Raw genomic sequence first — 57,671 nt, forward strand, 5'->3', positions numbered from 1 at the left:
CCGCAGCCCTGGCTGTTTGGCGAATACTGCGACTACGACACCTTTCGCGACCCAAATGCTTTAACGAAGGGCGTATTGCCATACGCCCAGACAAAGAACCAGGAACCAGGAATCGCAGAACCACAGAACCGCAGAACCGCAGAACCAAAAACCGAAAATCGCGTCCTGAGTAGGCCCGAGGCCGTATCGAAGGGCGAGAACATGCCGCATTCTGCGCCGTGGTGGGCCAGCGACGACCCGACGGTCAATTTGCAAGGCGCGCGCTGGCAATACGACCTGCCTGAGCAAGGGGCGCGACTGCGCGCCAATGGCATGGATGCGCGCGCCGGCGAACTGGAGCGCATTTCGGCGGCGCAGGGCCTGTGGCACCGCAAATACACCATCGAGCAAACGCGCCTGTTTCACGAAATTGGCGGCTATGTGGTCACGGGCGAGGCCGACACGCCAATCAGCACGGCGGGGATGTGGGATGCGCGCGACCGGCTGAAATTCGAGCCAGAAGCGTTTCGCGCATTCAATGGCGAAACCGTGCTGCTGGCGGGCTGGGATCGGCGGCGCGAGTGGGTGGCGGGTGGCGACCGCGCCGCGCCGTGGGACCAGTGCAGCCACCCCGCTGGCACGGCCGTGCGCGCGCACCTGATCGTTTCGCACTATGGCGCGGCGCGTGGCCCGGCGCGCGTGCACTGGCAGGTGGCGCTTGTGGGCAGCGCGCCGTTTGCGCAGGGCACGCACGAAACCGCCTTCGCGCTCGCTCCCGGCGACCTGCGCGAGCTGGCGGTGGCCGAGTTTGCCACACCCTACCTCAACGCGCCGCGCCAGGCCACGCTCAGCGCCGACGTAGCAATCGGCGACACGCTGGCGCGCAACTCCTGGCCGCTATGGGTGTTCCCGCGCGAGCCGTGGCGCAGCGTGGGCGCAACCGCGCTGCACGACCCGGCCGGGCGCTTGCGCGACTTCGGGCGCATCGCCCCGGGTATCGGCGGGGCATGGCAGCCGGGCGCTGAAAATGATACCTCGCTCGCTTTTTCCACTCTTCCTCCCCGTACGCTGCTGATCAGCACGGCGTGGGATGCTGGCCTGCGCGCGTGGATCGAGCGCGGCGGGCGGGCGATTGTGCTGCTGGGCGGCGAAGGGCTAGCTGCGCCGCTGCCAGTGCGCGCCATGCCTTTCTGGCGCGAGGCGATCCGGCTGGCCGCGCCGCACCCCGCCTGGGGCGATTTCCCGCGCGACGATGCGCTGGCGATGCAACTGTTTGGCTGCGCCGCCGATTGCGCGCTCGACATGGCCAATTACGCTGGCGCGTGGCAGCCCATCCTGCGCCGCCTCGATGGGCGCACCATGCTGATGCACGAATATGCTGTTGAGCTGGCAATTGGCGCGGGGCGGGCGATTGTCTCGACGCTGCGCGTTGAAGGCGGGCAGGGCGCGCAGCCGCTGGGGATTGCGCGCAACACGGCAGTGGCCTACCTGCTGTGGTGCTGGGCGCGCTGGCTGGCGGGGCAGTAAGGCAGTTTCAGGTTGGCAGGTTGACACGTTGCAGGTGTGCGCAGGCACGAAGCTCGTCGTTGGTTAGGCAGCTGGCAGAGCGGCACAATAAAACGACGGAAGGAAGCTATTCCTTCCGTCGTTCGCAAGAGAACTACGCACTGCTGATTGTTAGATCCCGCGCAGGCCCAGCAGGATGGTGCTGACCACCAGCGCCGCCAGCAGGAGCCGGTAGACCACAAACACACCCAGGCCGGCGCGCTGCAGGTAGCGCAGCACAAAGGCGATGCTCAGCGCGCCAACAATGGCGGCGGCAGCTATACCGGCAATAAAAGGCCCGGTGAACACGCCCGGCTGGCCAATCAGGTGGCGCAGCTTGAACACTGCCGCGCCCAGGATCAGCGGCGTGCCAAGCAGGAACGAGAAGCGCGCCGCCGCCGCCCGCTCGATGCCGCGCCAGCGCGCCACCGCGATGGTGATGCCCGAACGCGACACACCCGGCACGATCGCCAGCGCCTGCGCCGTGCCGATCGCCAGCGCGTCGACCAGGCCAATATCGTGCTCGTCGCGTGTATTTGCGCCGTGGCGGTCGGCAAAAAACAGGCCCAGGCCCATCAGCGAAAGCGTGCCCGCGATCAGCAGCGGGTTGCGAAACGACTGCTCGGCCAGATCGTCGAGCAGCACGCCCGCGAGGCCACCGGGGATCGCGCCAAGCACCAGCAGCCAGGCCAGGCGGCCATCGGGCGTGCGCGGGCGCGGTGCGGCCAGCACCAGTTTCAGCAGATCGCGCCAGAAATAGGCAACCACCGCCACCAGCGTGCCGACATGCAGCGCGACATCGAAGGTCAGGCCCGGGTCGGGCCAGCCAAGAAACCAGGGTGTCAAAATCAAATGCGCCGACGATGAGATCGGCAAAAATTCACCAAGACCCTGCACAATACCAAGCGTGACAGCCACGCGATATTCAAACGGCAGCAGCGCCGCAAAGGCAATAATCAGCGCCAAAACTGCAAGGGCGATCACCGGGAGGCGGAAGCTGGACGTGGCCGGAGCGGCGGCAGCCGTTCGAGCGATGGTGGGGGTCGGGGACGATTGCTGGTTCAACACCGGATCCTCTCTACTTTCTTATGTAATGTTCTTGTTCGATGCTTTTGTTTGCTGCACGCAGGCGTAGCATAGCAGCTCATTATTAGGGCCGAATTAAGACAAAGTGAAGTATTCGGGGCCAGGCATACGCTGGCAATGCGCCATCATGCCGCACCGGAACGCCAACATTGGCGCAGTACCATTGGGAATTCGCTCGGAGGAATAGTGACTCTCAATACGTATTGTAACAGATACTGAGGTATCAAAAGCAGCGTAGCTCTGCCTCCACCCTTAGCACAAAGTATGCCGCTGCCGATGTTTGGCGCAGGGGCATGCCTATGCTATAATGCGCCGCAATGCTCAGGAGCCAATGCTAAACCTGCCCGCTACGCGATTGGATGGCCATGCGCTGCCCGTTCTGCCAACACCCCGATAGCGATGTCATCGATACGCGCAAGCTCAATGGTGGCGAATCGATCCGCCGGCGGCGCAAATGCCCGGCCTGCGGCAAGCGCTTCACCACCTACGAGCGCGTGGAATCGGTGAGCCTGACGGTGGTAAAAAAGAATGGCGAGCGCGAACCCTACGACCGCGAGAAGATGATGCGCGGCGTGCGCACGGCCTGCTACCGCCGGCCAGTGTCGGCGCAGCAGCTCGATCAGTTCGCGAACGATGTCGAGGCGGCGATTATGGCGCTCGACGAGCAGGAAATCGCCTCGTCGACGATGGGCGATATTGTGATGCGCCACCTGCGCGATCTCGACGATGTGGCATATATTCGCTTTGCGTCGGTGTATCGCTCGTTCGAAGATATTGGCAAGCTGCGCGAAGCGGTGGATGAGCTGCTTGAGCACGAGCCGCCCGCCGATTAGGGCGAGCTGCGCGATCACACGTGCCTGCTGGAATATGGAGATACAGATGGGAGTCGATGTGTCGGAGCAACGCGAAACACCGCCGACCAAGGTGGCCAAGTCGCCACGCAAATCGGCCGAGCCGGCTGCGCCCGCGCTGCCAACGATAAGTGAGCCGCCGCAGGGCCTGGTAGCGCGCACTATCAGCATGGTGCGCACGGGGCTGCGCGAGCTCGATTGGCGCACTGTTCTTTTGTTTGGTGTGCTGGCCGGCATTCTGATGAGCTTTGCCTTCTTACAGGGCGCAACGCTCTCGCTGCTGGCAGGCATTGTGCCGGTTGGCACGGGCCTGCTGCTCGGGCGGCGCGTGACGAAGCACTACGGGCTGCATGGCTTTATGACGGGCCTGGTCGGCGGCGTGGCGGGCTCGGTCTCGCTGGCGGCGCTGATCTTCCTCACGCCGCTGCGCACTGCCATGCAGGCCGCGCTTGGCCCGCAGGCTGCCACCTTCACCCTGGTGCAGATCTGGAGCCAGCTCGCCGCCTTTACCTTCTTCTCGCTGGTGGCATTCTGCACCTTCGGCACAACCATGGCCGGCCGCACCGAAGAGCGCAACCGCAAGCAGCGCGAGGTGGTGGACGACCGTGGCGGCACTTTGCAGCGCCCCGGCGCGATTCGCGAGCTGAGCGACGTGCGCGGCCTTTCGCTGCCGCAGTTCGGTAGCTATGTGAAAAATCTGTTCACCAAGCAGGGCTTTACCTTCAAAGACTACCGCTTTATCGACAAAGACAAGCACCTCGACATGTGGCTGGAGCACGAAGGCGAGCCCTGGCACCTGCGCCTGAGCGTGGCCGATAAAGTTGGCACCGGCACAATCGAAAGCCTGCTGCAGGACATGAAGCGCGAAGGCGTGCGCAAGGGCGTGGTGGTCGTCTCCACCGAGTTCCAGCCCAGCGCCGTTAAGTCGGCGCGCAGCCGCCCGGTGGTGCTGATCGACGGGCAGACCTTGTTCGATATGGCGGAGAAGTAAGGGTCAGAAACCAGATACGATAGCAGTTTGCAGTCGGCAGGATGCAGTCGCATTTCCCGCGCTACAATGCGTTTTTGCCAACATATGGGTGTTCAATTGTTCTGCAAACCGTTATAGAACGTAACCGTACTTCTGACTCCTGACTCCTGACTTCTGACTCCTGAGGTGCATATGCAGATCAACCTGAAAGACAAGGTCGCGCTGGTTACTGGCGGCTCACGCGGCATTGGGCGCGCAATCGCGACCACGCTGGCCGCAGCGGGCGCAACCGTGGCGATCAACTACAAGGGCAATCAGGCCGCCGCCGACGAGGTTGTGCAGGCGATTTCCCAGGCCGATGGCATTGCTAGCGCCTTTCAGGCCGATGTCAGCCAGGGCGCCGAGGTCGAGCAGCTCTTCAAGGCCGTGCTCGAGCGCTATGGCCGGCTCGACATTCTGGTGAACAACGCGGGCATCACGCGCGACACACTCTTGCTGCGCATGAAAGAAGATGACTTCGACGCCGTGCTGAACACCAACCTGCGCGGCATTTTCCTGTGCACCAAGGCGGCGCTGCGCCCGATGGGCAAGGCACGCGGCGGGCGCATCATCAACATCACCTCGGTGGTGGGCCTGATGGGCAACGCCGGGCAGGCCAACTACGCCGCCGCCAAGGCCGGCATCATTGGCTTCACCAAATCTACCGCGCGCGAAATGGCCTCGCGCAGCATCACCGTCAACGCCGTCGCGCCTGGCTATATCGAAACCGAGCTGACCGGCGTGCTGAGCGAACAGATCCGCGGTGCCATCCTTGAAAACATCCCGCTTGCGCGCCTGGGCACGCCCCAGGATGTCGCCAACATGGTATGCTTCCTTGCTTCTGACGCAGCCGCCTATATCACCGGCCAGACCATGACAGTCGATGGCGGGATGGTGATGCAGTAGATTTACGATTTACGATTTTGGATTGACGATTGCCTCGTGGCTTCGCACACCGTAAATCGTAAATCGTCAATCGTCAATCGAGTTATGTTTGACAAAGTTCTAATCGCCAATCGCGGCGAGATCGCTGTTCGAATTGTGCGCGCCTGCCAGGAGCTTGGCGTGCGCGCGGTGGTGGCCTACTCGATCGCCGACCGCGACTCGCTGGCGGTGCGCCTGGCCGACGAGGCCGTGTGCATCGGGCCGGCCGCGCCCGCGCGCTCGTACCTCAACCCGCCCGCGCTGATCACCGCCGCAATGATTACTGGCTGTGACGCGGTGCACCCCGGCTACGGCTTTTTGTCAGAAAACCCCTACTTCGCTGAAATTTGCCAGGAATGCAGCCTGACCTTCATCGGTCCTTCGCCCGAAGCGATCCGCCTGATGGGCGACAAGGCCGTGGCACGGCAAACCATGCGCGCCGCTGGCATGCCGGTCATTCCCGGCTCGGATGGCGTGCTGCGCAGCGTGGAAGAAGCCGCCGACCTGGCGAATGAGATCGGCTACCCGGTGCTGCTCAAGGCCGTCGCGGGCGGCGGCGGGCGCGGCATGCGCGTGGTGCAGGAAGAAAGCGAGCTGGCGCGCGCCTATGCCACTGCCAAGGCCGAGGCCGAGGCAGCCTTCGGGCAGGGCGACCTCTACCTGGAGCGCTACCTCGTTGGCATGCGCCATGTCGAAATTCAGGTGCTGGCCGACAACTACGGCAACGCGATCTACCTGGGCGAGCGCGACTGCTCGGTGCAGCGCCGCCACCAGAAGATCATCGAGGAAGGGCCATCGCCGGTGGTTTCGCCCGAGCTGCGCGCGGCCATGGGCGAGGCGGCCATGCGCGGCGTGCACGCAATTGGCTACAGCAACGCCGGCACCATGGAATGCTTGCTTGGGCCGGATGGCATGTTCTACTTCATGGAAATGAACACGCGCATCCAGGTCGAGCACCCCGTCACCGAGCTAATCACCGGCGTCGATCTGGTCAAATGGCAGCTGCGCATCGCCGCTGGCGAACGCTTGACGCTGACTCAGAAAGACGTTAGAATACGCGGGCACGCGATTGAGTGCCGTATCAATGCGGAAGATCCCGAGCGCGATTTCCTGCCCTCAGCCGGCGAAGTCGAGTTCTTTCTCCCGCCCGGCGGCCCCGGCGTGCGCGTTGACTCGCATATCTATGCGGGGTATACGCCGCCAGGAACCTACGACTCGCTGCTGGCCAAGATCATCACCTGGGGCAGCGACCGCGACGAGGCACTTACCCGCATGCGCCGCGCGCTCAGCGAGTGTATTGTCACTGGTGTGAAAACGAGTATGCCATTTCAGCTTGCGCTGCTGAACGAGCCGGACTTTCGGCGTGGCGAGATCGATCTGAGCTTTTTGCCCAATCTCATGCAGCGCCAGCGAGGATAGAACCGACCGTGACCCAGGCAGCCGGCAGTGTTTCAGTGGCACCCCATGTGCTAAGCAATCTTATCGCGCTGGCAGTGCGCGAAGTTCCCGGCATCGCCCGGCTCGGCACCAGCCCGCGCGCGCGTTCGCGGCTGCGGGGCGATGGCATTGCGCTTGCCATCGGCGCCGACGGCGTGAGTGCCAATTGCTACCTGATCGCCCTGCCCGACACCAACCTGGTCGATACCGGGATTGCAGTGCAGGCGACAGTTGCGGCGGTGATTCGCGAGCTTGCCGGAATGGTCGTACGCGAAGTCAACGTCTACATCCAAGACGTGGAGGCGGCGAATGCCTAGCCTGCGCCATCGTGTCCGCACCATTACTCTCCAGGTCTTATTCGAACTCGATGCGACCGACCACGCGCCCGACGAAGTGGTGGCGCGCTGGGTAGAAGATGAGATGCTGCCCGCCGACGCCGAGCGCTTTTTTCGGCAGCTGGTTTTCGGCGTGTGGGAACATTATGCCTACCTTGATCGTATTATCGAGGAAGCCGCGCCGAGCTGGCCGGTGAACCAGATGCCGGGGGTCGATAAGTCTATTCTGCGCATTGCGCTGTACGAGATTTTGATCGACGACGCCGAAAAAACCCCGGTCAAGGCAGTGATCAACGAAGCCGTCGAGCTGGCAAAACAGTTCGGCAGCGATAACTCGAGCCGCTTTGTAAACGGCGTGCTTGGCACGGTTGTGACGCGCTATATCGAAGGGTATAGCGAGTAAGTCAGGGGGCGCGGCCCGCTGCGGCAGGCGCGCTTCGCACAGTAATCACGCATATTCTCAACCAGGTTGTTGAAAGGAGCATTCCCAATGGCATCGCCCGAAATGGAAGCCCGCCTCAAGAAAATTGTTGCCGAGCAGCTCGGTGTCGACGAAGCGAAGATCGTTCCGTCAGCCCGCTTCTCCGACGACCTCAACGCCGATTCGCTCGACCTTGTTGAGATGATTATGTCGCTTGAGGAAGAGTTCGGTGTTGAAATCCCCGACGAGGCAGCCGAGAAGATCCTGACCGTCGCCGACGCGATGGACTATATCGACACGCACTCGTCCGCCGAGTAGGTTCGGCCCGGTTTCCCGACTTTCGACCGCAGAGAACGTAAAGAGCGCCGAGCTAGTGGCTTTGACGTTCTTTGCGGCTCGGCGGTTTCTTTATTCAGGCCAGGCGAACGCCACTGGCAGCGCGCCCGGCAATAAGGCCATCCATGGAAATTCTGGGCATTGGGCCAGGCGAATTCATTTTTATCCTGGTGATCCTGCTGGTGGTCGTCGGCCCCGAGCGCCTGCCCGACCTTGCGCGCCAGAGCGGGCGCATGCTGGTGCGCGTGCGCAACTGGGTGCAAAGCTCGCCCGATGCCGCCATGGTGATGCGCGCCCGCCAGGAGATCGAGCAGGAGCTGGCCAGCCTGCGCACCAGCCTGATGGAAGTGCAGAGCGTGCGCGATGAGGTGATGGGCGTGGCCCGCCAGCTCGAAGACTCAGTTGAGTCGTTTACCAGCGCGGCGCGCGCCGAGCTGAACGACATTGGCTCGATTGGCAAGCTCAAGCCCGGCGAGGCTGCCACAACGCCCGCCGCCAGCACAGCCGCCACAAGCACGCCCGCCGCGCCCGCCGCTGAGCCGCCGGCCTTCGACCCGACGCCAACCGAGGTGCCGGCGAGCGTGCCGTTCGACCCACAGCCCGTAGAGGATTTGGTGTCGGCAGTGGCAAGCCCGAATGGCGAAGCAGCCGCGCCAGCAGCGACGATTGCGCCGCCCACGCCACCGCCCGCCGCGCCTGAAACGTTCGCACAGCCCGATAACAACACGCTAGAAGCGATTGACACGCGCCTGCAAGCGATTATGAGCGACCTGTTCGCCCTGCAAGAGCAGCTGCGCAAGCACAAGGTGCTGGATGAAGACTGGCAGCCGCCCTCGTGGGGCGTGCAGCTGCCAGCGAACGCCGAGCCAGTCGCCGAAGTCGAGGAGTCGTCCTCATGAGCAATACCCAATTTTTCCTCGCCGTCGGCCTGCTGCTGGCGCTGCTGATCACGCCACTGCTGATCGCGCTGCTGGTGCGCGTGATGGTGCGCGACACGCCCAACGCCGCGCCCGAACCCGAGCTGGACGCCGAAACCATGGCGAAGTTCGAGTCGCTGGGCGATTTCTGGTCCGGGCTGGCCCCGCACCTGATCGAGCTGCGCAACCGCCTGACCAAGGCATTGCTGGCGGTGCTGGTGGGCACGGTGCTGGGCTTTTGGCTGGTGAATAGCTCGTGGCTGCTGGGCGACACCATCCCAAACCTGCTGATCAAACATTTCGTGCCCGACACGATCAAGCTCCAGTTCATCGAGCCGGCCGAGGCGTTTGTGAGCTATATGCGCGTGGCGCTGGTGATTGGCGTGGCGATCGCGGTGCCGGTGATTGTCTACCAGCTAGTCGCCTTCTTCATCCCCGGCCTGCTGCCGCACGAAAAGCGCATTCTGTTCACCGCGCTGCCGTTCGTCACCGAGCTGTTTGCGGCCGGGATAGCGTTTGGCTGGTTCTTCACCATCCCCGCCGCGCTCGATTTCCTGTTCACCTTTGGCACCAGCGAGCGCATCGAAGCGCAGCCGACCTTTGAGAGCTTTATCTCCACTATTGCGACGCTGATGCTGTGGAATGGCCTGATCTTCGAGCTGCCGGCGGTGATCTATCTGCTGGCACGCCTGGGGGTTGTCAATACGGCGATGCTCGGGCGCACGCGCCGCTATGCAGTTGTCGTCATTGTCATTGCCGCCGCGGTCATCACCCCCACCGGCGACCCCTACAACCTGCTGTTGCTGGCGGTGCCGATGTATCTGCTGTACGAGCTCGGCATTCTGCTGTCGCGCTTTGTGCCGAAGAAACCGCTCGAGCCTGCGGAAGAAGTCGCGCCGTAGCGGCACGCTTCGCCAAACCAAACAAACGACCCACGCGGCAGTACGCCCGTGGGTCGTTTGGTTTCGCCCGCGCAGCCCGATGCCCCAAACGGGCTTTGATCGCAAGCTCGCGGGGCTTGATCACAAGCTCGCGGGCTTTGATCACAAGCTCAGAAGGCTTGATCGCAAGCTCGCGGGACTTGATCGCAAGCTCGTGGGGTTTGATCGCAAGCTCGTGGGGTTTGATCACTCGCGTGCGGGGCTTGATCACAAGCGCGTGAGGCTTGATCTCTCGCGTGCAGACCTTGATCACAAGCTCGCGGGGCTTGATCGCAAGCTCGTGGGGTTTGATCGCAAGCTCGTGGGGTTTGATCACTCGCGTGCGGGGCTTGATCGCAAGCTCGCGGGGCTTGATCGCAAGCTCGTGGGGTTTGCTCGCACGCTGCCCCTGCGCCTTCCCCTTCCTCGACGGCTGCGCCGAGCGGATTTTTCTGCGCAAGGTCGGCAGCGGCTATATTATGGAACATTTCGCGGCGATGGATGGTGAAGTGTCTTCGCAGCAATAATCGCGGCTTATTACTCTGGAAAATAAATTTCCCTGCACTCAGCTTCCAGGAAGCTCAGGCTAGTTTTGTTTCAACCTGGTAGCCAGATGAGCTTCCTGGAAGCTTGCCCGTTGTAGAAAAGAACTTTCTTTCCAGAGTACTAGCCCAGCTGTGGGTAGGTGATTTTGGTGTCGTTGATTTCGATCACCTTCTGCTTCTGCAGTTCGCCTAGCAGGCAAGCGATTTCTTCTTTTGAGAGGCGTTTTCCAAACAGGTTGTTGATCGAGTTGGTCAGGGTCTCAACTTTGCGCGGCTTGGCAGCGCCCTGCTTCTTCAAGTTCTTCACAATGAGCGCAGCCTGCTCCTTTAGCGTTGCAGGTTTCGCCGCTTTTGCTGCCTTTGCCGTTTTCACGGCTTTCACCGTCGCAGCTTCAGTCGCTTTCACCGCCGCCACCTCAGGCGCTTTCGCCGCTTTCACCACTTTCACTGCCGCAGCATCGGCCACTTTCACCGAGGCTACTTTAGTGACTTCCTGTAAGCGCTGCACCTGCACCTTTTTTTCCTTCAAGTGCGCAATCAGCGGATCGAAGCCGGTATCCCTGGAAATGATCTGAAAGCTTGCGCCTGGCTCTTGTGCGGAAAGGTGCCCAATGTAATATGCAATATGAAAATCAAGCGCATCTGCGCCACTCCCACAGACCTTGACATACTGCGCGCGATCGCCCAGACGCTGGATGGCTTCGGCCACGTCGAAGTTGATTTTTGGCTGGTTCGCGCCAACAAACAGGATGAGCTTGATATGCTCCTGGGCCAGCACCGCAGCAAGCGAGGGCTGGACATTTTCGTAGTCGACCAGAATATATACTGATTTCACTGCAAGCTCCGCATACATAGTACCTTTACACGTGCAAGCATAGCACGGCCTAACGCACGGCTCGTTCACAAACACGTTGCAGTTTGGTTAGAAAACCTCTCAGCGCGCTTCCCAAATCCATCGCATGGCCGACCCAGCGACAGCGCGGGCGTGTTACACTCACCGCAGTTGTGCACGCACGCCGAAAGGGGACGTCGCCCGTATGGCCAAGCTCTTCATCACCCGCGCCGCTACGCTGATTGCGTAACTGCGCGCCCCGTGCCAGCGGCATATCGTCGCTATAATCTGTAAACACGTTCGCTTGCAGAAGCGCTGCCCTTGCGCAGCGGCTTGCCTGCCCGCGCAGCGTCATTCATACAGACGGCCACAGGAGCGCTCCTGTGGCCGTCGTGCGTTCGGCGGCCTGGGAATATTCCCATGGCCGCTTTTATTTGGGTAGAGCAATTCTCATAGGACATATGCGGTTGGTCTGCTAAGCCTTCGGCAGACCCTCATCACGTTCGGGAACCGCGTTACTCGATTTTCTCTTTGGGTACCGTTTTCCGCGCTACGCGCGGAAAACGGTACACAAAATGATCAGTTCTACGCTTCTACAACGGGCAAGCTTCCAGGAAGCTCATCTGGTTATCAGGTTGAAGCAAAACTGGCCTGAGCTTCCTGGAAGCTGAGTACAGGGAAAGTTATTTTCCAGAGTAATAAGGAACCATACATTATGGAAACCATACACCAGGATGCCCCGCCCGTGCCCGCGCAACAAGCCCGCTTTGGCGGTTTGTGGCGGCACCGCGATTTCGTGCGCCTGTGGGTTGGGCAAACCGTCTCGCAGTTTGGGTCGACGATCACACGCGAGGCGCTGCCCTACACTGCCATTCTGGCGCTGCAGGCCAGCCCGGCGCAGATGGGTTTGCTCGGCGCGGCCAGCACCGCCCCGCTCTTACTTCTCGGCCTGTTCGCGGGCGTCTGGGCCGACCGGGTGCGCCGCCGCCCGCTGATGATCGCCGCCGACCTGGGGCGCGCTTTGCTGCTGCTTTCCATCCCGCTGGCTTTTGCGACGGGCTGGCTGGGCATGGCGCAGCTGTATATCGTGGCGCTGCTGGCCGGCACGCTCACCGTCTTCTTCAATGTTGCCTACCAGGCACACCTGCCCACGCTGGTCGCCCGCGAGGAACTGCTGGAAGGCAACAGCAAGCTTGGCATGAGCGACGCGCTGGCCGAGATCGGCGGCCCGCCGGCTGGCGGCCTGCTGGTGCAGATCATCAGCGGTCCCCTCACGCTCCTGCTCGACGCGCTGTCGTTTTTGTTCTCGGCGGCCATGCTGCTGCGCATTCGCACGCCCGAGCCTGCGCCCGCGCGCCCCGCCGGGCACACGCACGTCGCCCGCGACCTTGCGGAAGGCTTGCGGGCTGTGTGGGCCAACCCGCTGCTGCGCACAATTGCTGGCACTTCGGCGCTGCGCCATTTCTTTGGTTGGTTCTTTGGCGCGATCTATGGGCTGTATGCCTTGCGCGTGCTGGGCTTCAGCACCGCCACGCTGGGCATTGTGGTGGCCTGCGGCGGCATTGGTTCCATGCTGGGCGCGCTGCTGGCCGGCCCGCTCACGCGGCGGCTGGGCGTGGGGCCAACGCTGGTGGGCGCGCTGCTGGTGAGCGCAGGTGGCTCGGCGCTGATCTGGCTTGCAGGCGCGGCAAGCCCGGCCCTGGCGCTCGTGCTGATGATCTGCGCGCAGCTTGTGGGCGATACTGGCATGACCGTGGCGCTGATCAGCCAGCTGAGCGTGCGCCAGGCCGCCACCCCCGTGCGCCTGCTGGGCCGGGTGAGCGCGGCAATGGAGGTGATGGGCGAGGGCGTTGGCACGCTGGGCATGCTTGCGGGCGGCCTGCTGGGCGAGCTGATTGGGCTGCGGGCGACGGTTGGCGTGGCGGTGCTGGGCATTGCGGCATCGGCAGTATGGGCGCTGGCCTCGCGGCTGCGCCACCAGCGCGCCATGCCCGAAGCAAGCGAACTCTGGTAGTGTTTAGGGGTTGGTTGTAGCTGTTGCGAAAGCACAATCCTGCGTGCACGAAACGCAACGGCACTGGTGGCTGGCTCGCCTAGACTATAACAGAATATGTGCGCCACACAGGCGCTGCGGGCACAGAGTTTGTTATTTCTTTCTCCGCCCGCGCTCTGGTGGCGCACACCTTTGTGTGAGGTCGATGAGATTATCGTTATTCAGCAATCTTCCGCTTGACAGATAGCGACGGCTACAGTACAACATAGCCGATACACGGATGGCCGAGGCGGGTGTGGAGCAACGCAGGCACAATTATGGGTTCGCGCATCAACTACAGCGCCGCTTGCGCGCCTGGCGTGCTTTTGTGTGCGGCAAGCATGCCCTGCTTGCGCTGGGGCTTGCGATGGGCCTGGGCCTTGGCGGGCCGCTGCTGTGCGTGTTCCACTGCGATGTCTGGATGCCGTTTATGAGCCACGGCGCGGCGGCGCACCAGCACCATCACCACATGATGAACGGCCAGGTGATGGACGACGCGGCGATGGCTGCAATGCCCGGAATGGCGCACGCAGCCAGCGCGGCGCAGCCGCCCACCGATCAGGCTCAGCCCAGCGCTACCTGTTCTGTGCTGATACCCGGCGGCGCGCCCGATGGCGTGCCCATGCCGCCTTCGCCGGTGTATGAGCTGCTGACAGTGGCGATTGTCGGCGTGGTGCTGCTGGCGCTGCTCGTCCGGCGCGCCTACCTTGCGCCACCCGGCGGCCCGCCCACACTGGCATATTCCCCACCCTTGCGCCCCCCAATCGGCTGCGCTGCCTGAAGCGCGCCCGCGCCGCTGCATGTGCGCTGCGCACCTGCGGCTGCCTGTTCACGCAGTACCCTTGCCTGTTCGCGCGAAGCTGTGGGCTTCTGCGCCCGGCGCTCCTTTGCGCCTGGCCCGAAGCTGCTGGCGATGTGGCGCGGGCTGGCTGCTGTTTCTTTTCACCCATACACGTATAGTTTTCACCTGAATGGGCGCTGTGCCCGGCAGGATTATTTGTGATTTCAGGAGGACCCATAGCCATGAACCGACGGATTGCTCTTACACTTGCCCTTGCCGTTGCGCTGAGCCTGGCGCTGTTCGGCACTGCCGCCGCCCACGCCGAGCTGGAATCGTCCACTCCCGCAGATGGCGCAAACCTGACGGCGGCGCCTTCGAAAATTACGCTGGTGCTGAGCGAAGAAGTGTCGGACAAAGAAACCGACAGCTACTTTGTGGTGACCGACGAGCAGGGCGCGGAGGTTGGGCGCGGCAAGCTCGACAATGCCGACATCGACCACAAAACGCTGAGCGGCACGCTCAACAGCGGCGTGGGCGACGGCGTGTATACCGTAACGTGGTATGCGCTGACGCTCGACGACGCTGGCAAGAGCAACGGCAGTTTCACGTTTGGCGTGAACAAGGACCCGAACGCGCAGCCAACTGCGGCGGCGCAAGCAACCGCCGTAGCCCAGCCCACTGCTGCCACTGCCCAGCCCACTGCTGCCGCTGCCCAGCCCACTGCTGCCGCTGCCCAGCCCACTGCTGCCGCTGCCCAGCCCACTGCTGCCGCTGCCCAGCCAGGCACCCTGCCGCAGACCGGCGCGGGCGACACGCCGCTGGCCGGGATCTTCCTGGTGGTGGCGCTGCTGCTGGTGGCTGGCGGCCTTGTGCTGCGCCGCAGCCGGAACAGCGCCCGCTAAGAACATTGATCCGCCCTGGCGCTGCCATTGCGCCAGCGCCAGGGCGGCGCACCGAGTGACGAAGACCATGATCCACCAGGCACGCAAGCGAATACATGCGACCGCAGCCACGCTCCGCGCGGCCCTGCGGCGCTGGCTGCGCCCGGCCACGCTGCTGCTGCTGGTGGTGATCTTCGCGCTGGCCGAACCGCTGATCTGTATCATCCACTGCCAGCTTGCCATGCCGGCGCAGGCGCACCAGCACCATCAGCACAGCGCTATGGCGCATGCCGCAGCAGGTGGCACACACGCCCAGGCAGGCAGCGCCGCCTTTGAGCCGCAAGCGCAATCGGGCGTTGGCACGCCCTGGTGCTTTGCAAACCTCAGCCCGGCCGGCTCCGCGCCCGATCAGTTCGTGCCATCCTCGCCGGTGCACGAAGTTGTGCTGGCGACGGCACTGGCGCTGCTGCCCTTCATGCTATCGTTCTGGATTGCAGCCCACCCAACCCCCACCATGCGTGGGCGCGCCACCATCCCGCCAACCCCACCACCACGCCACCAGATCTTCGCCTAGGCGCACCCTGCCCCATTCCGAGCGTCGCACCGCCGTGCATTGCGCTGTCGCGCATGCGCGCCGTGGCATAGGCTGCTTCGGCAACCGGCATGGCGCGCCGTGCCCCAGGCGAATCACACCACGTTACGCCCAACGAAAACATCAGCCCAACCACGCACTACGCACAGGCAAGCCAGGCATGGCTGTGCGCCGCGCAGGAATGGCTGCCAGCCCTGCTACCCAAACGACAGAAAAGGAGACGCCGCATGTGCAGCGCTCACTTCCACGGCATTCGCATCATACTTCTTGTGGCCTGCGTGTGGCTGCTGAGCGCGTGCGGACGCCCAGAACTCCATGGCACCGTGCTCGATCCAGCTAAAGCCGCGCCCGACTTCACGCTCACGGCGCACACCGGGCAGCCCTTCCGCCTGAGCGAGCAGCGCGGCAAGGTCGTGATCCTGTTCTTTGGCTTTACCAACTGCCCGGATGTATGCCCAACCGCGCTCGCCGACATGGCCGCCGTGCAGAACCGCCTGGGCGCGGACGCCTTGCAGGTGCAGGTGGCCTTTGTGACGCTCGACCCCGAGCGCGACACGCCGGGCCGCCTGGCAAAGTATATGGGCGCGTTCAACCCAAGCTTTCTGGGTCTGAGCGGAGCGCAGGCCGAGATCAACCCGATTGCGAAGGCGTATGGCGTGACGTTCGTGCGGCGCGAGCTACCGAACTCGGCGCTGAAATACACCATCGATCACTCGCCCTTTATGTATATCATCGACAAGCAGGGCACCTGGCGCGAGCTGCTTCAGGATGGCATCCCGATCACCGACATGGCCAACGATATTCGCTATTTCATTCATGAATAACGGAGGAATCACATGCGATCTATCTTCATCCCTGCTTTGATTGCCGGCGCGCTGCTGCTGGGGGCATGCGGCCAGGCAGAAACCGCCCAAACACCCACAGCGGCCAGCGCCCCGGCCACGAACGCCCCGGCCGCAGGCGCCATCCAGATCAGCGACCCCTGGGCGCGGCCGGCCATTGCCATGATGGGCGACGAGCAGCCAGCTGGCGCGGCCATGGGCGAGGCCAAGCCAACCGACGCGATGGCTGCCGCCCAGCCAACTGGCGCGGCCATGGGCGGCGAATCTGCGGCCATGAGCGGCGCGAACGGCGCGCTCTACCTGACGATCACCAACACCGGCGATGCAGCCGACCGCCTGATCAAAGCCACGGGCGACATCGCCAAAAGCATTGAGCTTCACACCGTGATCAAAAACGGCGACGTGATGGAAATGCGCCCGGTTGAAGCGATCGAGGTGCCGGCCAAGGGCAGCGTGAAGCTGATGCCCGGCAGCTTCCACGTGATGCTGATTGGCCTGAACCGCGACCTGAAAGTTGGCGATTCGCTGGATGTGACACTGCAGTTCGAGAAGGCCGGCGCCGTGCCAGTGCACGCAACCGTGCGCCAGCCGGAATAGCGAGGGCAGCATGACGACACGAATGGCCCGACGCGCAGCTGGCGTGGCCCTGCTGGCCGGCCTCCTGATCGCAGCGCTGGCAGGGGCGTGGTGGTGGCGCGGCCCGAGCGAAGCGCAGCGCCAGGCACTGTTCAGCATCCCACCGGGCACGGCCGCGCGCCTGGCCGCCGGCGAAACGGTGGAGGTGCTGCCCAGCACCATCAACCTGACGCTGAACCAGCGCGACATTCTGGTGATTCGCAACGACGACAGCGCGCCGGTGCAGATCGGGCCATTCACGATCGACCCGGGGCAGCGCTTTTCGCAGCGCTACTACAACCGCGGCACCTACGAGCTGATGTGCACTATTCACGCCGACCAGCGGCTGCGCGTGGTGGTGGAGTAAATGGCAAAAACCACACAGGAGGAATTCGTATGGCACGGACAACTCAGCGCGGGCGTGCGGCGAAAACAACCCGCACCACGCCGATGCTGCGCAACTTCTATATTTTGCTCGGGCTGATTGTGGTCGCCGGCATTGCAGTGGTGGGCACTGCCACGCTCCGGCGCGACGCACCCGCAGCCGTGGGCACCGCCAGCTACGCGGGCAGCGATCTGCCGGCCAAGGGCAGCGCCAGCGCGCCCGTGACGGTGGTTGAGTACGCCGACTTCCAGTGCCCCGGCTGCGGCGCGTTCGCCACGCAAATGGAAGCGCAGTTCACGCGCGACTACATCGACAGCGGCAAGGTGCGCATGCTCTACCACGATTTCCCGCTGCAACAGCACCCCAACGCCATCCCGGCCGCCGAGGCCGCACGCTGCGCCGCCAGCCAGAACGCCTTCTGGCCGATGCACGACATGCTATTCGCCGGGCAGGATGTGTGGGGCACGCAAAGCCAGCCGCTGGCGACGTTTGTGGGCTACGCCGACGCGCTGAAGCTCGATCGCGCTGCATTCCAAAGCTGTATGGAGCAGCACACTACCCAGCCGGCGGTGCTGGCCGCCCGGCAGGACAGCATGAACGCCAACATCATGCAAACGCCAACCTTTGTGATCAACAACCGGCAGTACGACGCGACCCAGCTGCGCAATGCGGTTGATGCGGCGCTAGCCGCGCAGGGCAAGTGAGCAGTTCTGGAACGCTCTGGCGCTGGGGTATAATTGTCCGGCGCCAGAGCAGCAAAAAGGAGCTCGTTTTGCCCGCACCTACTAGAACCGAGCAGCCGCCGCACGAACAAGCGCGCCTGCTCGTGTGGCTGCAAATTGCCCGCGTTGCCGCCATGATTATTTTGCTGGTAGCAGCCGGCCTGCTGGCCTACAGCTACTTCTTTCGGCCCGCGCCCGCAGCCGCGCCCGCAGCCGCCGACACCAGCGCCGACTCGGGTGTGCCGCAAAATGGCACAGCACTCGATCCGCCGCGCGAGCTTTCTGACTTTGCGCTGCCCAGCCAGAACGGCACACCACTGCATTTAAGCGACCTGCGTGGCAAATATGTGATGGTCTTCTTTGGCTACACCCACTGTCCAGATGTCTGCCCGACCACCCTTTCAGATTTTGTGCTGGTGAAGCGCGCCATGGGCGCGGCTTCGGCGCAGGTGCAGTTTGTGTTCATCAGCGTCGATGGCGAGCGCGACACGCCGGCTGTGCTCACGCGCTTCCTGAAAGCCTTCGACCCAACGTTTATTGGCCTGCAAGGCGACGACGCGACGCTTGGGCGCATTGGCAAAGAGTACGGCCTATATTACAAGAAAGAACAGGTCGCCGGCACCAGCGAGCCCTACCTCGTCACCCATAGCTCAAGCGCCTACCTGCTTGATCGCCAGGGGCGCATGCGCATGGTCTATGGCTTTGGCACACCGCCTAAGGTCATCGCCACTGATATTGGCGACATGATTGCCCGCGAGTAGATTAGGCAGAGTTGCGCCCGCACTACGCGAACACAAAGCCCTGCAAGAAAGCCTCAAACGTCGCAGCGTCGACGCCGGGCGAGGCGCTGATCGTCACCAGGGTGGTGCTGCCGTCGGCGGCGGGCGAGCGCGTGATCGTGACGGTATTGCCGCAGCGCGTGCCAGCGGCCGCGCCCACGGCCACGGTGCGGCAGCGCGCATTCGAGGGCAGGTCGTGCGGCTGGCCGGGCTCGATCATCCCGGGGGCGGTGCGCACCACAATCTGCGCATCGCTGCCGGGCGCGGCGAAGCTGGTGGTGGCATCGCCCTCGGCCACGCCCCAGCCAGCCGGGTAGCGCGCCGCAAAGCCACGCGCCGCGCTTTGAAAGGTTTGCCAGTCGTCGGTGGGGCCGGCAGCAACTGGGGGTGGCGGCTTGGGCGGCGCAGTGGGGCGGCCAAGCGCGGGTGTCTGCGTTGCCCGAGGGTTTGGCCTGGCAGCGGGCGTATCCTGTGCAAGCTCTGCGCCGCTGGCGGGCGTCACTTCGATACGCGGCGAGTCATTCGCCGGCCCGTCGCCCGCGACTGGCGTCTCTGCTGGCGGCGGGCCATTAGTGGCAGCGGGCGGCGGCAGGGTTGGCTCAAGCGCGCTGGTTGGCGCTGGCTGCCCGCCCGATGCGGGCGCGCTGGTGGCGACTGCCGCAGGTTCGGGCGTGCCACAGCCAGCCAGCAAGGCCGCGCCAGCCAGACACACAGGGAGTAACCGCCAGACTTTTTCCCTCAGCGACCTCAGTGTTCTCTGTGGCTCGGCTCGTTTGCACACAGCTATAGGCATCACAATGCTCGCTTTCTCCTCAAACGCGTGCTGGGAAGACGCGCCAGGGCGGCCAGAAGTTCCGCGAACACAAAGGCAAGGCGCGCAGCAATGCCGCGCGCCTTAGGTTCCAAAGTGGACGAATTGCGCCTACTGGAGCCGTAGCCGCCAGATGCCGCGCCCGTGCGTCGCCGCGTACATGGTGCGCGCCGCCGGCGATACCGTCAGCCCATACACTGCCACTGGCGGCAGGCCCGGCGCGGCGGTTCGCCACGTTGTCGTGCCATGTGCCATGCGCAGCACGCCAAAGTCGGTGCTGGCGTACAGGTCGCCGGTATTGTGGTCGAGCGTAACGTCGGTGATCGGCTGGTCGCCAATATTCGCGCTGATGTCCTTCCACGTCGCGCTGCCAGTGGTGGGGTTGTACGTCACCTCGAAGACATGCCCGGTGGCGGTGCCGGCTGCCGTCGCGTAGGCGTCGTAGCCCGAGAACGAAACCCAGGCGTGGTTCGCATCGTTGCGGTCGACCACAATGCCACTGACGAAGCGCGTTGGCGTGCTGGTGCTGTCGATGCGCGTGAAGCTCACATCGGCGGCGTTAGCTGCGTCGGCGTTCTTGCTCACAAACAGCCGCCCGCGCCGCGTGGCAACCCACATGGTGTTCTTATCGCTGCGGGTGCGCTCAACCGCCACCACATACGAGCCGCCCTTGTCCGCGCCATACAGCGTGCTTACGAGGTCGCCCGCTTCGCCCGCGCCAGCCGGCCCGCCCAGCGCTTCCCAATCGCCGCAGGCAACCGCAAAATCGCCGCTCAGCTCGTTGCAGTGCTCTTCGAGGTATGCTTGCGGCCCGCCATTGTCTTTGGTGCGCCAGACGTGCTGCAAGCCCACAAACCAGCTTCCGCTCACGCGCGGGTCGCTGATCAGCGGCACATAGAACGAAGCGCCTTCGCCGCTGATGAGCAGGGGGTCGCCGATCCAGTTCCAGCCTTGCGGATCGTTGCCCCGGAAGTTCACGTCGTGCTGCGGGCCGAAATAGGAGTGCATGCGAACATTCGCGTCCCCGGCGTCAATGCCCGACTGGCCGCCGTCGCCGCCAACGCTTTCGAACCAGGCCGGGCTGCCGCCGTTGCGATAGGCCCAGGTGCCGTTGTCCTGCGTGCCACCAACCATATCGTTCGGCGCGTTGCGCGGGTTGACCGAAATGCTCTGGAACTGAAGCGTCGCCAGGCCATCGTTCAGGTTATCAATCGTCCTGGGAATGGCCTTCAGCCAGCTCAGGCAGTCGGTCAGGTCGGCGCCGCTCAGGCCGCGCTCGGCGCACACGCCCGTGCCATCGGTATACTCGCCACTGGTGCGCACCACGCCGCCATCCGAGCCGATAAAGGCCGCGCCACCCGGCCCAAACGCAATCGCGTGCTGGTCGGGGTGCATGCCCTCGGGCGGGTTGCGGCTGTCGTTGGTCATGTCGGTGAAGCTCACGCCCGCGTCGGTCGAGCGCTGCACGGCGCGGCCATTCGAGCGCGGGAAGGGCGAGCCAAACGCCACCAGCTCGCCATACTGCATCTGCCCGCCGATCCAGACTTCGTCGGGATGTCCGGGCGGCGAGGACACAAACATGTCGTAGCTGCACTGCCCGCTACAGAAATCGAACGAGGCAAAGCCCGGCGTGCCGTTGGTTGGATTCGAAAGCTCGGTCCAGCCGGGGTTGTTCGTGCCGTCGCTCAGCGTGGCGGCGGCCACATTCGCGTCGTCAACCCGCCAGAGTGTTGCGCCTTCCACCGTGTTGCCCTGGTCGTCGACCGTTTGTGCCGAGCCAACGCCCAGGTAGATGCGTGTCTTGCTTTCCTTCGCCACCACCGCGAAATCCATCCGCTCGCCAATCAGGTCGGGCAGCAGCGGGGCAAAAATCTGGTGGAAGGCAGTGTTGCCGTCAATGCGGGCCGAGCGCCGCCACACACCATAGTTGAACAGGCCGACATACACTGTGGCCGGGTCGTTCGGATCGAGCGCGAGATCGGTCACACCGCCGCTGAAGAAATCGGAGCCATTGGGCGAGCCGGGGTCGACCGGGTCGGCGGGCTGGCTAAACACCAGCGCAAAGCTCGCGCCGCCGTCGCTGCTTTCGTACAGGCCAATTGGCGGCGCGTCGGGCGGGGTCATGCGCCCGCCATTCACCGACGACGAGCCGTGGCGCGCGACGCCGGTGCCCATATAGATGTGCCTGGCATTCGCGGGATCAACCACTACGAAGCTAATCGCGCGATCTTTCGCCGCCGCAACGCTGCCCGGCACCAGCGCCCAGTTCGCGCCGCCGTCGGTCGATTTAAACAGGCCCACGCCCGCCTCGGAGTCGCTTGAGCCGTTCGGCTCGCCCGTGCCGACATACAGTGTCTTGCCGGTCGCGTCGGTCGGGTCGGCAATGATTGTGCCAATCGCGTTCGAGGGAATGCCATTCGAGGAAGGTTTCCATGCTGGCCTGGCGGCAAGGCCGTTTGTGCTTTTCCAGATGCCGCCGCCGGCTGCGCCCACATACAGCGCGCAGCTGGCGGTGCCGCAGCCTGGCCCAACTGCCAGCGCCGTTACGCGGCCCGACACCAGCGACTCGCGGCCGGTGTAGGTGGCTTCTGCCGCAACCACCGGCGTGATCGGGCCGATCTCTTTCCAGCTTGTGCTGGCCGCGAGGTTCGCGGAAAGATCGGCGGGCGGCGGGCCAGCGCGCAGATCGACGCTGCGGTAGGCGCGCGCGGCGCCCTGGCTTTGCGCCTGGCTGATAAAGCTGCCTGGGTAGGCGCGATTGTCATAGGCTTCCTGGGCCGGGCCAGACAGAATCTCGCGGGCGGCCTCGCCGCCATTTTCCAGCTTCTCGCGCACCTGCGCAATTGGCAGGGCATGGCTGCGCAGCCCGCGCTCGCGGATCAGGGCGGCGAAATTGCTGGCGCCACGTGCTGTCGTGGTGTAGTGCCAGCCCATCGCCAGCATGCTCGACATGCCCAACAGCAGAATTGCGAGCGCTGCACCAATGCGTAGCGCGCGCGGCGTTCGTACGCTCGACATACAATTCTCCTACGATTGCGAATACTGGTGCTGCGATGCGTGGTGGCACGATTGTCCAAGAACATTCCGTACATGCCATGAGGAATTGCTGGCAGGGACGCCAAAAACCGTTGCACCGGCGCAGCGGAGGGGCAGCGCATCGCCGGGCAGGCAGGGAGAGTGTATGAAATTATGGATCTAAGTGAATGCTAGCGCCACTATAGCACCTGAAGTAAATAATTTCAAGTTCATAAAACGGCACGAATATCCGAAGCAGGAATTGCCTTCTGTTTAGCAAGCTTTACTTCTTTTTAACAATCGTAACATCATTTTAGCGTGTATTCCCAGCCCTCGCGCCATGCGAAGTCGGCGTCGATCAGATCTTCCAGCGGCACGCCAGTCAGCAGCTGATCAAAGGCCCAGCGCGTCGCCACATGCCCGATCACGAGCACGCGGCAGCCATCCCAGCGCAGCGCCAGGTCGGGCAGAACCCGCCCGACGCGCGCGACCGCCTGCCGCCAGCTTTCGCCGCCGGGGTAGGGCGTGTCGAGGTAGCGGCGGCGATTGGCGTGCAGGTCGCGCGCGGGCTGGCCGTTCAGCGTGCCATAGTCGCACTCGCGCAGCCGCCAGTCGGCCAGCGTGGGCAGGGGCGTTTCCGCAAACGCGATGCGCGCCGTTTCCAGCGCCCGCCCGAGGTCGGAGGTGAACACGGCGGCGATGCCATCGTCGCGGCGGCGCGCGCCAAGCTCGGCGGCCAGCGCCCGCCCTTGCGCGGAAAGCCGGCCATCGTGCCAGCCGGTGGCGATGCCGCGCTCGTTGTCTTCGCTGAGCGAGTGCGTTTCAAACACAATCTGCGTTGCCACCTTGTCTCCTTTCAGCGCGCATAGCGCTGGGCAACAATTGCGGGCGTGTCGGGAATGTGTTCCTGCTTCACGGCCAGCGCAAACACCACATACTCGGCGTGGGCCCAGCCCAGTGGCGCGGCGCTGCCGGTGGGCGTTCCGTCGGCAAAAATCTGCTCGGGCAGCATCCCGCCCGCATTCGCCGCGCCCGACACCGTCGGCAGGTACCAGCTGGCTGGGTGCTCCGAGCCGCTTTGCGCCACCAGATAAATGCTGTTTTCGCTCACCAGCAAGGGCCACAGGTTGCCGTGGCCGTCGGGCGCGTGGCCGGGCTGCGCTTCGCCATAGGCATCGTGCGCGTAGCGGCGGAAGATTTCGCCCTTCGGCGTGCCGACCTCCAGCTCCTTTTCGGCCAGCTCCAGCGTCGCCAGGATGCGCGGGTCTTTGGGCGCGCGCACGCCCAGGCGCACCAGATCCAGAAAGCTCGTGTCAACGATTGCGCGCTGGTCGTAGTTTGCGCCGCCGGGGATCGCCAGGGGGGTGGCAGCGTTGGGCTGGCCGTCGCTGCTGTGCAGGTAGTAGCTGCCACCGAGCGGGCCATTTTCGGCCAGGGTCCAGCGCTCGACGCTGGCGTTCCACTCGTCGGCGGCCTTCAGGAAGCGCTCGGCCGTGGCCGTGTCGCCGGCTTTTTGCGCAAGATCAGCGGCGCACACCAGCCCGGCGATTTCGGCGGCCAGCGTGGCAGGGGAATAGCCGCCCGGCTCGCCCCAGCGGTCGCGTGGGGAGCTTGGGCCGGTGCGCAGAATGAACTCGGCGGCTGGCTGCACCAGGCTGGCGTAGCGGTCGGCTGCGCCAAGCTGCCAGGCCAGCACAATCGGCAGCGCCACGCCATCCAGCGCAACAGCGTCGTCGGTGGGCGTGCCATCGGGCAGCGCGGCCAGCGGGAAGCTGCCATCCGGGCGCTGCAAATGGTCATCCAGAAAGGCCAGCGCCTCGCGCGCCGAGGCTTCGTCGCCGGCCAGGCGCAGCGCATTCGCCATCTGGTAGAGGTCGCGGGCGCGCACTGCCCGGTAGCCGCGCGCATCGTCGGGCGCGAACTGGCCCCACGGCACCGCCAGCGAGGCCAGAAATGCGCCGCGCACTGTTTTATCTTCCAGCGTTTTCAGCACCGCCAAACTTTCGGAATAGAGCGGTAGGGTGGGAAACGGCGAAGGCAAGCCGGCCAGGTAGGCGGCCCAGCCCGCGACATAGCTGCGCGACACCGCTGCGAAGCCGCGCTCGAGGCTCCCAGCCGCAGCGGCGTCGGCGGCATCCTGGCTTGCCCCAAAACTCAGTGCCACCGTGGTCGCGCCGCTGGTCGGCAGCTCCACGCCAACTGACAGGCGGCCCGGCGTGGTGGTGGCGTTGTAGGTCGTATCAACCGTGAAATCTGCCAGCTCGCTGCGCAAATCGCTCTGGCCGGGGTAGCCGCTGGTGGCAAGCGCGGGCGGCGGGCTGCTGGCCAGCGTGCTATACACGCCAGCCTGTTCATCCCATGCTTGCGCCCGGCCATCAGCAATACGGCTCAGGTCGCCCGCGCCACTGCCGCCAATGCGCGGGGTGTATTTCAGAAACAGGCGGTAGTCGCCCGGCTGGCCCTTCAGCGCCTGAAAAGCCACCGTGAACAGGATCGTGTCGGCCTGCGGGTCCGAGACGATCTCCTTCACCACCGCCCAGCGCCCCTGCGCATCGGTCGACGTGACCCGAAAAGCTGGCGCTGCGCCATCCAGCCGCTGCACGGCGTAGGTCGCGTCGCTCATTTCGTCCGCTACGAAGCTTTTGCCATCGGTCACCAGCACGCCCAGCGATTTGAGGTTGGTCTGCGCGACGCTGGGGTAGCTCGCCGCGCTGATCGCGCCGTTGCTGACGCCAAACCACACCCGTGACGGGTTCGCTGCGCCGGGCGCGGCATCGTAGGTAAAGGCCGTGCCAATGCCAAGCTGGCCACCCGGCACGCCCATCTCGCTGGCAGGCGGTGCGCCGGGAGCCGCCTGGCTGGCGGGCTGCTGCGTGGGCTGGGCAGCGGCGCTTGGCACCGGGGCCGGGCTGGGCGTCGGCGCTGGCGCGGCGGTGGGGAGCGCGGCGGGCGCGCTGGCACAGGCAGCCAGCATGGTGGCCGCCCAGGCAACAAGAACAACGCGAACAAGCTGGCGCATACCTGTTTCCTTATCACCGCAATTCCTGACTGATCAGTATACGCGATCAAGCGAGGCAGCTGATCTGCTGTGCGCGTGAAAAGAAGGCTGCTGCCCAGGCATTGATAGCGCGCGTATCAAAGCTAAGAAGATTCTCAATTCCCCAGACAAGCCACGAATAGTGGCACCAACAGAAACGACCGCGCACTCCTTGCGAGTACGCGGCCGTTTCTGTGAGTCAGAATAGCTAATTGCCCCGACGCAGCGGTTGCGCCCGCGCTGCCCCAGCAGCTTCGTGCCCATCTTCGGGCGTTTCGCGCAGCAGGTTCTGAATCAGCTGCGCGCTGATCGGCCCATCGCTCACCATCGAACAAATCACGCTGGCGCGCAGCTCGCGCATGTCGCGGGCCAGCACGCGCAGCATCTCGCTGAACTGGATGTCGTACCATTCGCTGCGGCGCTTGAGGTCGTTCAGCTCATCGCGCATTTCGGCAATGGCGATGGCGTGGTGGTCGAGCATGTGCTCAATGCGCAGAAGATGCTCTTCAATGCTGGCAAGTGAATCGGAAGGGTAAAATGAAGGCTGCATTGTCCGCTCCTTGCGAGGGAATTATTAAAAATTCGTAATCTGTGCGCAGTGTAGCACGGCCTCGCGCGCCATTCAAGCGGTACGATGGTCCTTGCAAAGAAGCGTACGTTTTCATATAGCGTTTAGCTGCGCCCCGCAAGCAGGACGTCGTGCACAAGCGATTCGGGCACATCGTCGCGCACCACAGCGTGGCCAATGCTGGTTGGAAGGATCCAGCGCACACGCCCGGCGCGCACCTTCTTGTCGCGCAGTGTGCGCTCCAGCAGGTCTTCCGGGTCCATTTCGGGCGGCAGAGCCGTGGGCAGGCCATAGGCCACCAGCAGCGCGCGCTGGCGCAGCACATCGGCCTCGCCCCACATGCCCATGCGCGCGGCGATCTGCGCGGCCAGGTCCATCCCGATCGCCACCGCCTCGCCGTGGAGCAGCGCGCCATAGCCACCGGCCGCCTCGACGGCGTGGCCAAGCGTATGGCCGTAGTTCAGCAGCATGCGCTCGCCGGTTTCGCGCTCGTCGATGTTCACGACATCAACTTTCACCCTGGCGGCGCGACGAATTACCTCGCCTAAGTGTTGAGTGTTGAATGTTGAGTATTGAGTATTTTGCAAATTCGACTGAGCACCCAAAACTGAGAACTCAGACCTTGCCGCCTCAAGCTCGTCAAACAGGCCCGCATCGCGAATCACGCCATGCTTGATCACCTCGGCCCAGCCGGCGCGCAATTCGCGCGCGGGCAGCGTAGCCAGCGTGTCGGTGTCGCTCAGCACCAGGCGCGGCTGGTGGAACGCGCCGATCAGGTTTTTGCCAAGCGGGTGGTTGACGCCGGTTTTGCCGCCCAGCGCGCTATCGACCATGGCGAGCAGCGTGGTGGGCAGCTGCACGAACGCAACGCCGCGCAGCACCGTGGCCGCCACAAAGCCGGCCAGGTCGCCCACCACGCCGCCGCCGAGCGCCAGCACGGCATCGCGCCGCTCGACATTTCCACCGATCATCCAGTCGTAGCAGCCCGCCACCGTCGCAAGGTCCTTGCTGGCCTCGCCCGAGGGCACGACATGGCTGCCGATGGCGTAGCCAGCCGCGCGCAGGCTGCCCTCGATCTGCGCGCCATAGTGCGGAAACACCGCGCTGTCGCTGATAAGCCAGAGGCGGCCGCGCAGGCCCAGGGCGGCAAGCTGCTCGGGCAATTCGCGCAGCAGGCCAGCCCCAACAAGAATCGGGTAGCTGCCGGCGGGAGTGGTGATCGTGAGTGTCTGGTCGGTCATGGCGCGGCGTTTCCTTCTTCATACCTGCATCGCCGCGCTAGACTAGCATAGGTGTGCCGTGGGGGCAAATAATTTCCCTATCACTGAAAAACTGACGTCGGCAAGGATGTTGGTGTGCGCGTGGGCGTGAGCGTTGGCGGCGATGTTGGCAATGGCGTGAGTGTAATCGTAGCTGCAGGTACAGCGGTGGGAGCACTTTGCAGCAGTGTATCGATCTGATTTGGCGCAAGCGTTGGCACTACCTGCGCGGCGAGCAATTGCTCACCGATATTCAACATCTGGTCTGTGCTAATAGCACTATTCTGCGGCCAGAAGTCACGCACGGTGCCATCGATTAGAGCAACTGCTAAACGCCAGCCATCGGGATTCCACAACGCAGCGCTGATGGGCACATCAGCCGTACTTGGCAATGTTAGAATCAGTGCAGATGCGTTAGTAGCGGACCAGATGCGCACCGACGAATCTACGCTCGCTGTCGCGATGCGCTGACCATCGGGGCTCCAGTATGCGCTATTGACAGGGCTGCCAACCTGGAACGTTTGCGACGCTACGCCACTCGCCACATCCCAAATCCGTGCGGTGCCATCGTCGCTGGCGCTAAGGATACGCGCGCCATCAGCGCTCCAAGCAGAGGTATTAATAATACCTGTATGGCCATCCAGTTCTTTAATAACTGCACCAGTGACCCCGTCACGAATATAGAGCGTACTTCCTGCGTTAGTGACAATCTGTGTTGCGTCAGGACTCCAGGCCGCCCAACTCAAGCGCTCAGAAAATTTAGCGATGATTGGATTTACACTGCCGTCGATTAAATTCCATCGCAATAGCCTTCCATCAACACTAGAGGAGAACAATCGCTTGCTATCAGGCCGCCAAGCTAAGCCCGTAACCTCGCGTGAATGGCCTGATAGTGTCGTAGTTACTTGGCCATTTGTTGCATCCCAGAGGCTAATAGTACCGTCGGCATAACCGACGGCAAATTGCGCGTCATCGGGACTCCACGCGATACTAGTTACAACGCTCTCCTGTGCCTGAAGCGCCTGCTTATTGCGCAAGCCAGCTACACCCTGCGGCGCATTCCAAAGCTCGATCTCAGTTCCACTGGCAATTGCAATACGATTGCCATCGGGGCTCCACGCCATACGTACACGTCGCGTATCCGTTCGAACCGGCAAGTGATTGAGTTGCAGTGCTGTATGGAAATCTTCGGTAAGCGCAGTATCAGCGCTTAAGCTCAGCGCAGCAATCATAAGCTGCAGACGGCGGGCGCGGTCGCTTTCTAATAATGCTCGATCGCGTAATGCAAAAGCGTTAGCCTTGTTGCGCTTGTCCTCTGCCAGAACTTGTAAAGCTTGCGCTGTCTGTCGGGCGACTTCGGCTTCGGCTTGAGCTAAACCTAAGGCAGCCACCTGAGTTTGGGCAAGATTCTGCGCAGCAAGGGCCTCTGCTTGAGCTGTGGAACGTCTCGCAATTTCAGTAGCATTTCCATCGGCTCGAGCCTGAGATGTAGACTGCGCAGCTCTGGCAGTAGCAGCCTGCAGTTCAGCCGCTTGTTGCGCAGTCTGTGCTTGGGCTTGGGCTGTGCTTACTTTTGCAACCTCGGTTGCTTTTGCATTAGCGTTTCCTTGAGCTATATTTCTTGCTTCTTGTGCCTGAACTTGGGCTACGATTGCCGTATTTGCATCAGCACGACTTGTGCCCTGTGCCGCTTCGGCTATTTGTTGCGCAGCCACTGCAACTTCACGCTGCTGATTAGCCTCTAAATAGTTGAAGTATGCATAGATACCCGAAATAACAGCCACCGCAAGCACAGCCGCTAAAGCTAGCGCCGCCCGCCGCAAACGTCGTGCCGAGCGTTCTTTTTCAGCTGCGCGCAGGCGCTCGGCTTCACTACGACGCTCGGCTTCGGCTGCGCGCTCGGCTTCGGCCTCGCTGCGACGCTGCTGTTCAGCGGCGCGCTCACGCTCGGTTTCGGCAAGCGCCTGGGCCTGCACAGCGCGCAGCTGCTCGGCGGCTGCCAAAGCCCGCGCCTGGGCAACTTCACGCTGGCGTGCTTCTTCTTTCGCTTGCTCGGCAGCGCGCTGGGCTGCCTCGTCGGCGAAGCGGGCGCGCAGGCTGGCCCGCAAGAATTCGCGCTCCGCGTCGCCCAATTCGTCGGATGGCAGGCGGAGTGCTTCGTCGAGCAATGCCCCACGCAGCAGCGCGGTTGGGTCTTCACCAAGGTTCTTCCAGCTCTCGGCCGCCGTCAATAAGCGCTGCTGGCTGCGCAGGCGCTCGCGTTCTTCTTCCAGCCAATCAACCAGGCGCCGCCAGTTGCGCACCAGCGCCTCGTGCGCCACTTCGAGCTGCTCGTCGGGCGTGCCGGCGTCGGTCTGGCGCAGCAGGCGCGCACTGAGCATTTTGCCCACAACTTCATCAATGCGGTACGCTGCTTCACCACCCTGGTAGAGTTGAGCACGGCGAATGCGCTTGCTGGTGAATTCCAGGCCAGCGCGCGGCCGCACCATGCGCAGCAGAATGCGCTGCATCGTGCGTTGCAGTTCGGGCGACAAATCTTTATAAAACGCCTCGGCACTGCGCTCCAGTGCTTCTTTTCCACCACCGGTAGCCTGATAAATTTCCCAGGTCACGCGGTTATGGTCACGTAATTCCCACATGCGCAGTAAGGTAAACTGGAGCAATGGCAAGGCCGCGTCGTAGCCCAAAATATCGTTGATTAGCGCATCAACCACGCGTGGTTCAATTTTCAGCCCGACCTGACGGGCCGGTTCTTCAATCGCCTCGCGCAGTTCAGGCGCGCCCATCGGCGTTACGCGCACCTGCGTGCGCTCGAACAGCGACTTAAGCCCTGGCAGCAGCGACATCTTCAGCTCGAAATCACTGCGCATCGTTACGACAACCGTGTGGCGCAGGCCCGGGCTGCGTACCAGGCTGAGAATATTCGCGGCAAACGCATCCATCACGGGTTGGCGCGCGCCAAGCGTAAAAAGTTCCTCGAACTGATCGATCGCAATCAGCGCGGGCTGGCGCGTCAGCGCGCCAACGACTTTGGCAAGGTATAAAGGGTCGGCAAGCATGCCCTGCGTGAGGCGCGTTTCCCAATCAATAATGTTGGCTGCGGCAGGGCGCACGGCGCGCGCGAGACTTATGAGTGGGGCCGAGCCTGGGACAAACGACGGGAAATAATGCCAGTTCTCGCTGCCGAGCACCGCGCCAGCGTGTAAGGCCGGCAGTAAGCCACTCAGCACCAGCGACGATTTCCCGCTTCCCGAAGGGCCAACCACCGCCAGAAAACGCTCCTTGCGGATCAGATGAACGAGGTCGTTGATGCGGTCGCGCCGGCCAAAAAAGCGCTCGTGATTCTGCTCGTCGAAGGCTTTCAGGCCGACATATGGTCGTGGCTCCTCGGGCAGTTCGGGCGCGAGCGTTGGGTCGAAGGGAGCAAGTGTCGAGTCAATAATTTCATCATCAGCGCTGCGATACAGCACCGTCGTCCAGTAGTCGAGCATTCCCTGACACGCGCGCCGCTCATTGTCTTCATCAATGAACTTGCCAGTTTCGCAGCCGCGCCGAATGAACGTTAGCACTTCGGCGCGAAACGCTTCAGAAGCGCGCTCAAGCCGCTCGCGGCGCAGCAAAGCGCCGTGAACAGCACGCAGCTCAGCTGCCGACGAATAGGGGCCGTCGTTCTGCTCGACATCCAGCGACGTGGCTGTTGATTGGCTCACTCAAGCACTCCTATAACGAAGGCAAACGGGCCGCCGACGTGATCAAGCTTGTCACATACTTTTCGCAGTTGCTTGTCGACCTGGAAAAAACGCCGCATTGCTCGGCTGCGATAGCTAATAAACTGCTGCTTTATGACTCGCGCATCCTGGAGTTGGACTGCCTGATCAATTTTATCGGCGTCGTCGCGTAGCTCGCGGGCCCAATCCTCTTTGGATGAACCATAGAGTTCGCCAGCTTGCAGCTTTAATTTATCCCAAAGTGCAACAATATCATCAAGCGAATCGTTCGGCAGGCGTAGCAGGTTATCAATTGGCTGCCACTGTTCATGATCGCTGCTTAAATTTGTAAGTTTCGCGTGAAGTTCGCGGAGCGCAGTCAAACCATCGCCTAAGCGTCCTACAGTTTCTGCGTTAACTCCCACATCGCTGCACGTTCGGTAGATATACTCCATAATATCAACCAACGTACCAAGATCCATGCTTTGCACGGTGCTAATCAGGCGTGCATTGATCGGTGTTGGGTATACATTCAACACACGCCGAATTTGGTCGGTAGCTCGGCGCAGCAAGAGTGTATTCTCGATAGAAAGCGCCTGAAGAATTTGAGAATGCGCTTCGGCAAGCCAATCTATCCATACGGGTGCATTTCGTAGCGTTGGAGCATTGGCGATAATTTCGTGTAATTCGGCAATACAATCTTCAAGGTTATCGGCATATGTTGCTAAATTATCAGCAGAATATTCACGCTCGGGATAGTGCTGCATTTCTCGTTCAATGTTTTCGTAGCAACGAAACTGAATATCGTGCAGTTGATCGTGGAGTAGCTTATACGAACGAAGTGTATCTATTTGCTTGCAGGCGGCCTGGAAAACTGTACGAAACTCAACTGCTGCGTCGTGAATTTCGGGAACTTGCCGCATCAGATCGCGCAGTACGCCCATGCTGTTGTTCAGGCGGCTGATTGTTACACGTGTGCCGAGCGGAGTGTCGCCCCGGCGCGGACCATCATTGCCAGGCAGCTGGCGCAAGCGCTGGGCGGCAAGATCGTTCGGCCCGTCCTCGACTTCAATGCCAAGGCCGACCAACCACGCCTTGATGCGCTGAATATTGGCACAGTGTTCATCGATATCGTTGAGAGTCGACGCGGAGGCATGGGCATAGCCGCCTTGCAACGCAAGCTGTGCAAGGAGATTCGCGAGGGTACGACGATGAGAATTGAGCAGATGCTGCTGCTCGTGGACAACAGGGTCGGCGTTTGACATAGCATATCATCGTACTAAATACGGTCGTATGTCATGTAAACGTTGCGAAAAGAATTTTTGGGAGATGTTTTTGGATGAATTGTTGCAGAGATAGAAAACTGTTATTCAATGCCCACGGTGATCGCGCGCGTGCCCCATAGCTCGGGGTTCGCCAGGAAGCGCGGGCGCTCGTCGTGCAAAGCGGCCAGCAGGTTTTGCGCGGCGATCATGGCCATGCGCGTGCGCGTTTGGGCGGTGGCGCTGGCCATGTGCGGCGTGACCAGGGCGTTGGGCAGGTTGAGCAGTGGGTGCTCGGCAGGGAGTGGCGAGGGGTCGGTGACGTCGAGGGCGGCGAGCATGGGGCGCGTGCCAAGCGCATCGGCGAGGGCGCGGCTATCGACAAGCTGGCCGTGTGCGGTGTTGATCAGCAGCACGTCGGGCCGCATCAGCGCCAGCGCGTCGCGGTCGATCAGCTGGTAGGTGTCGTCGGTGAGCGGGCAGTGCAACGAGACGATTTCGCTGTTCGCAAGCAGCTGGTTCAGGGCAAGATGCGCCGCGCCAGTGGCCTGCTCGATCGCGGGGCATGGCGCGGGGTCGGCATACACAATCTGCATTCCAAAGCCATGCGCGCGCCGCGCAACTGCCTGCCCGATCCGGCCCATACCAACAATCCCGAGCGTTGCGCCGTAGATATCGCGGCCGAGCAACACTTCCGGCCCCCAGCTGCGCCACTGCCCGGCCTTGAGATATTGCACGCCCTCGCCAACCCGGCGCGCGGCCGCCAGCATCAGCGCAAACGTAAAATCGGCGCAGGTTTCGGTGGGAATGTCGGGCGTGATCGTCACCAGCACGCCGCGCTGCGTGGCCGCCCCCAGGTCGATGTTCTCGCTATCGGCGGCGTAGTTGCTTACTGCGCGCAGATTTGGCGCGGCCGCCAGCAGCGCGGCGTCAACTCGTTCCGAAGGGAATGTGAGCAGGCCATCGAGGCCAACGACCTCTTTCATGAGCACTACGCGCGGCGGCGGCTGCTCGCCCGGCCACACGCTCAGGCGCGCGTGCCGCGCCAGCAGATCCAGCGCCGACTGTGGCAGGCGGCGGGTGACATACACGCGCGGGCGTTCGGTCATGGCGGGCTCCTCACAGCACTCTTGGATGTGCGAGCGCCTATGGTAGCAGAGTTTGCGCCAGGATGCAATGATTGCGGCGGCACATAGTTTGCCATAACGGCGGCAGAGACAGAAAGGAGACGGCGCGATGTTCAAGAAATACAGGCGTTCGGCCACCGACCTGGGCTTGCTGCTGCTGCGCGTGAATATCGGCGGGCTGCTGGCCGGCCACGGCGCGCAGAAGCTCTTTGGCGCATTTGGCGGCGGCGGGGTTCAGGGCACCAGCAAAATGATGGAAAAGATGAACCTGAAGCCGGGTGAGCCGTGGGCGCTGCTGGCCGGCGCAAGCGAGTTTGGCAGCGGCGTGCTGCTGGCGCTTGGTTTGCTCAGCCCGCTTGGGCCAATTGCCTCGGTTGGCCCAATGATTACCGCCTGGGCCGAGATGCACAGTGGCAAGCCGATCTGGAATACCAAGGGTGGCGGCGAGCTGCCGCTGCTGTATCTTGCTGCCGCCGCTGCGCTTGGCCTCACCGGCCCCGGGCGCTATTCCGCCGACGAGGCGCTGGGCATTGAGGTACCGAACGCTGTTGTGGGCCTGACGGCACTTGGCGTTGCCGCGGGTCTGGCCACGACACTCCTCACCGCCGAGCCGGTGAAGAAGCCGGCCAGGCCCGAGCCAGCGCAGCAGCACGCGCCCGACGCAACACAGTCGACGCAACCAGAAACGCATGAGCAGGCGACGCACGCGCACGAGGTGGGCGGCTAGCGGAGTTCGTATACGCTGTGTTCATGAAACGCGGCGCGGCCCGAATGGGCCGCGCCGCGTTTGTTGCGCTGAATGCGGTTTATGGCATCGCCGAGGCATCAAGCTTGATGTCGTCCACCGTGATGTTGGTTGCGCTGCTGTTAGTTGCGCCCAGGCTGAAGCGTGTCGCCTGCGTGGTGAAGCTCTGGGTCGCGCTTGTTGCGAACGGCGAGCCGAACGCGCCGCCCACGGGCGTGACATACGCTTCCACCACGGCATTGCCGCTGCCGGCCTTCTGATGCAACCCAACTTTGTACAGCGTGCCAACCGTCAGGGCCGTGCTGGTACCGATCGTGGTCGAGCCGTTGCGCAGCTGCAGCGTGCGGCTGGTCGTCAGGTACACGCTGCCAGCGCTGGTCGAGCCGTTCGAGATCAGCGCAATGCGCGAGCTGGCGGTCGGCGTGGCATTCAGCCGCAGGTAGAACGACACATACAGCTCGTTGACGCCGGCGAAGTCTTCGCGCAGATACCCGCTCGACGAGTTGATTGTTGCGGAATAGCTGCCGCTCAGTGGCGTGCTCGTTTCCAGCGCCACCGTGCCCACCACGCTATCCGCGCCAGTGCTTGCGTCGGTCAGGTTGCCGCTCTCAAACGTCATCGCCTTGATCTGGGTTACGCCGGTGGCGCTGGCCGTCGTGAAGCTCCAGCTTGTCGCGGCCAGCGGATTGCCGGCTGTATCGGCAATGCCCGAGGTTAGGTTAGCCGTGTAGGTCGTATTTACCGCCAGCGCCGCCGAAGGCGCGAGCGTGGCCACGTTCGTGCTGGCGTTATAGCTCACCGTCGCGGCAATCGCGCCGCCCGGCCCGCTCAGCGTGAAGCTCGTGCCGTTCACGCCCGTCACCGCCTCGCTAAAGGTCGCCGTCACGCTTGTGCCCATCGCCACGCCACTCGCGTTTGCCGCTGGCGATTGACTCGTCACGGTTGGCGGCGTGGTATCCGCCGGCGGCGCGCTAGCCGTCGTGAAGCTCCAGCTGGTCGCGCCGAGCGGGTTGCCGGCCGTGTCGGCAATGCCCGAGGTCAGGTTGACGGTGTAGGTTGTATTTGCCGCCAGCGCCGCCGAAGGCGCGAGCATGGCCACGTTCGTGCTGGCGTTGTAGCTCACGTTCGCGGCTATTGCGCCGCCCGGCCCGCTCAGCGTGAAGCTTGTGCCGTTCACGCCCGTCACCGCTTCGCTAAACGTCGCCGTCACGCTTGTGCCCATCGCCACGCCGGTCGCGTTTGCCGCTGGCGATTGACTCGTCACGGTTGGTGGCGTGGTGTCGGCCGGCGTGCTGCCGCCACCAAAGCCGGTTGCGTCGAGTGCAATATCGTCCACCGTGATGTTGGTTGCGCTGCTGTTAGTTGCGCCCAGGCTGAAGCGCGTCGCCTGCGTGGTGAAGCTCTGGGTCGCGCTTGTTGCGAACGGCGAGCCGAACGCGCTGCCCACGGGCGTGACATACGCCTCGACCACAGCATTGCCGCTGCCGGCCTTCTGATGCAGCCCAACTTTGTACAGCGTGCCAACCGTCAGGGCCGTGCTGGTACCGATCGTGGTCGAGCCGTTGCGCAGCTGCAGCGTGCGGCTGGTCGTCAGGTACACGCTGCCAGCGCTGGTCGAGCCGTTCGAGATCAGTGCAATGCGCGAGCTGGCGGTCGGCGTGGCATTCAGCCGCAGGTAGAACGACGCGTACAGCTCGTTGACGCCGGCGAAGTCTTCGCGCAGATACCCGCTCGACGAGTTGATTGTTGCGGAATAGCTGCCGCTCAGCGGCGTGCTCGTTTCCAGCGCCACCGTGCCCACCACCGCGTCTGCGCCAGTGCTTGCGTCGGTCAGGCTGCCGCTCTCAAACGTCATCGCCTTGATCTGTGTGTTGCTGACGGCACTGCCAGTCGTGAAACTCCAGCTTGTCGCCGCCAGCGGATTGCCGGCCGTGTCGGCAATGCCCGAGGTCAGGTTGACGGTGTAGGTTGTATTTGCCGCCAGCGCCGCCGAGGGCGCGAGCGTTGCCACGTTCGTGCTGGCGTTGTAGCTCACCGTCGCGGCAATCGCGCCGCCCGGCCCGCTCAGCGTGAAGCTCGTGCCGTTCACGCCCGTCACCGCCTCGCTAAAGGTCGCCGTCACGCTTGTGCCCATCGCCACGCCACTTGCGTTTGCCGCTGGCGATTGACTCGTCACGGTCGGTGGCGTGGTGTCGGCCGGCGGCGCGCTAGCCGTCGTGAAGCTCCAGCTGGTGGCTGCCAGTGAGTTGCCGGCTGCGTCGGTGATCGCTGGCGCAAGCGAGGCGGTATAGGTCGTATTGGGATTCAGCGCCGCGCTCGGCACTAATGTGGCCGTGTTTGTACTGGAGTTATAGCTCACCGTCGCCGCGACATCCGCGCCACCAGCAGGTGTCAGCGTGAAGGTGCTACCGCTCACACCCGTCACCGCCTCGCTAAATGTTGCCGTCACGCTTGTGCCAGTCGCCACGCCGGTCGCGTTTGCTGCTGGCGATTTAGTCGTCACTGTCGGCGGCGTGGTATCGGCTGGCGGCGCGCCCAGGTCGAGCGTGTTATGCATGTAGTAATATTTGCTCTCGTCGCTCGCCATCACCACCAAGCCCGTCGCTGCACTCACCGTTTGCTTGGTGCTGGTCACATTATTCAAGCAGGTGTAGGTGCTGCTGCTGACAAACGGCGTGCCTTTGCCGCTTGGGAAGCTCAGATTGTCCATACTGGTGGACTTCATGTAGATCACGCCGCAGCTTGTGGGCGAGGTGGCAAACATGTAGACCTTGCGGTTGGTGGTGTCGAGCAGCACCTGCGGGCGCGTCTCATCGTCCCCAACCGTTGCAAAGGTTGCCCAGGCCCAGGTGTTGTTCGGCTTGCGCACCACCAGCCGCAGCAGCGGCGAGCTGCTATTGCCGCCACAGCCAGTATCGCCAAACGAGGTCTTCACAGCGGCGTAAATTGCCCCGCTCGCGTCAGATTGCAACGACTTCAGATTGATATGGTCGTCAGCGGCGCAGGTGGCGGTGTAGATCTGCTCGATCGATTGCCAGCTTGTGTCGGCGTCGCTGTCGCGGTGGTGCGAGAAGTACATCGAAGAAGGAGTTTTGTGGTTGCTCCACAGCACGCCAATGCTACTGCCGTCGTTGTCAGTATAGGCCACCAGCGAGGAAATGTCGTCGCTGTTCAGGGAAGTCGCGCTTGTCGGGCCGGGAACAACAAACGGCGTACCCCAGCTGTTGTCGCTGCCGGTGCTGCGGTTCACATATACTTTGCTGCCCTGCGTGAAGGTGATCCAGAACTGCCCGGTCGAGTCGCGGTCCATCGCCAGCGTCTCGGCACTGCCAGTCATCATCACTGCCGGGAAGCCACTGTCGAGGCTATAGGTCTGCGACGCTGAGCTGTAGCTGTAGCGCGAGAACTGGCCCTGGTTGTTTGTATCGAAACGCACCAGCGAGGCGATATACAGCTTCTTGGCTGCGTCGTCCCACAGCACGTCGGCACGCGAGGTTGGGCGGCTGTCGATCACAGTACCAGTATCGGCCCACTGGCTGGGCCAGTTGAGCTTGTAGATATGCCAGGTGCTGCTGCTGCTATGGTACATCACCGCCCACCAGCGGCCGTCGTTATACCACAGCTTGCTCTGCGGCTTATCGGCGGTCGGGTCGGTGCCCGGCGCGCTGCCGAACGGGAAGTCGACATACCCGACATTGGGGTTGGCCGCGCTCACTGGCGCGCCCACCAGCACTGCGCTAAGGCATAGCAATGCGATAATAATTGCAAAAAGGCGTTTCATGTGCTCTCCTGGCGGGGCATGGCCGTGTCCACTCTTCTCTTGGTATTTCCGTGCATGATACCTGAATCAAGCGTTGCTTAGGCTAACAGTTTGTTCATCCATGCCGCGTCAGCATAACACCTTGGTCATCATACTACCGCTCTACATTTTGCGTGTTCATAGCAACGCCCAACGAAAAAACGCCAGCTGCGCAAAGCAGCCGACGTTTTAACCGGATGTGGTCGAGCGAGTTTACCGGGTACGCTGAGCAGCTGCCAGCGCGGCGTTCAGCGCATCAATATCGATCGGCTTCGGCACAATATGGTCAACACCGCGCCCACGCGCTTCGTGCGGGTCGATCTGAGCGCCCCAGCCACTGGCGAGGATGGTGGTTGTAGTCGGGTCGGTCGCGCGAACGGCGGCAAGAACTTCCCAGCCGGTCATGTCGGGCATGCCCAGGTCGGAAATGACGACATCGTACCTGCCGGGCGCGAACTGCTCAAGCGCGCTGCGGCCGTTGGCAGCACAATCGACACTATGGTCGTCGAGCCGCAGCAGCTGCGCCATGGTGTCGCGCACGCCAGCATCATCTTCCACCAGCAGAATACGCAGCGGTTGCGGCGCAATAGTAACAGATGCGGCCTGCGCGGCCTCGGGAGGTTTCTCGGTGGCCGGCACGCTCAGGCGGAAGCGGCTGCCGCGACCCGGCTCGCTTTCCACCGTCAGCTCGCCATTGTGGCGCAGCGCAATACTGCGCGAAACCGCCAGCCCCAGGCCAGTGCCGCGATTGGCTTTGGTGGTATAGAAGGGCTCGAAAATACGCGCGCGCACCTCGGGCGGGATGCCGTGGCCGGTGTCGGCAACGTCCAGCCAAACCACGCCGTCTTCCACGCCCGATGTCAGCAGCAGGGCACCACCATGCGGCATGGCGTCGACGGCATTCAGGATGAGGTTGGTCACGACTTCGCGCAGCTCGGTGGAGTTGCCCAGCACATCCGGCACTTCCCGCAAATCGCAGCGCACGTCGATCACCACACCTTTGCCGATCATATCGCTATGCCAGCGCGGGCGCGTCAGCTGCACCACATCGTCGCCAAGCTCGGCAAGGTTCACATAGGTCGAGTGCTGCTCGGGGTTGGTGCGCACAAACTCCTGAATGCGCCGCACCGTCTGCGCGCCATCCTGCGCCGCCTGAATCACGGCGCGGCGCGAACGTTCTGACTGCCCCGGATCGCCGGATTTCATCAGCTCCATGTGGCCAAGAATAATTGCCAGCAAATTGTTGAAATCGTGCGCCACACCCGAGGCCATTTCGCCAATCGCCCGCAGGCGCTCGGTTTGCAGCGTGTGCTCCTGGGCCATGGCCAGCTCGGAGTAGGCTTGCTGCGCCTGCGCGTACAGCGAGGCATTGCGGAATGCCGTGGCAATATGTGGCGAAAGCGAGTTCAGCAGCGCCAGGTCGATGCCGGTGAAGCTGTTTGGCTCGCTGCGCATCAGGCTGAGCATGCCCAGGCACTCGTCGCCCGACATAATCGGAACATGCACCAGCGAACGCAGATACTCGTTATTCAGTAGCGTGTAGCTATAGGCAGTCGGGCTGAGCGACAGATCGCTGACATAGTGCAGATAGCCCGAAGCAATCGCAAAGCGCGCTTCGGTTTCTTCCACCCGCACCTCGCTGCCAACATCAACCGTGGTTTTCGCGCCCATAAACCAGAGCGCGCGCAGCGTCAGGGTTTGGCGCTCGGCGTCGTAGCTGGCCAGGCTGACGCGCTGGCAGGGCACGGCGCGGGGCATTTGCGTCACAATCGTCTGCAGGGCAGCGTGCTGATCGAGGTTGGCCGAAACAGCAGTCGAGATTTCATTCACCAGGGCAAGCTGATCGGCGCGGGATTGGAGCGCGGCATAGAGCTGATCGAACTCGGTGCTGTTGCGCTGGCTGGTTTCGATGATCATCGCCGACTGCTTGGCCAGCGCCATCAGCGCCTCGATATCGGCGCTGCGCCAGCGGCCCGGGTCGTCCATGAAAATCTCGATCGCGCCAATCGCCTGCCGGTTGCTGATCAGCGGGATACTTGCGCACGCAACTTCTTCATTGGGGTAGGTCGAAATGGATGCCTGCTCGGCAAAAGTATCGCTGAAGATCAGGCAGCTCTGCTGGCACGCCAGCGCGGCCGGGCTGCTGCCCGATATCGGGTGCTTGCTGTGTGGCTCGAAGCCAGTGATCGAAGCGCCCGCCCGCAGCACCAGCTTGCTGCCCTCAGTGAGAAAAATGTGCGCCGACGCATAGCCAAGCGACACATGAATTTCTTCGGCGAGTGTCTCGAGCAGCGCGTCCAGGGCGCGAATTCGCGATATCTGATGGATGATCCGCAGCACGGTTGCAAGTTGGTCGGCACGTTCGCGGCGGCGGTAATTGGCACCCGAACCCAGTGGAGGCGATGTTTGAACCAGGCGCGGTTCAGTCAGATGTGTCATGGTGAAGTGCTCCGATGCGGCGAGAACGGATCGGCATGGTTCACCCATTATCGCAGCCGGGCAGGCAACACTCAATAACTCAAGCGTCCTGAACTGAATCAGTATCATAGCAGCGGGCGCAGCGGGCGCAGAATCTGTTCGCTGGCCCAGCTCAGCCACGAGCGTCTTTTCCAGCGTTCGGGCGTGAGATCAAAGGCGTTCGACAGATCGATTGAGAAGATGTGCTCCATATCGGCGGCAAATTCTTCATCGAGCAGCTCGATATTAATCTCGTAGTTGCCCGCCAGGCTGAGCCGGTCGAGGTTGGCGGTGCCCACAGTCGACCACCTGCCGTCGATGGTGGCGGTTTTTGCGTGAATCATGGCGTGCTGAAAGCCAAAGATACGAATGCCGTTACGCAGGCAGTCGTCGAAGTAGCCACGCGCCAGCCAGTCGGCGGTGACGTGGTTGGATTGCCAGGGGATGAGCACGCGCACATCCACGCCGCGCTGCGCCGCCGCAATCAGCGCCGAGAGGATCACGCGGTCGGGGATGAAGTAGGCGTTGGTGAGGTAGATGTGGTGCTGGGCGCGCTCGATCGCTTCGAGGTACATGCCGCGAATCGGGAAGATCAGGCGCGCCGGGTCGTTGCGGTACACGCGAATGCACGGCGACCACGGGCGCTCGCCAATTGGCGGCATGGGCGGGCGATGCTCGCGGTTGTTGTTCCAGAAATCGATAAACGCGTGCGCCAGATCGAGCGCGGCCGCGCCACGCAGGCGCAGGTGCGTATCGCGCCACTCGGTTGCGTAGAGCTTGCCGATGTTGAAGCCGCCAATAAACGCAATTTCGTCGTCAACTATCAGCAGCTTGCGGTGGTCGCGCGCATAGCGGCGTGGGTCGAACAGGTACCAGGGGCGTTCGAGCGTGCTGTATTCGAGCACATTGATCGTAGCGGGGAAGCGTTTGAAGCTGGCCGGCACGACCATGTTCGCGAACCGATCGAAAATGACATAGACCTGCACGCCCTCGGCGGCCTTGCGCGCCAGCCGCTCCTTGAAGGTTTCGCCAAGCGGATCGCCCTTCCAGATAAACGTTTCGAGGTAGATCGTCTCACGCGCATTATCGATTGCCGAGAGCATGGCATTGTAGAGATCCTGGCCGTAGGTGTAGATGCGCACGTCGTTGCCATCGACCTCGGCGATCTGGCGGCGCTCGTGCGGGAAGGCCGGCGGCGGCGCGCGGCGCTTGCGCCATTCGCTGATAAACACCAGCACGCTAATAATCAGCGACTGGACTGCTACCAGCCCAGCCAGAAACCAGAGCAGCACGCGACGCCAGGCATACGGTATCATTGCTTTTCCTTGTTGCTGTGCCCCTGTGCGGGCAGATTATTATACCGCAGCAGGACGCCGCTGCGAACGTGGTATAATCACGCGACACTCACGCACTGGTGGGGGAGCTGGGTTGCGGCCCGCATTGCTGGAATCGAATGGATCAAGCGTTTTTGACCGTGGACGTCGAGCGGCGCGGCTATGGGCGCCGTTATACCGATCTGCCCGTCGATACGCTCAGCCGCGAAGGCTTTGCGATCGACTGCACTGGCGCGTATATGCGCCCCGAATGGTTTGATATTCGCGCAGGCGATATTGTGCGCTGGCGGGATGGCGAGCGCCGCGTGCAGGGCACTGTCGAGTCGGTGCGGCGCGAGGGCGAGTGGGTGCATGTGGTGGTTGGGCAGGTTTCGCCGCTGCCACCCGAGGCGTTTTACCCCTAGCCCTCTGGTTCTCATTCCGCCTCGCGCACGAATGCCCAACACACCCCTACGCCTAGCAGCGTGGCCGCTGCGCTGAGCAGGCCGGTTGCGCCAATCCCCAGCCCGTGCCAGATCGGCTCGGCAAGCTGCGAGCCCGTCGCGCGGCCCAGCCCCGTCATGAGCACGCTGAGCGACAGCACGGTGCCGCGCGCGGCTGGCGCCAGGCCCGAGGCCAGCGGGAAGCTCGACACAATCGCAAATTCGTAGCACAGGTCGAATAAGAAGATCAGTGGAAGAAACAGCAGCCAGCTGCCGTCGCTCAGCGGCAGCAGCGCGGCGCACGCGGCGGTGAGCGCGTAGCCCACCAGCACGGCGCGCTTCTTCCCGACCCGGTCGACCAGCAGCGTCGAGCCAAGCGAACCGCCAAGCTCGGCCAGACCCAGCAGCGCAAAGACCTGCCCAAGCTGGCCTTCGGTGGCAGCCAGGCTGCTTTTGGCCCACGCGCCCTGCACCACAAACACAAGGTCGACGCCCAGCGCGGCCAGAAAGAGCAGCGCCATCATGCCCGCTACACTCACGCCGCGCAGCGCGCCCCACGCCAGGCCCGGACGCGCCACACCGGGCGCACGCGGTGGCGCGGGTGGCAGCCCAAAGCGCACCAGCGCCAGCGAGCACAGCCCGGCCAGCAAGATCACGCCAAACGCCCAGTGTGCGCTGCCGGTGAACTGCACCAGCTGCATCAGCGGGGCCACGCCCACCAGCGCCGCGCCCGCCCACGATACTTCAAATACACCTAAGGCCTGCCCGCGCCGCGCATAGCTGGTGCGTGCGCTGATGTATGCCTGCGCCGAGGGCTGATACAGCGCCACCGCCAGCCCGATCAAGGCATAGCCCGCCAGAAAGCCGCCGAACGAGCCGGCCAGTGCGCACAGCGCCGCGCCCGCGCAAAACAAGGCCAGGCCCAGCGCCATGATCGTGCGCTCGCCGCGCGTGTCGGCCAGCGCGCCGCCCAGCGGCCCAGCGACCGAGGCCAGCACCTGCACGGTGATCAGTGCGCTAACGGCGTACAGACTGACATGCAGCTGCCCGGCCAGAAAAGGCTGCAGCGGGTACACAATCCGGTAGGCGACGTTCAGGCCCAGGCGGCCCAGCGTCACCGCCGCAAGCTGGCCGGCGGTAAGCGTATCGGCGCCCGGCTGCGCCACTGCCGTAGTTTGCACAAGAAGCTCCCGTAGGGGCAAGTGATTGACGATTGACGATTTGCGATTTGCGATTAGGACGACGACCGGGAATTTCACCACGGAGGCACGGAGAGTTTCAGGTTAGAAGGTTGCAGGTTTGCAGGTTGCAAGTTTGCAGGTTGCAGGTTGCAGGTTACTGCCAACTGCTGGCTGCCAACTGCCGACTGCCGTCACGCCTCATCCCCGCCCTGCTCGGCGTGGATCATCGCAATCTGGCGTTCGGCCTCGCCGCGCCAGAACGGGTCGTGGGCAAGCTCCAGGTAGCGCTGCAAATCGGCCAGCGCCGCCGCCTGGTCGCCATGAAAGCGCCGGAACAGGCCGCGCTGCAGGTAGGGCGCATCCCACTCGGGCGCGAGGGCGCTGGCACGCGTCAGGTCGGCCACGGCGGCGGTGTAATCGCTCAGCTCGCGTCCGCGAATCAGGCCGCGCCGGTAGTAGACCAGCGCAAAATCGGGCCACAGCTGCAGCGCCCGGTCGAACGAGCGAATGCCCGAGCGAAAGAACGACTGGTTTGCGCCGCGAATGCCCCAGTAGCACCAGCTCAGGCCCCAGGCATACCACCAGTAGGCCAGCGCGCGGCGCAGCGGCGAAACCGATGCAGGCGACTTGCTCATTCGGCCCTCCCGGCAACGTGCTGCAGCATCATGCGAATGGCGGCCTGGTGGCCGGGGCGGTAAAAGCCCGCCAGCGCCTCGGCATCCTGTTCGAGTGGCACCGCCGCCGCGTAGGGAAAGCCCACCAGCGCCTCGACATCCGCGTCGGCGGGCGGGCGGGCCGGCACGCCCTGCGCCAGCGCCGCGCTGCAATGGTGCTCAAGCGTGGTGAAGTAGGCAATGTTCTGTTCCAGCACCTTGGGACCGGCCGTAACGGGCGCATGGCAATACAGCGCCACGCCCGGGTCGAGCGCGGCCATGCGCGCCAGCGACTCGCTGATCTGCGGCATGGCGGCGGCCGATTCGGCAAACGGAAACGGCAGCTCGGCCGCGTCGCCAGCCAGCAGCGTGGCGATCTGCGGAATAAAGATCGCCATGTGGTCGGGCTGGTGGCCGGGCGTGGCGAACAGCTGCAGCGTCAGGTCGCCGCCCGTAATCGCCAGCGAGTCGTCGAACAGGATCGTTGGCGGCGTGAGCAGCACATCGTCGAAGCGCCCCGGCTCGGCGGCACGTTTGGCTGCCAGCTCCTTGCGCGCATCGCGGTGGCGCAAACGCGCCGCGCAGCGCCGGCTGGCGATGATCGGTGCCTGGTAGGCGGCATCTGGGCCGGCAAACACATGGTTGCCCCAGGCGTGATCCCAGTCGGCGTGCGTGTTGACGACCAGCAGCTGGCGGCGGCCCTGGTGCTCGCGCGCAATCTCCAGCAGCGCGCCCGCCGTGGCAGCATTGATCATCGTATCCACAATCACGGCGTAGCGCTCGGTCAGCACAATAAACGTATCGACCAGCGTACCGCAGGCGCATACGAGGATGCGTGGGTCCCAGCCCTGGTTCGGGCGCACCGTCACACTATCGGTCATCGTTCCTCCTGCGTGCAGGCAGCAGCGCGCCAATTTTTGCCAGGCGCACGTTTTACTCTATAGAACCCGGCCATTATAGCCGCCTTTTGCGTTGCGCCGGGCACGCAAGATCATCATGCTTCACGCGCGTGCTACAATGCGCGCAACGCCAGCAGATAAGGAAGAATATGCCCAGCCAGGAAGATATCGACGCGACGCAGTCGCTGCTGCGCACGCACCGCCAGACGCTCCAGCTGCTGCTCGACCAGCAGGCCAAGCTGGGCGTGTACGCGCCGCCCGGCGTGCTGATCGGCATTGGCGAAGCGCGCCAGGCAATTGGCGAGGCCAAGGCCGCGCTGCGCGACTGGGGCGTGGCGGTTGACGATCTGCCCGCCGACGCCGAAAACGGCCCGGCCACGCCCGCCATGCCGCTGGGTGGCATCGCGCCGGCTGGCGACGTGATCATTGGCACGGTTGGCGCGGGCGCGCAGGGCGTGGCAATCGGCAAGCAGATCACGCAGAACATTGGCGCTGCCAGCAACCCCGCCGACGACCGGCGCGCAATCGAGGCGCGCGTGCAGGACTGCGAGCGAGCACTTGGCGGGGCCAGCCTGCCCGATGCTGTCGCGCCAGTGGCGGCTTTTCAGCTGCGGCTGCTGGCTGGCGAGCTGAGCAAGGTTGGCGGGCAGGCCACCCCCAGCGCCAGCACGATCTCGCAAGTTGGCGGCTGGCTGCGCGACAATGTGCCCGAGCTGCACGCGCCGCTGGCCGCACTGTTCAACGCGCCCGAAACGCGGCGGGTGCTGCGCCGCGCCGACGCCCTGCTCGACACCTGGCTGAACGAGCATTTCGGTGGCTAACGCGCCAACCCCGCCGCCCGCCAGCGGCTGGCGCGCGCGCCTGCGCAGCTGGCTGCCGCGCCGCAGCGCCGACGTAATTATTGCGAACGTTGGCGCGGGCGCGCAGGATGTGGTGGTTGGCAAGAACATCCTGCGCATCGGCACGCTGGTCATTCCCGCGCTGCCGGCCGTCGTCGCGCTGGTTGCGCTGGTGCTGATTGCGGCGGCCGGCCTGTGGTTCTCGCTGGTTCCCGCAACCATGCCCGACGGCTATGTGAATATCGCCATTGCCGACTTCGGCCAGATCGACGCCGACGGGCGCATGCGTGTGACCGCCGACAGCCAGCGCGTGGGCGAAACGCTCTTCGCAACCGTGCGCGACGAAGTCGCCCGCCTCGCGCCCGATTATCGCGGGCAGGTCTGGCACGACAGCATGAGCTTTCTCGAAAAGCGCGGCAGCATCGGCATGATCGGCGGCCTGACGCCCGAGCTGCGCTCGCCCAGCGCCTGCCAGCGCGCCACCAATCTTCACGCCAATATCATCGTGTATGGCGCGCTCGACACGCGCAGCACACCCGCGCAGCTTTCCATGGAACTATGCGCGCGCAACCCCAACCGCGACCGCGACGCCGGCACCTACGACGAGTTGCAGCAGTTCGACCGGCTGGGCGGGCCGCTGACGGTAATTCTGCCGCTGCAAGACGTGCAGGGCTCGGTGAACGCGCCGCTGCGCATACGCACAACGCTGGTGGCGAAACTGGTGGTTGGGCTGCGCTACGAGCTGGCCGACGCGCCCAACTATGCGGCCAACATCCGCCAGGCGTTGGGCGTGTTCAATGAAGCGCTGGCCTACCTGCAAGCGCAAGATGGCGCTACAACTGCCGAAAATGGCGGCGATATCGTGTACTACTTCATCGGGCGCGAGCATTTTCTGCTGGCGCAAGACCCCGCCACGCCCGCGAGCGACAAGCCCGCCGAGCTGGAAGCCGCCCGCGCCGGTTTTGCCCGCGCCGTCGAGCTAAACGGCCAGTTTGGCCGCGCGCTGAACGGGCTGGGCGGCGTGTATTTCCACCAGGCCCAAGCGCGCCCGCCAGCCGAGCGATTGCAAGGGAATGAGCTGGCTCAGGCGCTCGACGCCTACACACGCGCGATTGCAGCGGCGCAAGCACGCGACGACACGCTTGCCCAAGCCGAATCGCGCATCGCGCTGGCACTCACGCTGCGCCTCCAGGCCGAATCGCTCATGGCGCAGGCCACGCCCGACAACACCGCCGCTGCCGCCGCGCTCGACCGCGCCGGCAGCGAGCTGGATGCGGCAGCGCCGCTCTTGCCAGCCGCGCAGAACCGTATGCGCGGCGTCGCAGCCATGGCGCGCGGCCTGGTTGCACACCAGCGCGCACAATTGCTGGCGCGGACACGAGCAAAAACTGCTGCCATTCGCGCCGCATTCCAGGGCGCAATCGACGCCTACGAGCAGTGCATCAGCGCCGGCATGGCCGACCCCGGCGATCTGTTTCTGAAGCGCCAGATCGTCGATTTTACATGCCGGCCCCTGCGGGAAAGCGCCCAGGCTGCGCTGGGGCGCCTGCCGCAATAATTGGGAGGGAAGAGAAGGAGAAGCCATGCGTGCCACGACGATAGGACTATTGCTGGCCCTGGCCGCGTTGGCGCTGGCCGGGTGCAGCGGCGCGGAGCTGAGCAGCGCGCCCACACCTGCGCCGCAGGTCATCACAGTGGTGGTCATCGCCACACCCGAGCCGCCCGAAGCCGCCACCGACGCGCCGCCCGAGGCCAGCCCCGTGCCCGATCAGCCAACGCCCACGCTTGAGCCGCTGCTGTCGAACACCATTCCCGGCAACGGCGGCCAATTCGACTCGCTGCCCTTTGTGACGACGGCCAACGATCCGGCGGTTGGGCCGAACAATGGCGATGGCATCGAGAGCGTGACGTTTCAATTTTATGGTCCTGATGGGAGGCTAGTATTCGAGCAGACCGAGCGCAACGCGCAGTTTTGCGCCTTTGGTGGCGGCGATAATGGCGACGACTGCACAAGCTGGATTTTCTCGCAGCACGGCAATCGCTTCCCAAACGGCAATGAGGCCACGCCGGGCGGCTATACGCTGAAAGTGACGGTGCGCGGCACGCGCGGCCAGGTGAGCGAGGAAGAACGCCTGATCACGCTTGACCTCGACACCACGCCCACACCGACGCTGGAGCCGCTCGTTTCGAACACCTTCCCCAGCGGCACCGAGTTTGGCGACGACCTGTTCTTCCAGGCGAATGCCAACGACCCGGGCGTGGGCCAGAATGACGGCGACGGCATTGCAACGGTGAAATTCGAGATCTTTGGGCCGAATGGCGACCTGGTGCACACGCAAACCGAGCGCAACTCGCTGTTCTGCGCATTCGGTGGCGGCGACAACGGGCAGGATTGCAACCACTGGGTCTTTTCCGAGCACAACAACCAGTGGCCCAACGGCACGCCGCTCGAAAACGGCGGCACCTACCGACTTGTGGCGACTTTCACCGCTACGAGTGGGCAAACCAGCACGCAGGAGCTGACGTTTACGATTACGGTGTAGCGAGCAGGAGTCAGGAGTCAGAAGTCAGAAGTCAGGAGCGTTTTGGCATTCTGAAGCCTGCGCGGGTAATAGATCGCGGCATTTGACCTACGCACTACGCACTATGCTTTCTGGTGCGTAGTGCGTAGTGCGTTTACCCTCGCAAAAAGGGCTGTTTTCTTTCCAGAATTGCGCCTATGCCTGCGCAAGATGCTCGGCATTCCGGAACGCCAGCGCCATGATCGTCAGCACCGGGTTGAAGCCGCCATTCGTGACATGCAGCGAGCCGTCGGCAACATACAGGTTGTCGTGGCCGTGCACGCGCCCCCAGCCGTCCGTCACCGAGCTATGCGGGTCGTCGCCCATGCGGCACGTGCCAGCCTGATGCTGCCCGGCGCTAAGCTGCTGGCGCGGCTGCTTGCCCCAGGTGCGCGTCGCGCCGGCGGCACGCAGCCACTCCTCGGCGCGCTCGCCCATAAAGGCGGCGGTGCGCACCGTTTCGGGGTGCGTTGCGCCCGAAAGCCGCGCCACCGGGATGCCCCAGCGGTCGCGCACACGCGGGTCGAGCGTCACGCGCGCGTCGGCGCTGGTAATTTCCTGTACCGGCCCGGTGATGCGAATCACGCGCGTGTAGTTTTCGCGCATGAAGCGCTTGTTCTCCGCACCCCAGCGCGGCAGGTCGGGCGGCAGTGAGCGCGCCCAGAAAATAATCGGCAGCACAATGAACTCATTCGCCAGCATGCCCCCGCCGATCAGGCCGTCGTTGCCGTGGTTGAAGTGGGTGGTTGCCGCCGAGACGCCCGGCCCAATGCCATCGTACACCTGCTCGGGCAGCAGGCCGAACTTGCCGGGGTAGTAGTGGCCCTGCAAATTGCGCCCAACCTGATCGTTCTGGTTGCCCAGGCCGTCGGGGTGCTGCGCCGAGCGCGAGTTCAGCAGCAGGCGCGCCGTTTCAATTGCGCCAGCCGAGCACACCACCACTGCCGCGCGCGGGCTGTGGCGCTGGTCGTTCGCGTCGTAGTAGGAAACGCCAATCACGCGCCCATCCGAGTCGGTGTCGATCCGCTCGACCATCGCGCCCGTCACAAGCTCGCAGCGCCCAGTCGCCAGCGCGCGCGGAATGAGCGTGTTGTGCGTGCCGTTTTTCGAGTCGCTCGGGCAGGCAAAGCCAACGCAGTGCTGGCAGTTGATGCAGGCGGCGCGGCCCTGGTAGGGCACCGAGTTGATCAATACCGGCACGGCCAGCGCCGGCCAGCCCAGCGCCGCCGCCCCTGCGCGCATCACCTCGCCCTGGCGGTTGTTTGGCACTTGCGGCATGGGGTAGTCCCTGGCGCGCGGCCAGATACGCGCACTGGCGACGCTTTCGCCAGCCACGCCCACTTCCCACTCGGCGCGCTCGTAGTAGGGCGCCAGCTCGTCGTAGCCAAACGGCCAGTCGGCCAGCGAGCTGCCCTTCGGCACGCCATAGGCGCTGGCCATCGCGAAATCGGTGGGCAGGAAGCGCCACGCCTGCGCGCCATACACGGGCGTGCCGCCACCCACCGAGGCCGCGTTGCTGTTGTAGCGGTCGTCGTGCGGTGGCACCGTGGCTTCTTCGCCGCTCAGCTCAACAAAGACGCGCGGGTTGCCGGCCAGATCGGGGCCGGTGTTGTGGCCGTAGCGTGTGAAGCGATGATTCCGCAGGTGGTCGCGCGGCTCGTTCGCGAAGCTTTTCGGCCCGCCGCGCTCCAGCAGCAGCACGCGCTTGCCGGCCTCGGCCAGCACGCCAGCGGCCACGCCGCCGCCCGCGCCCGCGCCCACAATGATCACATCATACTCGTTCATCCGCGCACCTCGTAGCCAACCATCCGCCACGAAACCTCGCCGCGATTGCCGTGGTTGCCGGGGTCACTGTAAAAGCCCTCGGCAGCATGCGCCGCCGCCGCCGCGAAAAACGCAGCCGGGTCGATCGGCCAGTCGGCAGCAACCGCGCCGCGCTCAACGCGACTGAGCAGCTCGTCCTGCTGCTCGGCGGGCAGCTCGGGGAAGCCTGGAGCGCCGCCTGCGCGGGCCTCGGCGTCGAGCGCATCCAGCCCGGCCTGGTAGATCGACAAAATTGGCCGCAGGTCGCCGGCAAGCTGGTGAAGCAGGTAGTCGCCCGCGCCAGCCTCCCAGCCGCCGGGGAAATCGTCGGGCGGAACGAGCCGGTCGATCAGCGCTTGCAGAATCGCAAGCTGGCGTTCGTTGAGCATGGTGAGTCCTTTGCAGCAATCAGGATTCGGCAGTGGGCATTGGGCACTCGGCAGTTGGCAGTTGGCAGTGGGCAGTAGCCAGTTGGCAGTTGGCAGTGGGCAGTAGGCAGTAGGCAGCGAACAATAACCGTTCAACTTGTAACCTGCAACTTTCAAACCTTTAACTCTCTGCGCCCTTTGCGCTCTTTGCGGTTTGTTCGTCCTTCGCCTTTCGTCCTTCGTCATTCGTTCTTCGTCACCAGCGCCCTTCGATACGCGGCTACGCCGCACTCAGGACGCTATTTCGGTGTCAATCGTCAGTCGGCGTTCGTCATTCGTCGTCCGTCCAGCCTGCAACGTTCAAACCTGCGAACTTTCAACCCTTTGCGCCCTTTGCGCTCTTTGCGGTTTGTTCGTCCTTCGCCTTTCGTCCTTCGTCATCCTCATGGGATCCACCCGCGATACACATACAGCCCCAGCAGCAGCAGGTTCAGCGCCGCGCCGGGCAGCGCCACCAGCCAGAAGCGCCGCCCGCCCCCCTGGCGCTCGGCCAGCGCGGTGTAAAGCGGAAATGCCAGCATGATGTGGCGCGGCAGCGCCATGTACGGGTCGATGTCGCCAATATAGTAGCACAGCGCCAGCCCGACGATGCCCAGCACATACAGGCGCTCGAGTATGTGCATGCGCGGCAGGCTGATCAGCGCCAGCGCGGCCAGCGCCAGGCCCAGCAGCAGATTGATCAGCAGGTGGTAGTTCGGCTCCGAGCGCATGATCAGGCGCACTTCGTCGATCAGCAGCTCCCACGGCCAGGCGATCCGCTGGCCCGCCACAATCCCCGCCCGCGAGACCAGCAGCTTGTGCACGAGGTCGAGCGGGCCGCTGGCGCTTTCCCACACCGCCGCGTCGCCCAGCGCCAGCGCGCGATACACCACAAACGCGCCGTAGGCTGCCGGCACCAGGCCCGCCGCCGCGATGTCCCACAGCCGCGCCCGGCCCGCGCGTGCCGCCAGCCACGCGCCCCACACGAGTGGCAGCGCCAGTGCCACGCCCTGCTGGCGCGTCAGGGTCGCCAGCCCGGCCAGCAAGCCGGCCAGCCACCAGCGCTCGGCGCGCATGGTGTAGAGCGCGCCAACCGCCAGCGCCAGAAAGGTGCTTTCGGTATATGGCGCAAGCAGCACAAAGCCCGGCGGCAGCAGCAGAAGCAGCAGCACCGTGCGATCCGCCAGCTCCGCGCCGGCGAAACGCGCCACGTAGCGCGCCAGCACCACGCACAGCGCCACCGTCGCCAGCGAAGAAACGACAAGCAGCGCCAGCGGGCCATTGCCACCCAGCAGCGGCGCAAGAAGCGCGGCCAGCAGCGGGTAGAGTGGGTGGAAGTTCGCGGTGTTCTCGGCCACGGTGTAGCCGTGGTCGACAATCGCCGCGTAGAGGTTGGCGTCGTAGCGCATCCAGGGGGAAACGAGCACGCGCGCCAGCCACGCGCCCAGCGGCGCGGCACCCGGCAGCATACCCACCTGCTGCTCAAGCGGCTCGCGCGGGAAGGCCGCGCTGACGGGCAGCGCCACCAGCGCGCAGGCCACGCGCAGCAGCGCCACGGCCAGCGCCGCGCCCGCCAGCCGGCCCAGGCTGGGCCAGCGCGATGCAGTTGTTGGTGGCTGGGCAGTGGGAAGAGCCATCGCGCCTCCATTGGGCGTGGGCGGGCGAAGCCGGGCAGCGCTATTGTACACCAGCCTGCGCCACGCGCTGCGATGCCCCAGCTACGAACGTGGGTCGTATGCCATTCTGCTGCGCCAAATGCTTGCTCTCGCCGGATCGGTCTGCTATACTTGTGGCAGCCCAGGCGAAAATTCCCGCGTGCTACGCAGCGCACTACCACCACCAAGGAGCGGGGCATGGCCCGATTATCCGTCACCATCAACGGCGACAAGCGCACCTTCGCGCTCGACGAGCGTGGCCTGCAAATCGGCCGCGCGCTCGACAACGATATTGTGCTCAACAATGTCATCGTGTCGCGCCACCATGCCCGCGTGCAGCTGCGTGGCCGCGAAACATGGGCCACCGACCTGGGCAGCCGCAACGGCATCTCGGTCAACCGCCTGCGCGTAAAGGAAGAACAGCTCCACGACGGCGATGTGCTGCAGGTCGGGCCGTTCGAAATTCGCTTTGAAGACCGCGCCGCCCAAAGCGTGGTGCTGGACGACAACCAGTACTTCCCGCTCGCCTCCGAGGGCAAGCAGGTCAGCTCGGGCGAACTGCCGGAGCTGGTGCTCGACCTGAAAGAGTTTTACCGCATCAGCAAGCGCCTCAACAGCTTCCTCGATCTGCACGACCTGCTGGATGCGGTTATGGAAGAAGTGCAGCGCGCCGTGCCAGCCCAGCGCAGCATGCTGCTGCTGCGCAAGAACGACGAGCTGGTGCCGATGATCATCCAGCCGCCCACCACCGGCGATGTTGCACTCAGCTCCACGCTCACGCGCAAGGCCGTCGAGGCGAACGAGGCCGTGCTCACCCGCGATGCGCGGCTCGATTTTGCCGGTTCGCAAAGCATCATTAGCGCGAACATCCGCTCGGCGATCTGCGCGCCCCTGATCAGCGAAGGCCGCGCCACCGGGCTTATTTATGTCGACTCGCCGGGGCGCGAGCAGTTTAACGAACACCAGCGCGACCTGCTGGCCGCCGTGGCGAACCTGGCCGCCATCCACATCGAGCGCGCGCGCCTGACCGAGGCACTGCGCGAGCAGGCACAGCTGCGCCAGAACTTCGAGCGCTTCATGTCGCCCAACGTCGCGCAGATGATGGCAAGCTATTTCGTGCAGCACGGCCAGCTCTGGGAGCCGCAGGAGCTGATCGTTTCGGTGCTGTTCGCCGACGTCAAGGGCTTCACCTCGCTGTCGGAAACACTTTCGCCGCGCGACGTGCAGGATTTGCTGAACGAATATTTCCACGAAATGACCGAGGTGATTTTTAGCTACCACGGCACGCTCGATAAGTATATTGGTGATGGGATCATGGCGGTGTTTGGCGCGCCCCAGCTCGCCAAGCCCATCGACCCCGAAGAATCGGCGGCGCAGGCGGTCGATGCCGCGCTGGGCATGATTGAGGCGCACCGCCGCCTGATCGAGCGGCTTGATCCGGCCAAAGCCTTTGCGTTCCGCATTGGCATCAACACCGGCCCGGTGTACGCCGGCTTCTTCGGCACGCGCCAGCGCCTCGAATACACCGTCATGGGCGACACCGTCAATACCGCGTCGCGGCTGGAAGGGCGCGCCGACATCAACAGCGCCCTGATCAGCGAAGCCACGCGCCGGCTGCTCGGCACCACCTTCGCCTTGCAGGAAATGGGCGATTTCCAGCTCAAGGGCAAGGCCCAACTGGTGCATACCTACAAGGTGCTTGGCCGCGCGGGCGCATGACGACCAGATTGTTCACCGCAAAGAGCGCAAAGAGTTGAAAGTTCGCAAGTTTGAAAGTTAACAGGTTACTCGGTTGCAGGTGAGTGCCAACTGGCTACTGCCAACTGCCAACCGCGCTCTACGCTCTGCGTTCTGCGTTCTGCGCTCACCCTTTCACCCCTTCAGCTTGTCACCTGCGCCTCCTGCTTCCTGCCAACTGGCTACTGCTTCCTGCCAACTGGCTACTGCTGCCTGCCACCCCGTCACCCGCGCTCAGGCAACCTCAACATTCAACATTCAACACTCAAAATTTCCGCAACTCCATCCCCCGCCACTTGATGCTATAATGGCGCCACGCCAAGCGGCGTTTGCATAGATACATCCAGGCGCACACAATGACAATGCGTATCAGCGCACTTCCATACCGATACGTTCAGCCGGGCGTGGCAACGCCGCCGGCCAGAAGTTTGTGCGCCTGCCACGGAGCGCCCTATGCCTGTTGTGGTAGGTATTCGTTTTAAGGATTCGGGCAAGACCTACTTTTTCGACCCGCGCGGGCTCGATTTGCTGGCCAGCGGCGACAATGTCATCGTTGAGACCGTGCGCGGCCTGGAGCTGGCAAAAATCATCCACCCGCCGCACGAGGTTGCGGAAGCCGAGATTGTTGGCGAGCTAAAGCCGGTGATCCGCCGCGCCGAAGACGCCGACTTCGAGCGCATGCGCCTGTTGAGCGAGCGCCACGAAGAAGTGCTGGCGCGCTGCAGCGAAAAGGTGCAGGAGCACAACCTGCCCATGCGCCTGGTCAAAGCCGAGTACAGCTTCGACGGCTCGCGCCTCACTTTCTACTTCACCTCGGAGAAGCGCGTCGATTTCCGCATGCTGGTGCGCGATCTGGCCCGCACGTTCAAGACGCGCATCGAGCTGCGCCAGATCGGCCCGCGCGACGAAGCCAAGCTGCTGGGTGGCATTGGCCCCTGCGGGCGCATGCTTTGCTGCGCGACCTTTCTGCCCGACTACGCGCGCGTTTCGATCAAAATGGCGAAAGACCAGGATCTGCCGCTGAACCCGACCAAGATCAGCGGCGTGTGTGGCCGCCTGCTGTGCTGCCTTTCCTACGAGCACGATCAGTACCTGGCGATCAAGGCCGAGCTGCCGCGCAAAGGCAGCTGGGTGCAGACGCCCGACGGCCCCGGCGAGGTCGTGACGGTCAATGTCGTGCGCGAGACGGTGGTTGTCGAGCTGGCGGGCAGCGGCGTGCACGAGGAATTCCGCCCCGACCAGATTTCCGAAGCTGCCCAGCGCGTGGCCCATGTGGCGCGCGGCCGCGCCGAGGAAGGCGTGACGCCCCACCCGCCGCCCCCGCCGCGCCGCGAGCCCAAGCACCACGGCGAGCGCCGCTTGCTGCGCGACGAAGTGCTCGACCCCGATATTCTCGATGCGCTGGCGATGCTGGAAGAAGGCAGCGAAGCGGGCCATGCCCGCACGGGCGAGCGCCCGCAGCCGCGGCCCGAACAGCGCCCGCCACAGCAGCAGGCCCGGCCCGAACAGCGCCCGCAGCCGCCGCGTCCCGAACAGCGCCCGCCGCAGCAAGCCCGGCCCGAACAGCGCCCGCAGCCACCGCAGCACCAGCGCGCCGACCCGCCCGCCTTGCCGCCGCTGCACATGCCCGAGGCCCGTGTTGCGCCGCCGCTGCCGCCCAGCCCCGACCCGCTCGACGACGAAGAAGACGAAGACGGGCCAGACGCGCCAAACGAGCCGAACCGCCCCGGCGCACCGCGCCCGCCGCGCCAGCGCCGCCGCCGTGGCAAGCGCGACCGCTGATTCCGACCAAAGACGAACGACCACCGACCACCAACGGCGTGGTCGTTCGTCCTTCGCCTGATCAGGAACACGACATGGCCGCAACAGTTCTACCCTACCAAACTCGCCAGCGGCTGGCCGCCAGCGCCGCTTTCGCATTTCTGGCGATGGCAGGAACTGCGGTGGCGTTGGGCCTTGCGATGCTCTGGCCGCGCACCTGGGAACGGGCGAGTTCAGTTCAGCAACTCCGCTCAGGCACCCCGCAGCTGCTGATAATCGCCGGGCAGGAAATCTACCTGCTGTGGGAAAATGGTGCGCCGCTCGCGCTCAGCACCCGCGACCCGCACGGCCCCTACGGCAGCGGCTGCCAGAACCCGCGCGTGCGCTACGACGCCGCAAGCCGTCGCTTTATCGACCCGTGCGGCGGCGCGACCTACGAGCGCAATGGCAGCTACGTGCGCGGGCCGTCGCCGCGCAGCCTCGACCGCTTCGCGGTGCGCGTCAACGCGGGACAGGTCGAAATCGACGCTGGCGAAACCATCCCGGGTAAGGCGCATTTCTAGCAGGAACATCATGGCAAGCGTTCGCACACAATCGCGCCGTCGCCGGCAGAGCATCACGGTCATTGCGCTGCTGGCGGCCATTCTGCTCACCATCCTCGCCATTGCGGGCGTGCTGTACGGCATGCTCACCCGCCCGCGCACGCCCGCCTGGCAGGCGCTTGGCCCGGCCAGCACCCTGCTCGCCGCCGAGCCGCAGCGTGTCGAGGCCGAAGCACAAATTGTTTATGTGACGAAGGGCGCGGATGGCCCGCTGGTGCTCAACGCGCGCGACCCTTACCGCGGCTGCGTGGTGGCGTGGGTCGCTGCCGAGCAGCATTTCGTCGACCCATGCTATGGCTCGCGCTACACCGCCGATGGCGCGTACCTTTCCGGGCCATCGCCCCGCAGCCTCGATCGCTTTGCCGCGCAGGTGAACAGCGGTGTAGTCGAATTGAACCTCAACCAGCCCATCCCCGGCCAGAATCATCCCTGATGCGCCTTCAGCGCAGGGGTTAGGGGATAGGGTATAGGGTATAGGGTTTCGTGATTACAATGCAGAAACTCTACGCTTCATTCCGCATCGCTTTCTTGATAATGCACTAACCGGCCTTTTGCCACAACGGCACGCGCACCGCATCCTGAGTAGGCCGCAAGACCGTATCGAAGGGTGCGGCTGCCAAAGATGCACATTTTCCTTTGGCGCTTTTAGCCATATCGACTGGCACAAAACGAACGACCAGCGGCAATCGCTGGTCGTTCGCATCTCCATCCTCCATCCCTCAGGCCCTACACCCGCGCCTCCGCCCGGAAGGGCCGCAGCATCAGCACGGGCACGTCGACTCGCCGCAGCACCTGCTCGGCCACGCTGCCCATCAGCAGGTGGCGCAGGCCAGTGCGGCCGTGCGTTGCCATTGCGATCAGCGCCGCGCCTTCCTCGGCGGCCACGGTCGCAATTTCGCCGGCCGGGTCGCCAAAGCGCGCCACCGTTTTCACCACGAAGCCAGCCCGCTCAAGCTCCAGCCGGTCGGGCTGAAGCTCCAGCTCCAGCGCCGAGCGCTCACTTTGCTCGATCTGGGTGGCGTAAATTGGGTGCGTTGTATACTCAATATCCCACGCGCGATCATACATTGGCGCGGTCCACGAGCTCGAAACCGGGCGCGGCGGCGCGCCAATCAGGCTGCCGGCCGGTTCGGCCACGCGCAGAAGCACCAGCGCGTCGCTGGCGGGATCACACAACTGGCTCAGGTAAGCGACAATCTGTCGGCTGAAGCGCGAGCCATCGATGGGAACGAGAATTGTTCGCCGGGGCATCACAATACCTCCA

General features: G+C 63.9%; 50 protein-coding genes (1 of these 50 cut by a window edge). 29 read left to right on the top strand and 21 right to left on the bottom strand.

Features of this window, described 5'->3' with window-relative positions; translation table 11 throughout:
• On the top strand, positions 1 to 1,506 hold the 3' portion of the coding sequence (locus tag M1P90_RS11495) for a glycoside hydrolase family 2 protein (RefSeq protein WP_483702779.1). It extends 1,320 nt beyond the left edge of the window; 1,506 of the gene's 2,826 nt are visible here — the last part of the coding sequence; the start codon falls outside the window, past its left edge; it ends in the stop codon at positions 1,504 to 1,506.
• A 150-nt stretch (positions 1,507 to 1,656) separates the two neighbouring features.
• Here M1P90_RS11495 and M1P90_RS11500 read toward each other — a convergent pair whose 3' ends face one another.
• Entirely contained in the window at positions 1,657 to 2,589 is a 933-nt protein-coding gene (locus M1P90_RS11500) for an undecaprenyl-diphosphate phosphatase (RefSeq protein WP_483702780.1), read from the bottom strand.
• Positions 2,590 to 2,975: 386 nt separating this feature from the next.
• Here M1P90_RS11500 and nrdR point away from each other — a divergent pair, with 386 nt between their 5' ends.
• The 10 genes from nrdR to M1P90_RS11550 all read left to right on the top strand — a co-directional run bounded on the left by nrdR (position 2,976) and on the right by M1P90_RS11550 (position 10,268).
• A complete protein-coding gene (gene nrdR / locus M1P90_RS11505; protein WP_483704636.1) occupies positions 2,976 to 3,443 on the top strand; it encodes a transcriptional regulator NrdR in 468 nt (155 codons plus the stop codon).
• Between the two features lie 46 nt (positions 3,444 to 3,489).
• Positions 3,490 to 4,452 carry a restriction endonuclease gene (locus tag M1P90_RS11510; RefSeq protein WP_483702782.1) on the top strand — a complete coding sequence of 321 codons (963 nt, stop codon included), beginning with the start codon at positions 3,490 to 3,492 and terminating at the stop codon, positions 4,450 to 4,452.
• A 171-nt stretch (positions 4,453 to 4,623) separates the two neighbouring features.
• Positions 4,624 to 5,376, top strand: a complete 753-nt coding sequence (gene fabG, locus M1P90_RS11515) for a 3-oxoacyl-[acyl-carrier-protein] reductase (RefSeq protein ID WP_483702783.1) — start codon at positions 4,624 to 4,626, stop codon at positions 5,374 to 5,376.
• A gap of 84 nt (positions 5,377 to 5,460) precedes the next feature.
• Complete coding sequence (gene accC / locus M1P90_RS11520; protein ID WP_483702784.1) at positions 5,461 to 6,813, top strand: acetyl-CoA carboxylase biotin carboxylase subunit; 1,353 nt, start codon at positions 5,461 to 5,463, stop codon at positions 6,811 to 6,813.
• 35 nt (positions 6,814 to 6,848) lie between these two features.
• A complete protein-coding gene (locus M1P90_RS11525) occupies positions 6,849 to 7,148 on the top strand; it encodes an Asp23/Gls24 family envelope stress response protein (protein WP_483704638.1) in 300 nt (99 codons plus the stop codon).
• Positions 7,141 to 7,569, top strand: coding sequence for a transcription antitermination factor NusB (gene nusB / locus M1P90_RS11530; protein ID WP_483702785.1), 429 nt, complete (start codon positions 7,141 to 7,143; stop codon positions 7,567 to 7,569). Before M1P90_RS11525 ends, nusB begins: the two co-directional genes overlap by 8 nt.
• Before the next feature lie 87 nt (positions 7,570 to 7,656).
• Positions 7,657 to 7,905, top strand: coding sequence for an acyl carrier protein (gene acpP / locus M1P90_RS11535; RefSeq protein ID WP_483702787.1), 249 nt, complete (start codon positions 7,657 to 7,659; stop codon positions 7,903 to 7,905).
• 143 nt (positions 7,906 to 8,048) lie between these two features.
• A complete protein-coding gene (locus M1P90_RS11540) occupies positions 8,049 to 8,822 on the top strand; it encodes a twin-arginine translocase TatA/TatE family subunit (RefSeq protein ID WP_483702788.1) in 774 nt (257 codons plus the stop codon).
• Positions 8,819 to 9,742, top strand: coding sequence for a twin-arginine translocase subunit TatC (gene tatC / locus M1P90_RS11545; protein WP_483702789.1), 924 nt, complete (start codon positions 8,819 to 8,821; stop codon positions 9,740 to 9,742). Before M1P90_RS11540 ends, tatC begins: the two co-directional genes overlap by 4 nt.
• A gap of 79 nt (positions 9,743 to 9,821) precedes the next feature.
• Positions 9,822 to 10,268, top strand: coding sequence for a hypothetical protein (locus M1P90_RS11550; protein WP_483702790.1), 447 nt, complete (start codon positions 9,822 to 9,824; stop codon positions 10,266 to 10,268).
• A gap of 158 nt (positions 10,269 to 10,426) precedes the next feature.
• On the opposite strand, the gene M1P90_RS11555 is transcribed toward M1P90_RS11550, so the two are convergent.
• On the bottom strand, positions 10,427 to 11,140 hold the full coding sequence (locus M1P90_RS11555) for a PIN domain-containing protein (protein ID WP_483702791.1): 714 nt from the start codon (positions 11,138 to 11,140) through the stop codon (positions 10,427 to 10,429).
• 712 nt (positions 11,141 to 11,852) lie between these two features.
• Here M1P90_RS11555 and M1P90_RS11560 point away from each other — a divergent pair.
• From M1P90_RS11560 to M1P90_RS11600, 9 genes are all read left to right on the top strand, one after another.
• Positions 11,853 to 13,151, top strand: a complete 1,299-nt coding sequence (locus M1P90_RS11560) for an MFS transporter (protein WP_483702792.1) — start codon at positions 11,853 to 11,855, stop codon at positions 13,149 to 13,151.
• A 346-nt stretch (positions 13,152 to 13,497) separates the two neighbouring features.
• Positions 13,498 to 13,950 (top strand): hypothetical protein, encoded by a 453-nt coding sequence (locus M1P90_RS11565; protein WP_483702793.1) that lies wholly within the window; start codon positions 13,498 to 13,500, stop codon positions 13,948 to 13,950.
• Between the two features lie 242 nt (positions 13,951 to 14,192).
• Entirely contained in the window at positions 14,193 to 14,852 is a 660-nt protein-coding gene (locus M1P90_RS11570; RefSeq protein ID WP_483702794.1) for a copper resistance CopC family protein, read from the top strand.
• A gap of 67 nt (positions 14,853 to 14,919) precedes the next feature.
• Positions 14,920 to 15,405, top strand: a complete 486-nt coding sequence (locus M1P90_RS11575; protein ID WP_483702796.1) for a hypothetical protein — start codon at positions 14,920 to 14,922, stop codon at positions 15,403 to 15,405.
• 245 nt (positions 15,406 to 15,650) lie between these two features.
• Positions 15,651 to 16,247, top strand: coding sequence for an SCO family protein (locus M1P90_RS11580; RefSeq protein ID WP_483702798.1), 597 nt, complete (start codon positions 15,651 to 15,653; stop codon positions 16,245 to 16,247).
• Positions 16,248 to 16,259: 12 nt separating this feature from the next.
• Positions 16,260 to 16,862, top strand: a complete 603-nt coding sequence (locus M1P90_RS11585) for a copper chaperone PCu(A)C (protein ID WP_483702799.1) — start codon at positions 16,260 to 16,262, stop codon at positions 16,860 to 16,862.
• Positions 16,863 to 16,872: 10 nt separating this feature from the next.
• A complete protein-coding gene (locus M1P90_RS11590) occupies positions 16,873 to 17,247 on the top strand; it encodes a cupredoxin domain-containing protein (RefSeq protein ID WP_483702800.1) in 375 nt (124 codons plus the stop codon).
• A gap of 29 nt (positions 17,248 to 17,276) precedes the next feature.
• Positions 17,277 to 17,969, top strand: a complete 693-nt coding sequence (locus M1P90_RS11595) for a DsbA family protein (protein WP_483702801.1) — start codon at positions 17,277 to 17,279, stop codon at positions 17,967 to 17,969.
• Positions 17,970 to 18,037: 68 nt separating this feature from the next.
• Positions 18,038 to 18,748, top strand: coding sequence for an SCO family protein (locus tag M1P90_RS11600; protein ID WP_483702802.1), 711 nt, complete (start codon positions 18,038 to 18,040; stop codon positions 18,746 to 18,748).
• Positions 18,749 to 18,770: 22 nt separating this feature from the next.
• Here the strand turns inward: M1P90_RS11600 and M1P90_RS11605 are convergent, their stop codons facing one another.
• From M1P90_RS11605 to M1P90_RS11645, 9 genes are all read right to left on the bottom strand, one after another.
• Positions 18,771 to 19,478 (bottom strand): hypothetical protein, encoded by a 708-nt coding sequence (locus M1P90_RS11605; RefSeq protein WP_483702803.1) that lies wholly within the window; start codon positions 19,476 to 19,478, stop codon positions 18,771 to 18,773.
• Positions 19,479 to 19,688: 210 nt separating this feature from the next.
• Positions 19,689 to 22,595: a WD40/YVTN/BNR-like repeat-containing protein gene (locus M1P90_RS11610; protein WP_483702804.1), complete on the bottom strand. Its 2,907-nt coding sequence runs from the start codon at positions 22,593 to 22,595 to the stop codon at positions 19,689 to 19,691.
• Between the two features lie 305 nt (positions 22,596 to 22,900).
• The gene (locus M1P90_RS11615; protein WP_483702806.1) at positions 22,901 to 23,437 is read right to left on the bottom strand and encodes a histidine phosphatase family protein; all 537 of its coding nucleotides are present in this window, start codon (positions 23,435 to 23,437) and stop codon (positions 22,901 to 22,903) included.
• Between the two features lie 11 nt (positions 23,438 to 23,448).
• Positions 23,449 to 25,611, bottom strand: coding sequence for a glycoside hydrolase family 15 protein (locus tag M1P90_RS11620; RefSeq protein WP_483702807.1), 2,163 nt, complete (start codon positions 25,609 to 25,611; stop codon positions 23,449 to 23,451).
• Positions 25,612 to 25,837: 226 nt separating this feature from the next.
• Positions 25,838 to 26,179, bottom strand: a complete 342-nt coding sequence (locus M1P90_RS11625; protein WP_483702809.1) for a hypothetical protein — start codon at positions 26,177 to 26,179, stop codon at positions 25,838 to 25,840.
• A gap of 122 nt (positions 26,180 to 26,301) precedes the next feature.
• Positions 26,302 to 27,438 (bottom strand): 3-dehydroquinate synthase, encoded by a 1,137-nt coding sequence (gene aroB / locus M1P90_RS11630; protein WP_483702810.1) that lies wholly within the window; start codon positions 27,436 to 27,438, stop codon positions 26,302 to 26,304.
• Positions 27,439 to 27,518: 80 nt separating this feature from the next.
• Positions 27,519 to 31,166, bottom strand: a complete 3,648-nt coding sequence (locus tag M1P90_RS11635) for an nSTAND1 domain-containing NTPase (protein WP_483702811.1) — start codon at positions 31,164 to 31,166, stop codon at positions 27,519 to 27,521.
• Positions 31,163 to 32,428 (bottom strand): hypothetical protein, encoded by a 1,266-nt coding sequence (locus M1P90_RS11640; RefSeq protein ID WP_483702812.1) that lies wholly within the window; start codon positions 32,426 to 32,428, stop codon positions 31,163 to 31,165. The genes M1P90_RS11635 and M1P90_RS11640 overlap by 4 nt, the downstream gene beginning before the upstream one ends.
• A 101-nt stretch (positions 32,429 to 32,529) precedes the next feature.
• Entirely contained in the window at positions 32,530 to 33,534 is a 1,005-nt protein-coding gene (locus tag M1P90_RS11645) for a 2-hydroxyacid dehydrogenase (RefSeq protein WP_483702813.1), read from the bottom strand.
• 127 nt (positions 33,535 to 33,661) lie between these two features.
• Between M1P90_RS11645 and M1P90_RS11650 the strand changes: the two genes are divergently transcribed.
• Positions 33,662 to 34,279 carry a DoxX family protein gene (locus M1P90_RS11650; RefSeq protein WP_483702814.1) on the top strand — a complete coding sequence of 206 codons (618 nt, stop codon included), beginning with the start codon at positions 33,662 to 33,664 and terminating at the stop codon, positions 34,277 to 34,279.
• A 79-nt stretch (positions 34,280 to 34,358) separates the two neighbouring features.
• On the opposite strand, the gene M1P90_RS11655 is transcribed toward M1P90_RS11650, so the two are convergent.
• The 3 genes from M1P90_RS11655 to M1P90_RS11665 form a co-directional block, all read right to left on the bottom strand.
• Positions 34,359 to 38,078: an Ig-like domain-containing protein gene (locus M1P90_RS11655; RefSeq protein ID WP_483702815.1), complete on the bottom strand. Its 3,720-nt coding sequence runs from the start codon at positions 38,076 to 38,078 to the stop codon at positions 34,359 to 34,361.
• Positions 38,079 to 38,309: 231 nt separating this feature from the next.
• Entirely contained in the window at positions 38,310 to 40,535 is a 2,226-nt protein-coding gene (locus tag M1P90_RS11660; protein ID WP_483702816.1) for a GAF domain-containing sensor histidine kinase, read from the bottom strand.
• A gap of 104 nt (positions 40,536 to 40,639) precedes the next feature.
• A complete protein-coding gene (locus tag M1P90_RS11665) occupies positions 40,640 to 41,869 on the bottom strand; it encodes a phospholipase D-like domain-containing protein (protein WP_483702817.1) in 1,230 nt (409 codons plus the stop codon).
• Between the two features lie 137 nt (positions 41,870 to 42,006).
• Between M1P90_RS11665 and M1P90_RS11670 the strand changes: the two genes are divergently transcribed.
• A complete protein-coding gene (locus M1P90_RS11670) occupies positions 42,007 to 42,291 on the top strand; it encodes a hypothetical protein (protein ID WP_483702819.1) in 285 nt (94 codons plus the stop codon).
• Between the two features lie 11 nt (positions 42,292 to 42,302).
• On the opposite strand, the gene M1P90_RS11675 is transcribed toward M1P90_RS11670, so the two are convergent.
• The 3 genes from M1P90_RS11675 to M1P90_RS11685 form a co-directional block, all read right to left on the bottom strand.
• Positions 42,303 to 43,490 carry an MFS transporter gene (locus M1P90_RS11675; protein WP_483702820.1) on the bottom strand — a complete coding sequence of 396 codons (1,188 nt, stop codon included), beginning with the start codon at positions 43,488 to 43,490 and terminating at the stop codon, positions 42,303 to 42,305.
• A 191-nt stretch (positions 43,491 to 43,681) separates the two neighbouring features.
• The gene (locus tag M1P90_RS11680; protein WP_483702821.1) at positions 43,682 to 44,125 is read right to left on the bottom strand and encodes a tetratricopeptide repeat protein; all 444 of its coding nucleotides are present in this window, start codon (positions 44,123 to 44,125) and stop codon (positions 43,682 to 43,684) included.
• Positions 44,122 to 45,024, bottom strand: coding sequence for an MBL fold metallo-hydrolase (locus M1P90_RS11685; protein WP_483702822.1), 903 nt, complete (start codon positions 45,022 to 45,024; stop codon positions 44,122 to 44,124). Before M1P90_RS11685 ends, M1P90_RS11680 begins: the two co-directional genes overlap by 4 nt.
• 167 nt (positions 45,025 to 45,191) lie before the next feature.
• Between M1P90_RS11685 and M1P90_RS11690 the strand changes: the two genes are divergently transcribed.
• The 3 genes from M1P90_RS11690 to M1P90_RS11700 are packed head-to-tail and all read left to right on the top strand — an operon-like array spanning position 45,192 to position 48,424.
• Positions 45,192 to 45,863: a hypothetical protein gene (locus M1P90_RS11690; protein ID WP_483702823.1), complete on the top strand. Its 672-nt coding sequence runs from the start codon at positions 45,192 to 45,194 to the stop codon at positions 45,861 to 45,863.
• Entirely contained in the window at positions 45,856 to 47,439 is a 1,584-nt protein-coding gene (locus tag M1P90_RS11695) for a hypothetical protein (RefSeq protein ID WP_483702824.1), read from the top strand. Before M1P90_RS11690 ends, M1P90_RS11695 begins: the two co-directional genes overlap by 8 nt.
• 25 nt (positions 47,440 to 47,464) lie before the next feature.
• The gene (locus M1P90_RS11700; protein ID WP_483702825.1) at positions 47,465 to 48,424 is read left to right on the top strand and encodes a hypothetical protein; all 960 of its coding nucleotides are present in this window, start codon (positions 47,465 to 47,467) and stop codon (positions 48,422 to 48,424) included.
• Between the two features lie 174 nt (positions 48,425 to 48,598).
• Here M1P90_RS11700 and M1P90_RS11705 read toward each other — a convergent pair whose 3' ends face one another.
• From M1P90_RS11705 to M1P90_RS11715, 3 genes are all read right to left on the bottom strand, one after another.
• On the bottom strand, positions 48,599 to 50,227 hold the full coding sequence (locus M1P90_RS11705; protein ID WP_483702826.1) for a GMC family oxidoreductase: 1,629 nt from the start codon (positions 50,225 to 50,227) through the stop codon (positions 48,599 to 48,601).
• Positions 50,224 to 50,634 carry a gluconate 2-dehydrogenase subunit 3 family protein gene (locus M1P90_RS11710; RefSeq protein WP_483702827.1) on the bottom strand — a complete coding sequence of 137 codons (411 nt, stop codon included), beginning with the start codon at positions 50,632 to 50,634 and terminating at the stop codon, positions 50,224 to 50,226. The genes M1P90_RS11705 and M1P90_RS11710 overlap by 4 nt, the downstream gene beginning before the upstream one ends.
• A 422-nt stretch (positions 50,635 to 51,056) precedes the next feature.
• Positions 51,057 to 52,289: a hypothetical protein gene (locus M1P90_RS11715; RefSeq protein ID WP_483702828.1), complete on the bottom strand. Its 1,233-nt coding sequence runs from the start codon at positions 52,287 to 52,289 to the stop codon at positions 51,057 to 51,059.
• A 216-nt stretch (positions 52,290 to 52,505) separates the two neighbouring features.
• Here M1P90_RS11715 and M1P90_RS11720 point away from each other — a divergent pair, with 216 nt between their 5' ends.
• From M1P90_RS11720 to M1P90_RS11735, 4 genes are all read left to right on the top strand, one after another.
• On the top strand, positions 52,506 to 54,026 hold the full coding sequence (locus M1P90_RS11720; RefSeq protein ID WP_483702829.1) for an adenylate/guanylate cyclase domain-containing protein: 1,521 nt from the start codon (positions 52,506 to 52,508) through the stop codon (positions 54,024 to 54,026).
• Positions 54,027 to 54,497: 471 nt separating this feature from the next.
• Positions 54,498 to 55,826: a PSP1 domain-containing protein gene (locus tag M1P90_RS11725; RefSeq protein ID WP_483702830.1), complete on the top strand. Its 1,329-nt coding sequence runs from the start codon at positions 54,498 to 54,500 to the stop codon at positions 55,824 to 55,826.
• 74 nt (positions 55,827 to 55,900) lie between these two features.
• Positions 55,901 to 56,368, top strand: a complete 468-nt coding sequence (locus tag M1P90_RS11730; RefSeq protein ID WP_483702832.1) for a QcrA and Rieske domain-containing protein — start codon at positions 55,901 to 55,903, stop codon at positions 56,366 to 56,368.
• A 10-nt stretch (positions 56,369 to 56,378) separates the two neighbouring features.
• A complete protein-coding gene (locus M1P90_RS11735) occupies positions 56,379 to 56,840 on the top strand; it encodes a QcrA and Rieske domain-containing protein (RefSeq protein ID WP_483702833.1) in 462 nt (153 codons plus the stop codon).
• Positions 56,841 to 57,133: 293 nt separating this feature from the next.
• Here M1P90_RS11735 and M1P90_RS11740 read toward each other — a convergent pair whose 3' ends face one another.
• Positions 57,134 to 57,658: a universal stress protein gene (locus M1P90_RS11740; RefSeq protein WP_483702834.1), complete on the bottom strand. Its 525-nt coding sequence runs from the start codon at positions 57,656 to 57,658 to the stop codon at positions 57,134 to 57,136.
• Positions 57,659 to 57,671: the final 13 nt, after the last annotated feature.

It is taken from the genome of Kouleothrix sp. 19917 (assembly GCF_057073505.1).

What these genes read in the sequence shown, in the direction of transcription:
- M1P90_RS11670 (WP_483702819.1), top strand. Translation starts at nt 42,007, where the DNA reads ATGGATCAAGCGTTTTTGACCGTGGACGTCGAGCGGCGCGGCTATGGG.
- M1P90_RS11730 (WP_483702832.1), top strand. Translation starts at nt 55,901, where the DNA reads ATGGCCGCAACAGTTCTACCCTACCAAACTCGCCAGCGGCTGGCCGCC.
- M1P90_RS11590 (WP_483702800.1), top strand. Translation starts at nt 16,873, where the DNA reads ATGACGACACGAATGGCCCGACGCGCAGCTGGCGTGGCCCTGCTGGCC.
- nusB (WP_483702785.1), top strand. Translation starts at nt 7,141, where the DNA reads ATGCCTAGCCTGCGCCATCGTGTCCGCACCATTACTCTCCAGGTCTTA.
- M1P90_RS11735 (WP_483702833.1), top strand. Translation starts at nt 56,379, where the DNA reads ATGGCAAGCGTTCGCACACAATCGCGCCGTCGCCGGCAGAGCATCACG.
- M1P90_RS11560 (WP_483702792.1), top strand. Translation starts at nt 11,853, where the DNA reads ATGGAAACCATACACCAGGATGCCCCGCCCGTGCCCGCGCAACAAGCC.
- M1P90_RS11685 (WP_483702822.1), bottom strand. Translation starts at nt 45,024, where the DNA reads ATGACCGATAGTGTGACGGTGCGCCCGAACCAGGGCTGGGACCCACGC.
- M1P90_RS11580 (WP_483702798.1), top strand. Translation starts at nt 15,651, where the DNA reads ATGTGCAGCGCTCACTTCCACGGCATTCGCATCATACTTCTTGTGGCC.
- M1P90_RS11640 (WP_483702812.1), bottom strand. Translation starts at nt 32,428, where the DNA reads ATGTCAAACGCCGACCCTGTTGTCCACGAGCAGCAGCATCTGCTCAAT.
- M1P90_RS11655 (WP_483702815.1), bottom strand. Translation starts at nt 38,078, where the DNA reads ATGAAACGCCTTTTTGCAATTATTATCGCATTGCTATGCCTTAGCGCA.
- M1P90_RS11665 (WP_483702817.1), bottom strand. Translation starts at nt 41,869, where the DNA reads ATGATACCGTATGCCTGGCGTCGCGTGCTGCTCTGGTTTCTGGCTGGG.
- M1P90_RS11540 (WP_483702788.1), top strand. Translation starts at nt 8,049, where the DNA reads ATGGAAATTCTGGGCATTGGGCCAGGCGAATTCATTTTTATCCTGGTG.
- tatC (WP_483702789.1), top strand. Translation starts at nt 8,819, where the DNA reads ATGAGCAATACCCAATTTTTCCTCGCCGTCGGCCTGCTGCTGGCGCTG.
- M1P90_RS11700 (WP_483702825.1), top strand. Translation starts at nt 47,465, where the DNA reads ATGCGTGCCACGACGATAGGACTATTGCTGGCCCTGGCCGCGTTGGCG.
- acpP (WP_483702787.1), top strand. Translation starts at nt 7,657, where the DNA reads ATGGCATCGCCCGAAATGGAAGCCCGCCTCAAGAAAATTGTTGCCGAG.
- M1P90_RS11720 (WP_483702829.1), top strand. Translation starts at nt 52,506, where the DNA reads ATGGCCCGATTATCCGTCACCATCAACGGCGACAAGCGCACCTTCGCG.
- nrdR (WP_483704636.1), top strand. Translation starts at nt 2,976, where the DNA reads ATGCGCTGCCCGTTCTGCCAACACCCCGATAGCGATGTCATCGATACG.
- M1P90_RS11740 (WP_483702834.1), bottom strand. Translation starts at nt 57,658, where the DNA reads ATGCCCCGGCGAACAATTCTCGTTCCCATCGATGGCTCGCGCTTCAGC.
- M1P90_RS11660 (WP_483702816.1), bottom strand. Translation starts at nt 40,535, where the DNA reads ATGACACATCTGACTGAACCGCGCCTGGTTCAAACATCGCCTCCACTG.
- M1P90_RS11725 (WP_483702830.1), top strand. Translation starts at nt 54,498, where the DNA reads ATGCCTGTTGTGGTAGGTATTCGTTTTAAGGATTCGGGCAAGACCTAC.
- M1P90_RS11680 (WP_483702821.1), bottom strand. Translation starts at nt 44,125, where the DNA reads ATGAGCAAGTCGCCTGCATCGGTTTCGCCGCTGCGCCGCGCGCTGGCC.
- M1P90_RS11715 (WP_483702828.1), bottom strand. Translation starts at nt 52,289, where the DNA reads ATGGCTCTTCCCACTGCCCAGCCACCAACAACTGCATCGCGCTGGCCC.
- M1P90_RS11510 (WP_483702782.1), top strand. Translation starts at nt 3,490, where the DNA reads ATGGGAGTCGATGTGTCGGAGCAACGCGAAACACCGCCGACCAAGGTG.
- M1P90_RS11650 (WP_483702814.1), top strand. Translation starts at nt 33,662, where the DNA reads ATGTTCAAGAAATACAGGCGTTCGGCCACCGACCTGGGCTTGCTGCTG.
- M1P90_RS11625 (WP_483702809.1), bottom strand. Translation starts at nt 26,179, where the DNA reads ATGCAGCCTTCATTTTACCCTTCCGATTCACTTGCCAGCATTGAAGAG.
- M1P90_RS11610 (WP_483702804.1), bottom strand. Translation starts at nt 22,595, where the DNA reads ATGTCGAGCGTACGAACGCCGCGCGCGCTACGCATTGGTGCAGCGCTC.
- accC (WP_483702784.1), top strand. Translation starts at nt 5,461, where the DNA reads ATGTTTGACAAAGTTCTAATCGCCAATCGCGGCGAGATCGCTGTTCGA.
- M1P90_RS11710 (WP_483702827.1), bottom strand. Translation starts at nt 50,634, where the DNA reads ATGCTCAACGAACGCCAGCTTGCGATTCTGCAAGCGCTGATCGACCGG.
- M1P90_RS11620 (WP_483702807.1), bottom strand. Translation starts at nt 25,611, where the DNA reads ATGCGCCAGCTTGTTCGCGTTGTTCTTGTTGCCTGGGCGGCCACCATG.
- M1P90_RS11645 (WP_483702813.1), bottom strand. Translation starts at nt 33,534, where the DNA reads ATGACCGAACGCCCGCGCGTGTATGTCACCCGCCGCCTGCCACAGTCG.
- M1P90_RS11595 (WP_483702801.1), top strand. Translation starts at nt 17,277, where the DNA reads ATGGCACGGACAACTCAGCGCGGGCGTGCGGCGAAAACAACCCGCACC.
- aroB (WP_483702810.1), bottom strand. Translation starts at nt 27,438, where the DNA reads ATGACCGACCAGACACTCACGATCACCACTCCCGCCGGCAGCTACCCG.
- M1P90_RS11575 (WP_483702796.1), top strand. Translation starts at nt 14,920, where the DNA reads ATGATCCACCAGGCACGCAAGCGAATACATGCGACCGCAGCCACGCTC.
- fabG (WP_483702783.1), top strand. Translation starts at nt 4,624, where the DNA reads ATGCAGATCAACCTGAAAGACAAGGTCGCGCTGGTTACTGGCGGCTCA.
- M1P90_RS11585 (WP_483702799.1), top strand. Translation starts at nt 16,260, where the DNA reads ATGCGATCTATCTTCATCCCTGCTTTGATTGCCGGCGCGCTGCTGCTG.
- M1P90_RS11705 (WP_483702826.1), bottom strand. Translation starts at nt 50,227, where the DNA reads ATGAACGAGTATGATGTGATCATTGTGGGCGCGGGCGCGGGCGGCGGC.
- M1P90_RS11570 (WP_483702794.1), top strand. Translation starts at nt 14,193, where the DNA reads ATGAACCGACGGATTGCTCTTACACTTGCCCTTGCCGTTGCGCTGAGC.
- M1P90_RS11550 (WP_483702790.1), top strand. Translation starts at nt 9,822, where the DNA reads ATGCCCCAAACGGGCTTTGATCGCAAGCTCGCGGGGCTTGATCACAAG.
- M1P90_RS11690 (WP_483702823.1), top strand. Translation starts at nt 45,192, where the DNA reads ATGCCCAGCCAGGAAGATATCGACGCGACGCAGTCGCTGCTGCGCACG.